Annotated in this window: 36 protein-coding genes (2 of these 36 cut by a window edge); 21 read left to right on the top strand and 15 right to left on the bottom strand. The window is 61.5% G+C overall.

What is annotated here, in order from left to right:
- Nucleotides 1-212, bottom strand: the 5' portion of a protein-coding gene (locus LJE93_17035) for a gluconate 2-dehydrogenase subunit 3 family protein (protein ID MCG6950621.1). It extends 193 nt beyond the left edge of the window; the window shows 212 of its 405 coding nt (coding positions 1-212); its start codon is at nucleotides 210-212; the stop codon falls past the left edge of the window.
- Nucleotides 213-490: 278 nt separating this feature from the next.
- Here LJE93_17035 and LJE93_17030 point away from each other — a divergent pair, with 278 nt between their 5' ends.
- The 4 genes from LJE93_17030 (at nucleotide 491) to LJE93_17015 (ending at nucleotide 7,067) form a co-directional block, all read left to right on the top strand.
- Entirely contained in the window at nucleotides 491-3,244 is a 2,754-nt protein-coding gene (locus LJE93_17030; GenBank protein MCG6950620.1) for a 2-oxoglutarate dehydrogenase E1 component, read from the top strand.
- A gap of 25 nt (nucleotides 3,245-3,269) precedes the next feature.
- Entirely contained in the window at nucleotides 3,270-4,514 is a 1,245-nt protein-coding gene (odhB, locus tag LJE93_17025; GenBank protein ID MCG6950619.1) for a 2-oxoglutarate dehydrogenase complex dihydrolipoyllysine-residue succinyltransferase, read from the top strand.
- Nucleotides 4,515-5,915, top strand: a complete 1,401-nt coding sequence (gene lpdA, locus LJE93_17020) for a dihydrolipoyl dehydrogenase (protein ID MCG6950618.1) — start codon at nucleotides 4,515-4,517, stop codon at nucleotides 5,913-5,915.
- A gap of 171 nt (nucleotides 5,916-6,086) precedes the next feature.
- Nucleotides 6,087-7,067 carry an NAD(P)H-quinone oxidoreductase gene (locus tag LJE93_17015; protein ID MCG6950617.1) on the top strand — a complete coding sequence of 327 codons (981 nt, stop codon included), beginning with the start codon at nucleotides 6,087-6,089 and terminating at the stop codon, nucleotides 7,065-7,067.
- A 97-nt stretch (nucleotides 7,068-7,164) separates the two neighbouring features.
- Here the strand turns inward: LJE93_17015 and LJE93_17010 are convergent, their stop codons facing one another.
- Nucleotides 7,165-8,031 carry a dihydrodipicolinate synthase family protein gene (locus tag LJE93_17010; GenBank protein MCG6950616.1) on the bottom strand — a complete coding sequence of 289 codons (867 nt, stop codon included), beginning with the start codon at nucleotides 8,029-8,031 and terminating at the stop codon, nucleotides 7,165-7,167.
- 105 nt (nucleotides 8,032-8,136) lie between these two features.
- Between LJE93_17010 and LJE93_17005 the strand changes: the two genes are divergently transcribed.
- On the top strand, nucleotides 8,137-9,009 hold the full coding sequence (locus tag LJE93_17005; protein ID MCG6950615.1) for a hypothetical protein: 873 nt from the start codon (nucleotides 8,137-8,139) through the stop codon (nucleotides 9,007-9,009).
- 10 nt (nucleotides 9,010-9,019) lie between these two features.
- Here the strand turns inward: LJE93_17005 and LJE93_17000 are convergent, their stop codons facing one another.
- From LJE93_17000 to LJE93_16960, 9 genes are all read right to left on the bottom strand, one after another.
- The gene (locus LJE93_17000) at nucleotides 9,020-11,152 is read right to left on the bottom strand and encodes a DUF6044 family protein (protein ID MCG6950614.1); all 2,133 of its coding nucleotides are present in this window, start codon (nucleotides 11,150-11,152) and stop codon (nucleotides 9,020-9,022) included.
- A gap of 86 nt (nucleotides 11,153-11,238) precedes the next feature.
- A complete protein-coding gene (locus LJE93_16995) occupies nucleotides 11,239-11,574 on the bottom strand; it encodes a hypothetical protein (GenBank protein MCG6950613.1) in 336 nt (111 codons plus the stop codon).
- Entirely contained in the window at nucleotides 11,571-12,686 is a 1,116-nt protein-coding gene (locus LJE93_16990; GenBank protein ID MCG6950612.1) for an ATP-dependent 6-phosphofructokinase, read from the bottom strand. Before LJE93_16990 ends, LJE93_16995 begins: the two co-directional genes overlap by 4 nt.
- 234 nt (nucleotides 12,687-12,920) lie before the next feature.
- Nucleotides 12,921-13,931, bottom strand: coding sequence for a malate dehydrogenase (locus LJE93_16985; protein ID MCG6950611.1), 1,011 nt, complete (start codon nucleotides 13,929-13,931; stop codon nucleotides 12,921-12,923).
- 402 nt (nucleotides 13,932-14,333) lie between these two features.
- Nucleotides 14,334-15,326, bottom strand: a complete 993-nt coding sequence (locus tag LJE93_16980) for an NAD-dependent epimerase/dehydratase family protein (protein MCG6950610.1) — start codon at nucleotides 15,324-15,326, stop codon at nucleotides 14,334-14,336.
- On the bottom strand, nucleotides 15,323-16,963 hold the full coding sequence (locus LJE93_16975) for an AMP-binding protein (GenBank protein ID MCG6950609.1): 1,641 nt from the start codon (nucleotides 16,961-16,963) through the stop codon (nucleotides 15,323-15,325). Before LJE93_16975 ends, LJE93_16980 begins: the two co-directional genes overlap by 4 nt.
- An 86-nt stretch (nucleotides 16,964-17,049) precedes the next feature.
- Nucleotides 17,050-17,931 (bottom strand): alpha/beta fold hydrolase, encoded by an 882-nt coding sequence (locus tag LJE93_16970; GenBank protein ID MCG6950608.1) that lies wholly within the window; start codon nucleotides 17,929-17,931, stop codon nucleotides 17,050-17,052.
- 1 nt (nucleotide 17,932) lies between these two features.
- Complete coding sequence (locus tag LJE93_16965) at nucleotides 17,933-18,949, bottom strand: 3-oxoacyl-ACP synthase III (GenBank protein ID MCG6950607.1); 1,017 nt, start codon at nucleotides 18,947-18,949, stop codon at nucleotides 17,933-17,935.
- Between the two features lie 164 nt (nucleotides 18,950-19,113).
- Nucleotides 19,114-20,439, bottom strand: a complete 1,326-nt coding sequence (locus tag LJE93_16960) for an MATE family efflux transporter (GenBank protein ID MCG6950606.1) — start codon at nucleotides 20,437-20,439, stop codon at nucleotides 19,114-19,116.
- Nucleotides 20,440-20,564: 125 nt separating this feature from the next.
- Between LJE93_16960 and LJE93_16955 the strand changes: the two genes are divergently transcribed.
- Nucleotides 20,565-21,362 carry a tetratricopeptide repeat protein gene (locus LJE93_16955; GenBank protein MCG6950605.1) on the top strand — a complete coding sequence of 266 codons (798 nt, stop codon included), beginning with the start codon at nucleotides 20,565-20,567 and terminating at the stop codon, nucleotides 21,360-21,362.
- 133 nt (nucleotides 21,363-21,495) lie between these two features.
- Here the strand turns inward: LJE93_16955 and LJE93_16950 are convergent, their stop codons facing one another.
- Nucleotides 21,496-27,375: a BamA/TamA family outer membrane protein gene (locus LJE93_16950; protein ID MCG6950604.1), complete on the bottom strand. Its 5,880-nt coding sequence runs from the start codon at nucleotides 27,373-27,375 to the stop codon at nucleotides 21,496-21,498.
- Nucleotides 27,376-27,661: 286 nt separating this feature from the next.
- On the opposite strand from LJE93_16950, the gene LJE93_16945 reads away from it, so the two are divergent.
- From LJE93_16945 to LJE93_16905, 9 genes are all read left to right on the top strand, one after another.
- Entirely contained in the window at nucleotides 27,662-29,851 is a 2,190-nt protein-coding gene (locus LJE93_16945; GenBank protein MCG6950603.1) for an EAL domain-containing protein, read from the top strand.
- A 509-nt stretch (nucleotides 29,852-30,360) separates the two neighbouring features.
- The gene (aceE, locus tag LJE93_16940; protein MCG6950602.1) at nucleotides 30,361-33,051 is read left to right on the top strand and encodes a pyruvate dehydrogenase (acetyl-transferring), homodimeric type; all 2,691 of its coding nucleotides are present in this window, start codon (nucleotides 30,361-30,363) and stop codon (nucleotides 33,049-33,051) included.
- Between the two features lie 10 nt (nucleotides 33,052-33,061).
- On the top strand, nucleotides 33,062-34,456 hold the full coding sequence (locus tag LJE93_16935) for a 2-oxo acid dehydrogenase subunit E2 (protein MCG6950601.1): 1,395 nt from the start codon (nucleotides 33,062-33,064) through the stop codon (nucleotides 34,454-34,456).
- 161 nt (nucleotides 34,457-34,617) lie between these two features.
- Nucleotides 34,618-35,718: a hypothetical protein gene (locus LJE93_16930; protein ID MCG6950600.1), complete on the top strand. Its 1,101-nt coding sequence runs from the start codon at nucleotides 34,618-34,620 to the stop codon at nucleotides 35,716-35,718.
- 131 nt (nucleotides 35,719-35,849) lie between these two features.
- Complete coding sequence (locus LJE93_16925; GenBank protein MCG6950599.1) at nucleotides 35,850-38,831, top strand: histidine kinase; 2,982 nt, start codon at nucleotides 35,850-35,852, stop codon at nucleotides 38,829-38,831.
- Nucleotides 38,832-39,103: 272 nt separating this feature from the next.
- Entirely contained in the window at nucleotides 39,104-40,459 is a 1,356-nt protein-coding gene (gene gdhA, locus LJE93_16920) for an NADP-specific glutamate dehydrogenase (protein ID MCG6950598.1), read from the top strand.
- Nucleotides 40,460-40,665: 206 nt separating this feature from the next.
- Nucleotides 40,666-41,955, top strand: coding sequence for a Glu/Leu/Phe/Val dehydrogenase (locus LJE93_16915; GenBank protein ID MCG6950597.1), 1,290 nt, complete (start codon nucleotides 40,666-40,668; stop codon nucleotides 41,953-41,955).
- Between the two features lie 125 nt (nucleotides 41,956-42,080).
- Nucleotides 42,081-43,826, top strand: coding sequence for a PEP/pyruvate-binding domain-containing protein (locus LJE93_16910; GenBank protein MCG6950596.1), 1,746 nt, complete (start codon nucleotides 42,081-42,083; stop codon nucleotides 43,824-43,826).
- Nucleotides 43,819-47,007 (top strand): pyruvate, phosphate dikinase, encoded by a 3,189-nt coding sequence (locus LJE93_16905; protein ID MCG6950595.1) that lies wholly within the window; start codon nucleotides 43,819-43,821, stop codon nucleotides 47,005-47,007. Before LJE93_16910 ends, LJE93_16905 begins: the two co-directional genes overlap by 8 nt.
- Before the next feature lie 297 nt (nucleotides 47,008-47,304).
- Here LJE93_16905 and LJE93_16900 read toward each other — a convergent pair whose 3' ends face one another.
- Entirely contained in the window at nucleotides 47,305-48,159 is an 855-nt protein-coding gene (locus LJE93_16900; protein MCG6950594.1) for a metallophosphoesterase, read from the bottom strand.
- Nucleotides 48,156-49,517, bottom strand: a complete 1,362-nt coding sequence (locus tag LJE93_16895) for a hypothetical protein (GenBank protein MCG6950593.1) — start codon at nucleotides 49,515-49,517, stop codon at nucleotides 48,156-48,158. The genes LJE93_16900 and LJE93_16895 overlap by 4 nt, the downstream gene beginning before the upstream one ends.
- Before the next feature lie 140 nt (nucleotides 49,518-49,657).
- Here LJE93_16895 and LJE93_16890 point away from each other — a divergent pair, with 140 nt between their 5' ends.
- Genes LJE93_16890 through LJE93_16880 form a run of 3 tightly spaced genes read left to right on the top strand, consistent with a single transcriptional unit; the run spans nucleotide 49,658 to nucleotide 53,258 of the window.
- Entirely contained in the window at nucleotides 49,658-50,392 is a 735-nt protein-coding gene (locus LJE93_16890; protein ID MCG6950592.1) for a hypothetical protein, read from the top strand.
- Nucleotides 50,389-52,800, top strand: a complete 2,412-nt coding sequence (locus LJE93_16885; GenBank protein ID MCG6950591.1) for an ATP-dependent DNA helicase — start codon at nucleotides 50,389-50,391, stop codon at nucleotides 52,798-52,800. The genes LJE93_16890 and LJE93_16885 overlap by 4 nt, the downstream gene beginning before the upstream one ends.
- 26 nt (nucleotides 52,801-52,826) lie before the next feature.
- Nucleotides 52,827-53,258 carry a hypothetical protein gene (locus tag LJE93_16880; protein ID MCG6950590.1) on the top strand — a complete coding sequence of 144 codons (432 nt, stop codon included), beginning with the start codon at nucleotides 52,827-52,829 and terminating at the stop codon, nucleotides 53,256-53,258.
- Nucleotides 53,259-53,261: 3 nt separating this feature from the next.
- Here the strand turns inward: LJE93_16880 and LJE93_16875 are convergent, their stop codons facing one another.
- On the bottom strand, nucleotides 53,262-54,641 hold the full coding sequence (locus LJE93_16875) for an aminopeptidase P family protein (protein ID MCG6950589.1): 1,380 nt from the start codon (nucleotides 54,639-54,641) through the stop codon (nucleotides 53,262-53,264).
- Between the two features lie 101 nt (nucleotides 54,642-54,742).
- Here LJE93_16875 and LJE93_16870 point away from each other — a divergent pair, with 101 nt between their 5' ends.
- The 3 genes in view from LJE93_16870 to LJE93_16860 are tightly spaced (at most 45 nt apart) and all read left to right on the top strand, a layout consistent with a single transcriptional unit that may run on beyond the window.
- On the top strand, nucleotides 54,743-55,627 hold the full coding sequence (locus LJE93_16870; protein MCG6950588.1) for a hypothetical protein: 885 nt from the start codon (nucleotides 54,743-54,745) through the stop codon (nucleotides 55,625-55,627).
- Nucleotides 55,628-55,672: 45 nt separating this feature from the next.
- Complete coding sequence (locus LJE93_16865) at nucleotides 55,673-57,631, top strand: substrate-binding domain-containing protein (GenBank protein MCG6950587.1); 1,959 nt, start codon at nucleotides 55,673-55,675, stop codon at nucleotides 57,629-57,631.
- Nucleotides 57,632-57,657: 26 nt separating this feature from the next.
- Nucleotides 57,658-57,671: the 5' end (the start) of a sugar ABC transporter ATP-binding protein gene (locus LJE93_16860; protein MCG6950586.1), read on the top strand. The gene runs 1,447 nt beyond the window's last position; the window shows 14 of its 1,461 coding nt (coding positions 1-14); its start codon is at nucleotides 57,658-57,660; its stop codon lies off the right edge, out of view.

Below are 57,671 nucleotides of genomic sequence, written 5' to 3'. Positions count from 1 at the left end.
GCTCGGCCGAAGCGGATCGCGGGAAACCACCTCAGAATCCCGAGAAAGGTCGCGAACTGTCCCCTCACCTCGGCTGGCCGTGACGCGAGGGCATCATCGATGATGGTGAGGAAACGGCCGATCCCTTCGGAGTCGAGCTCGACGATCTCGGGGACGATTCGGGCTGCGAGCACCAGGAGGAACTCGGCCTTTTCGGTGGAGAGCGAATTCATGCAGGCATTCTACCCCTGTCCAGTCGGCAGTCCTGTCTGATCTTGGATTCTCGTTACTCGTTCCTCGATGCTCGATTCCAGTACCGCCCAATCTCGACAGTACAAAACGTGTATCGAGAATCGAGAATCGAGGATCCAGCGCCGGACGAAACTCCCGCAGATCCGCTTCCGCCTTCGAGGATGACTCCCGCAACCGGAAATGCAATAATCATCAACCACGTTATGCGCTGACAGTGCTTCAAGTTCGAGAGTGAAAAGGAGCACGCGGGAGACTCGAGTTGCCCTCTGATACAAGCTCGAAACCGACGCCGGAGAGTGTTGCGCTGCTGGCCAGCTCGGAGTACGCCGAGCAGATGTACGAGCAGTGGCGGACGGATCCGTCCTCGCTGAGCGACGAATGGCGCCTCTTCTTCTCGGGCTTCGATCTCGCTGCCAAACCGACCGGCGCCGTAGCGTCCGAACGTGCCGCCGACCAGTCCAAGGTGGTCAGCCTCATCTTCGCCTATCGCAACCTGGGGCATCTCGTCGCCGACCTCGACCCGCTCGGCGACAATCTCGAATCACATCCCCTGCTCGAGCTCGAACACTTCGGCCTGGATGAGGAAAACCTCGACGATATTTACCACACCGGCCACCTCGGGGGCCCACAACAGGCGACCCTGCGCGAGATCATCGAGGTGCTGCGGGACACCTACTGCCGCACGGTAGGGGTCGAATACCTGCACATCCAGGACACCCCCATCCGCAGGTGGTTCCAGCAGGAGATGGAGCCGATCAGGAACCGTCCCGAAATCAGCCGGGAGAAGAAGCACCGCATTCTCGCTCAGCTGATCGACGCGGAGCTCTTTGAAAGCTTCACCCACGGACGCTATCAGGGCCAGAAACGGTTCTCTCTCGAAGGAGCGGAATCGCTGATTCCAGCGCTTCATCAGTTCATGGAAACGGCTGCCGAGACCGGCGCGGTTGAGGTCGTGATGGGAATGGCGCACCGCGGCCGTCTCAACGTCCTCGCCAACATCCTCCAGAAGCCGTACGCGATGATCTTCAATGAGTTCGAAGACACGATCCGTCCGGACCCCTACGGTGGCGACGGCGATGTGAAATACCACCGCGGCTACAGTTCGGACTACACGACGGCCGACGGCCAACAGATCCACATCAGCTTGACGGCCAATCCGAGCCATCTCGAGGCCGTGGATCCGGTGGTCGAGGGGCGCACCCGAGCCAAGCAACGGCGACGGAACGACACCGCTGAACGGGACAAGGTCCTTCCGATATTGATCCACGGTGACGCGGCGTTTGCCGGCCAGGGACTGGTCGCCGAAACGTTCAATCTCTCTCAGCTCAAGGGCTACTCGACGGGCGGCACGGTTCACATCATCGTCAACAACCAGATCGGGTTCACCACCCTTCCTGGCGAAGCACGCTCGACTCGCTACCCAACAGACGTGGCCAAGATGGTCGAAGCGCCTATCCTCCACGTCAACGGTGATGACCCAGAAGCGGTCGTGCACGCGGTGGACCTCGCCCTCAGGTTTCGCCAGCGGTTCAAGCGAGACGTAGTGATCGACATGGTCTGTTATCGCAAGCACGGTCACAACGAAGGGGACGAGCCTGCCTTCACGCAGCCGCTCATGTATCAGAAGATTCAGAATCGGCCGTCAACCAGGGCCATCTATCAGCTCCAGCTCGAGGGATCGCACGACATCACCCTGGAGGAGAGCGAGGCTCTCTCCAACTCCCTCCAGGAAAAGCTGGTCGAGGCGTTCAGGAGCGCCAAGGACGAAAGTCTCATTAACGAGGACGATGCAAGTGCATTTGGCGGCCTTTGGTCAGACTTCGATCACGAGCACTGTTTCGACTGCACCGAGACCGGCGTGATCTATGAGGTTCTGCTCGAAGTGGCGAAGGCGCTGACCACAATTCCAGACGGCTTCGACCTCAACCGCAAGGTCGCCCGCCGCTTGCCGGCGCATATGAAAACCGTCGAGGAGAAGGGTTCGGTGGATTGGGCGCTCGGCGAACTCCTCGCCTTCGGAAGCCTGCTCGCCGATGGTACGCCGGTTCGCCTCAGCGGCCAGGACAGCATACGCGGCACCTTTTCACAACGCCATGCGGCCTGGTTCGACTCGAAGAGTCAGGAGATGTACGTCCCGCTCAACCACGTCGAGGAAGGACAGGCGCGTTTTTGCGTCTACAACAGCATGCTCTCGGAAGCCGCAGTTCTCGGTTTCGATTACGGCTACTCGTTGGTCGAACCCAATATGCTCGTGATCTGGGAAGCCCAGTTCGGAGACTTCGCCAACGGTGCCCAGGTCATCATCGATCAGTTCATCGCGGCTGCCTTCGACAAGTGGCACCGAGTCAGCGGAATCGTCATGCTCCTCCCCCACGGCTATGAGGGTCAGGGGCCGGAACACTCCAATGCGTACCTCGAACGCTATCTCATGGCCTGCGCCGAGGAAAACATGCAGGTCTGCAACCTGACGACGCCTGCCCAGTACTTCCATTCCCTTCGGCGTCAAATCAAGGCCAACTTCCGCCGCCCGCTCGTTATCATGTCGCCGAAGAGCCTGCTCCGCCACAAACAGGCAGTCTCACCTCTCGAGGATTTGATAGATGGCGGGTTCCAGGAGTTCCTCGAGGACCCCCTCGCGCCCGACAACCCGCGGCGCCTCGTGTTTTGCAGCGGTAAGGTGTACTACGACCTCGCGGCCGGGCGTGAGGAGCGCGGCATCGACGACGTCGCGATCATCCGCGTCGAACAGTTCTACCCGTTCCATACCGAGCACTTCGAGCGCGTGGTCGCGCCCTACCGGGACGCCCCGGAGATCGTATGGGCGCAGGAAGAAACCAGAAACCGCGGCGGGTGGACATACATGATGCCGAGGCTGCTGGAGCTCTTCCCCGGCCGTTCGCTACGGTACGTAGGACGAGAGCCGAGCGCCAGCCCTGCGACCGGCTCGTCGAGCATCCATCGCCAGCAACAGGCAGAGTTGGTCCGTTCGGCACTCGAGATCGATGCGGAATGATGGTCGGCCCAAGGAGCATTCCTGAATGACTGCTGAAGTAAGAATTCCCGAAGTTGGAGAGTCAATCACTGAAGGCTTTCTCGCTGAATGGCTGAAGCCGGACGGATCGATGGTCGAAGTCGAAGATCCGCTGCTGGTCCTCGAAACCGATAAGATCACGATGAACGTCAATGCCGAGCAGGCCGGGCGACTCAAGATTCTCGCAGCCGAGGGTGCAACGGTCGAGGTCGGACAGGTGGTCGCGACGATTGACACAGATGTCGAGCAAACCGAAACGGCCGCGCCTGAACCGGCTTCGGAAGCTGACACAGAAGCCGTCCCCGCACCGACCGAGACGGCACCCGAAGCAGGGCGCATTTCAGCTCCGAACCACAGCGGTCTTTCGCCGGCTGTGCGTCGGTTGGTACTCGAGCACGGCCTCGAACCTTCGGAGATCGAGGGCACCGGGAAGGACAGCCGCTTGCTGAAGGGTGACGTGATCCGGTTTCTCGAGGAACGCGAGAGCGACGCACGCCAGTTGCCCGAAAAAAAAGTGGAACGCCCACGCCCCCAGCCGGTCGATCTCCCCGATCAGCGGCAGACCAGGCGACCGATGTCGCGTTTGCGTCAACGGCTCGCCGAACGGCTGGTCGAGGTCCAGCAGACGGCGGCCATCCTTACAACCTTCAACGAGGCAGACATGAGCCGGGTGATGGCACTCCGTGCCGAGTACAAGGATGACTTCAAAAAACGGCACGATATCGGGCTCGGATTCATGTCGTTCTTCGTCAAAGCGACGGTCGACGCCCTCAAGACCGTCCCCGAAGTCAACGCCTACATCGACGGCGACGAGATCGTCACCAACCACTACTACGACATCGGCGTCGCGGTCAGCACCGACAAGGGGCTCGTGGTACCGGTCATCCGCACCGCTGACCGACTGTCGATGGCCGAGATAGAGAGCGGCATAGCCGACCTCGCGAAACGAGCCCAGGAGCGTCGGCTCGAACTTTCCGACCTCAGCGGTGCAGTCTTCACGATCTCCAATGGTGGCGTCTTCGGATCTCTACTGTCGACGCCGATCCTCAACCCTCCCGGGAGCGCTATCCTCGGCATGCACACGATCCAGAAGCGGCCGATCGCGGTCGGCGACGAGATTGCAATTCGGCCGATGATGTACCTGGCCGTGTCGTACGACCACCGCCTGATCGATGGTCGCGAGGCCGTCACCTTTCTCAAACGGATCGTCGAATGCATTGAGAATCCCGAGCGCATGCTACTGGAGATTTGAATGGTCGACCGATACGATCTTGCAGTTATTGGCGCGGGGCCGGGGGGCTATGTCTGCGCGATCCGCGCCGCCCAACTCGGACTCAGGACCGCGCTGGTCGAGACACGTCACGCCCTCGGCGGCACCTGTCTGAACGTCGGGTGCATCCCCTCTAAGGCCCTCCTCGAGTCGTCTGAGCTCTTCGAGGCGGCCAGGCTGCATTTCGCGGACCATGGCGTCAAGATCTCTGACGTGCAACTGGATATCGACACGATGCTCGCGCGCAAGAGCGGCATCGTCAAGGAACTGACCGATGGCATCGCGATGTTGATGAAGAAGAACAAGGTCACCGTGGTCAACGGTCGCGGAACGGTGACCGCGGCCGGCAAGGTGTCGGTGGCCAGAGATGGCGGTGAAACCGAGATCGAGGCCGTCAGCATCTGCCTCGCGATGGGCTCCGAGCCGGTGGAGCTGCCCTTCCTCCCGTTCGACGGTGAACGCGTTGTGTCGTCAACGGAAGCGCTCGACTTTTCGTCGGTCCCGAAACGCCTCGTTGTGGTCGGCGCAGGGGCGGTCGGCCTCGAACTCGGCAGCGTATGGCGGCGTCTCGGATCCGAGGTCACGGTGGTAGAGATGCTGCCCACGATCACGCCATTCGCCGACACTGCGATGGCCAAGGCGCTGCAACGAAGCCTCACAGACCAGGGCCTGGATTTTCGCCTCGAATCCAAGGTCACGGCCGGAAAGGTCCTCAAGAAGAGCGTCAAGCTGACAATCGAAAGCGCGAAGGGGGAATCCGAAGAACTTTCCTGTGACAAGGTGCTGGTTGCCGTCGGTCGGCGTCCCGTGACCGGAGGTGCCGGCCTTGAATCGGTCGGTGTCGCTCTCGACGAGCGAGGCCGGGTGGCGGTCGACGATCACCTCCAGACGAACGTCGAGGGCATATTCGCAATCGGCGATCTGGTACGGGGTCCGATGCTTGCTCACAAGGCGGAGGAGGAAGGCGTCGCAGTCGCCGAGCACATCGCCGGAAAGGCCGCTCACGTCAACTACGAAGCCATACCAAACGTGGTCTATACCGAACCGGAACTCGCCATGGTCGGGCGCACTGAAGCTGAGCTCAAGGAAGACGGGATCAAGTTCTCGAGCGGGCGGTTCATGTTTCGCGCCAACGGGCGGGCAAAGAGCCTTGGCCTGCAAGAAGGCATGGTCAAGATCCTCGCTGACGCGGAGACCGATCGCATTCTCGGTGTTCACATGGTTGGCCCGCGGGTTTCGGAGCTCATCGCGGAAGCGGCCGTCGCTATGGAGTTCTCGGCCAGCGCCGAGGATCTCGCGAGGACCTGTCACGCCCATCCGACCCTGTCGGAGGTCGTGAAAGAAGCCGCCCTCGCCGTCGACAAGCGATCGATTCATTCATAATCCGTTTCACGTTAGAACCTTGAAGGTCAAACGTTTCACCCGCCCGGTTTTGCCGAGGCAAGGGAGAGGTTTGATGCGGAACGTTCCAACGTTGAACGTTTCAACGTTCTAACGATCCATCGTGATCACCTCTCGCATGGTAGGTCCCAGTTTGTGGGCTATAGTCGACCCATGAAGGCAGTGGTCTTCGACGAACCGGGGGACGAGAATGTCCTGCGCGTTACTGAGGTTGCGGCCCCGGAGCTTGGGGAGGGAGAGGTACGGATCGCGGTCGCAGGTGCCGGTGTCAATCGCGCCGACCTTCTACAGCGCCGGGGGCTTTACCCTCCCCCACCTGGCGAGTCGAACATCATCGGTCTCGAATGTGCCGGCACCGTGACCGAGGTCGCTGCCGGGGCTGAAGATCTGGCAGTGGGTGATCGCGTCATGGCGTTGCTGTCGGGCGGTGGCTATGCGACGGAGGTCGTCGTCCCATCCGTCTGTGTGATGCGGACGCCGCAGTCGTCAACAGATCTCGAGGCGGCCGCGATACCCGAAGTCTTCATCACGGCATTTCTCAATCTCTTTCAGATCGGCGGGCTCGAAGCTGGCGGCACCGCACTGGTGCACGGCGGGAGCGGAGGGGTCGGGACCGCCGCAATCCAGCTCGGCAGGGAGTCTGGCGCAACGCTACTGGTCACCGCGGGCACCGCCGAACGGTGCCGGGCGTGTGTCGACCTCGGTGCGGCAGCAGCGTTCAACTATCGCGACGAGGATTTCTCTGAGCGAACTCTCGAGGCCACGGACGGGCGCGGAGTCGACGTCGTCCTGGACTGCGTCGGCGCACCCTACCTCGATCGCCACCTCGACGTGCTCGCGCCCTCAGGCCGCCTCGTCGTGATCGGTCTGCAGGGTGGACCACGGGCTGAGTTGGATCTCGTCCGCCTGTTGCGCAAGCGCATCTCGATCACCGGATCGACGCTCCGCGCACGACCGACAGAGGAGAAGGGTCACATCATCGGGGCCTTCGTCAGACGGTTCGGTCCGGAACTCATGACCGGCGCGATCCGGCCGATCATCGATCGCGTCCTGCCCCTCGGAGAGGCTTCACATGCCCACCGCCTCCTCGCGGCGGGAGAGATTTTCGGAAAGATCGTGCTGGAGATGCCCTGAGACGCCTCAACCCGCATGATCCATGACGCTTCGTCGAGAAAGCGCAGCCACGCGCGGTGATTCGCGCCTGCAGAAGAAGAATCATAAATGATGGGGATCAAGCGGGTCGCCGATCGGCCTCGATCAGACCACAGAACGTAGCCCATAGCATCGGCTCAGATTCCGGATCGAGCCCGATGAGGGGGCTGCGAGTTTCAAAGCTGCCGAAACCGAATCGTCTGAGCAGGGCCTTGACCGACGGTCCGAGTCCATATTCCTCGAGCAGCGCCCGAACCTTGTCCAGCGATGCCTGGTCAGCTTCTCCTCGTTGCACCGCACGCACCAGGGAAGGCGCGACGCTCGCCGCCGCACTGATACTACCGGCGCCTCCGGCGTCCATGCTCGCTTTCAGTAGACGGTCGTTGCCGACCAGATAACAGCCGTCCGAGAAGCGCTGCGTGAACCGAGTGAGTTCGTCCAGATCGCCCGAGCTGTCCTTGACACCCACGAGGTTCTCGTGACCGTCGAGGAGATCGAGAATCTCGTCCGAAATCGGCACCCCGGTGACCTGCGGGATATGGTAGAGCAGCACCGGCAGGGATGACCGGTTCAGGACCTCGAGGAAGAAAGCTGCAATGCCCTCGACCGGCGCGGAGCGGAAATAGAACGGAGGAGGACAGAGAATCGAACCGTACCCGAGCGAGGCTGCAGTATCCGCCATCGCGAGGGCTTCAGGTACGGCGCAGGAGCCCACTCCGAGGATCAGGTCGAGTCCCGATTCTGCCATCGCAGCAGCTTCCGCCACCGCCCTCCGTTCATCGAGGGAGAAGGAGGGGAATTCCCCATTGGTTCCGAGAATGAGAGCGCCATCCAGCCCTTGCGATCCCAGCCATCTCAGGTGCGCCGCCTGTGCCTCGGCATCAAAGCTCAGGTCCTGGTCGAGGGGTGTCGGAACCGGCGCATAGGCGCCCCGTGGTTGATCCATCGTTTCCTCCCATAGTTGACTGTCCTGCCGACTAAACACCAATCGATCAGCACCCGTATACAATAGAGGGTCGGGAACGTCGTTGCCCAGGAGAGCACTACTCGAATGAAACCATCGCGCCGAATTTTCCTGCTTATCATCTTCTGTGCCGTGGCCCTTCCCTCGGCTGCCGGTGAGCTCGTTCTGCCAGTCTTTGCCCTCAATCTCGAGGGACGATTCGGTGACATCTGGAGCTCTGAAATCTACCTCACCAACCCCGGTGATGTGCCGGTCCAGGTCGAACTCCTACGTTTTCTGCCCGGCGACATCGACAAGCCCACGCCGTGCGACCTATTCATGCCCCCAACGCGGGTGGTGCCGGCACACTCGGCCGCCGTATGGACCGCTGCAGGCCTTGCCACCGACCTCGGATGCGCGGAAAGCGCTCGGGGTGGCCTCGTGCTGCGCTCAGACGGCCCTCTCTTCGTCACCAGCCGTCTCGTCAACCTCGCCGGGATGAAGAACAAAGGGGATTCGACTATTCTGTCCGGCCGCGGTGAAGCGTTCGAGGCAATCCCTATCGATGAGCTGCCGGCTGCCGGCAGTCACCTTCTGCCAGCACTGATGTGGCATCGAAATCCGTGTGACGGATCGGATTTCGATACCTTTGTCGGTTTCTCGAACCCGGGATCTGTGCCGGTGGAGGTCGTGATCGACGTGCCGCACGAGCCAGCGAGGGCAGTGCGAATCAACAATCGCGAGGTCTCACTCCCCCATCGTCTGACCGTTGAGGGCGGTTCCTGGCGCCAATTCAGGGTTGCACCAGTGGTCGAAAATGGCGCACCGTGCGGAGGTGTCGAGAGCTTCATGGTGCGAATCGAGACCGATGCGCCAATTGCTGTCTACGCATCGGTTGTCGATCGTAGGACTGGCGACCCGCGAACCGTGTCACCGGTTGCACTTTTCGAAGTGTCGCACCCGCCGACGATCGAACGTTAGTTCGCGTTTCCTACCAAATCGCGATTTCACTAATCAGCCACGGAGCATTCTGGTGCGGTGCGGCATTCGTCAACCGAAGGTAGCGCGCGGTTGATGCCTCGAACTCCACAACTAGGGGGAGCTCAAGAGGTCGCAAAAAGGCTTCGATGGGCAACCACTCGAATCGCCTTTCGGTTACCACGCGCCACACACCTTCCTCGCTCGCCAGCTCGACGACCAATCTGCGAGGAAAGGCTTTCCGGTTCCTTCCGTGCATGAGCTCGATCGCTCCCAGCCTTTTCTGCGAGCCGAAATCGACCGTAAACACCTCCCCGAACGGCCGCGTTTCACAACGCCACGAGGTCGCCGGATCACCGTCGATCGCGAGCCCAGCCCGCTCCGTGTTCACCGTAGCCGAAGCTCGCCAACCCGACCTGGGAAGCGCGCGAACCCCGTCAACACCGGATCCCGCAGCGACTCCACCCGAATCTTCAATCTCCCAAACCTCGACACCCTCGATATCGGCGACCTTGACCGCCGGCGGATCCAAATCCAACAGCGCCGCGCGCGTTTCTTTCAACCCGGCTCCTCGGAATTCCTGCGTGTGCAAGAGTATCTGGTGAATCCCGAGGGTTTTGGCGTCCGCCACCACCTGGACCGGACCGACAAGATTCCAACGCCTTCTGATTTCGCGATTCACTGGCGGCAGGTAACCGCTGTAGCCATTGAGAATGCGCCTCCAATGGACGGTGGAGGCGTAGACCCGGGCAATCTCTGTGAGATTCTTTCTCGGTCCACGGTAGGGCAGGGGCAATTCCAGGATCGGGCCGCCTCCCGGCTCTTCTGCGAGCCATCCGTACACCGATGGCAGCTCGTCTTTCGCGGGGACTCGGGTTGTCGGGACTGGTACCGAGAAGTACTCGATGAGCAGTAAGAGTGGTATGCCGAATGCTGCAACACGTCGCGGTCCCTGGCGACGGATGGCAGCGACAACGGATGCCACGCCGAAGGCAGCCAGTACCGCGAGCGAGTTCAGGGTCATGATGTGGATCCTGGCGACCGCTCGGAGGCCGTCGAAACCGGGAACGTGGTCGTAGAGCAAGCGATATGGCCCGATGACCGAGGTTCCGAAGCTGGCCCAGACCGAAAAGACGAACAGCGCGATAAAGAAGAAAAACCAGCTACGGGGGTTTGTCAGGGACGCGCCCGACGTCGTACTCTCCCTCCCCTGCCCTCGCGTTCGAAGTGCGCCGACGACGCCGAGCATCGCCAAGACGACTGGCGTGACTCCAGGAAACAACCGCGCTTCCGGGTGATCTGGGAGCCATCCCCCGTAGAGCCTGTTGAACCACGGTGCACTGAAGAAGCTCGAGATCTCGGCGTTGGAACGATACATCCGTTCAAATCCCATCTCGTGTTTGAACGCTATGTACTGGTATATGAATGGACCGGTCGCCAGCGCGACCCCGAGCCCGAGCAGGACCAGCATTGCCAGGAAACGTGGGTCGCGCAGCTTGCCGGCTGACAGCACCTGGTAAGTGACCGTCACCGACACGAAGAAGGTGAGATAGACGGCGTAATAGCCGTTCGCCAACATCTGGATCACGACGAAGAACCAGAGCCACGCGAGATCGGTCCACCGTTCCTCGTCAAAGAATCGCGCCAGAAAGAGAAAGACAAGCGGGATTCCCCCGGCGGCTAACAGCTGGACGTGCACGAGATGGTCGAACATGAAGGGTGAGAAGCCGTAGACAATTCCAGCCACCACCCCGGCGACAGCATTCTCCGTCAGGTAGTGCGCGAGAAGGTACATGCCGAACGCGGAGGTCAGCATGGAGAGAAGGGTCACCAGGTTATGAGCGAGCACAGGGTTGTTCGAAGCCACCAGCGGAACCGCGGCCACCAGCGACTGGGGGAACAGGTGCTCGGAGTAAGCCAAAGTCCGCTGATGGGGAAAGAAGATGTTCGCATCGAAGAATCCCGAGAAGTTGCCATTTGTGAGCTGTTCCACGTCCCAGGCCAGGATCCATGCATTGAACATTGGATCTCCGGGGTCGCGAATAGAGCTTCCCAGCTGGAGAAAGAGCGGATAGGTCATCACCAACGTGATCACCGCGAATGCGACCAGGACCGTGATGTGACGGTGGATATCTTCCTTATTCATTATTGAGCCACCGCCTGCTGTGATCGATCACGCACGGTATACGATTCCAGCCGCGAGTCCGTTCTGTCGGTCACGGTAGAACGTGCTCAATCGAGTGGAAGGGTTGGCTGTCCGCGTGGCGGTGTGATCCACTCGAGTCGAAAGACGCCTTCTCCAAGAGGCACCAATTCAAGCTTCGGCGGCTGTTTCTTCTGCCACGGCGCCAGACCATGGCGGGCGAAAAAGGTCTTGACTGCCGGCGACCGAAGCTCCGGTGAGCCCTCCCAGAAGCTCTCCGTGAGCTGGACGACAACCGGATCCGTCACGTCTGGCAGGTAGACCGTGACCTGCTCCCATTCGGGACGAAAGTAGAGACTCACATCGGCCTCGAGAATTCTGAGACCGTAGGTGCTGTGCCCGTCGTACCACCCGGAGACGATCATCGCGCCTCACCCCCTTCCACCCTGTCACCGAAGCTGATCCCCAGATCGCGCGCGGTGAGCATGGTGTCGCTGTCGAGCGGCACGCATTTCATGCGTTCGGTGGCGACCTCCAGGGGAACCGCCAACACGGTCGGCGGATCGAGGGCCACCATGACTCCAAACCTCTCGTCCTCCACCATCCTTACGGCTGCGGCACCGAAGCGCAGGGCCAGAAGACGATCGAAGGTCGTGGGGCTGCCACCCCTCTGGAGGTGACCGAGAACGACGGTCCGGGTTTCCTTGCCGGTCTGCTCCTCGATCCCGGCTGCAATCTGCTGGGAAATCCCCCCAAGCCGCACCTCGCGACCAACTCCCTGTGCTGTGGCGACCATTTCCCCGCCGATCGGCTTCGCCCCCTCAGCGGCGACCACGATCGAGAACCTGCGCCCGCGCGCCTCACGATCCATGATCTTTTCGCACACCGTATCGATGTCGAACGGTATTTCCGGAATCAACACGACGTCTGCGGTCGCAGCGACCCCCGCATGAAGGGCGATCCAGCCGGCATACCGACCCATGACCTCGACGACAAACACCCGATCATGCGCCTCCGCGGTCGAATGGAGACGATCGATCGCTTCGGTCGCCACGGACACCGCAGTGTCGAATCCAAAGGTGACAACGGTGCCAGAAAGATCATTATCGATGGTCTTCGGAACGCCCACCATCGGCAGACCCATCTTCGCCAGCCGGTGAGCGATCAGCATCGACCCGTCACCGCCGATGGCGATCAGGGCGTCAATCTGGAGCCGTCGAAAGTTCTCGATGATTTCGTCCGATCGGTCGACCAGGGCTATCTCACCGTTCGCCTGTTTGACGGGGTATTCGAATGGGGAACCACGATTGGTGGTTCCGAGAATCGTCCCGCCGAGGTGAGTGATGCCGCGAACCGAGTTACGGTCGAGTTGGGTGATTTTCGAGGTGTCGAGCAGGCCTTCGTATCCGGTCCGTATGCCGAGAACCTCCCAGCCGCGGCGCAGGGCAGAGAGCACGATCGACCGAATCACGGCGTTGAGGCCCGGTGCATCACCGCCCCCTGTGTTGACCGCGATTCTGCGGATCGTGTTCGCCAACAGCCACCTCCTCAGCGGATACTGTGCGAAATTGTAGCCTATCCAAGGCTCTTCAGGTCCGAATCGTGACCCAGGAGGCGCAGAGGAGAAAAGGAGCGGAGGAGAAAAGGAGAACCCTCAATTGAGCTCTCCTCTGCCTCTGTTCTCCTTTTCCCCATTTCTGAAACGAGTAAACCTTGCATCAAAAAACCCCCGCCTGGGCGGGGGCTGATAGCTTCCTGAGATCGTGCTCGATCACAGGTCGGCGAGCATTTCGTCGACCTCGCCACAGGTCTTCGAAACTGCCTCGACCGAGTGCGCAAACGCCTCCTTCTCGGAGTCGGTGAGGTCGAGCTCGATCACCTGCTCGATGCCGTTGGCGCCGACAATCGCCGGTACGCCGACGAACAAACCGTTGACGCCATACTCGCCCTCGAGCTTGGCGCAGACCGGGATGATCTTGCGCTTGTCGAAAATGATGGCCTCGGCCATCTCGAGCGCCGCCCAGGCCGGCGACACGAATGCCGAGCCGAAGCCGAGCAGGCCGACCACCTCGCCACCCGCCTTACGAGTTCGACTCTCGATGGCCGACAGGGTTTCCTCGTCGACGAACTTGGTGACCGGAATGCCGGCGATCGAGCACGAGGAGCGTACCGGGACCATGGTGTCGCCGTGGCCGCCGAGAACCATCGCATTCACGTTCTCGACCGAGACATTTGCCGCTTCGGAGACGAAGTAGCAGTAGCGGCCGGAGTCAAGCTGGCCGGCCATACCCAAGAGCTTGTTCTTGGGCGGGGCCAGGGCCTTGTCGAGCGTGTAGACGATGGCGTCCAGCGGATTGGCGATGGAGATGATGGTCGCGTCCGGGCAGAACTCCTTGATGCCCTCGGCGACCTGCTTCGTGACCTTGAGGTTGATGGTCAGAAGCTCTTCGCGGCTCGGGAAGGTGCCGTCCGGACGGGCCTTGCGCGGTACGCCCGCCGTGTTGATGATGAGGTCTGCGCCCGCGAGCGCCGAGTAATCCTTGCTGCCCACGCAGCGGATGTCCTTGCGAATGGTTGGTAGCCCTTCCGCGATGTCCAGGCACTTACCCTTGGCCACCGACTGCTTCGTTACCACCTCCTGTCGCTCCGGTGGATCGTCGGGATTGACGAAAGGGGCCGGATCGGAGAGCCCGACCTCCCGCGCCAGCCGCCGCTGTGCGATCTCCTGGGTGAGGACACCACCGATGTATCCACCACCGATCAAACCGATTTTGTTGAGCATCTCCGTCCTCCTTTGGTCCCGGTTCGGGCTGGCCGCGGAACCGCTCGTCTGGAGCCGCATTCCAGGCCTGTGAAAAATTGCACGAGTCCGTCGCGCCGAAGAAGAATAGCACCTTATGCGGCCGATGTGGAGGAGCAATCCGCCGGTTGAACGGGTACTCAAATGGGCAGGGTTCCACTGCCCGTTTTCCGAATGCCTTTTTCCCTTCACCACCAAACCACCGAGAGCACCACGGAATCATCCGGTCTTCAGAATCGGCTATCCATTCCGTCGAGGAAACCACACCCGAAAATGGCTTCTGGATTCCAATGAGCCAAGAATCACCTGAAAAAACTCTTCGTGACTTCTTGGCCTTCTTGGCGTCTTGGCGTTTCACACGGTGGCCAAGGCGACAATCGAGGTTCAGCTCTGCCCGTTGAACCACCCCTTCAACCGAGACAGGCCCTCGTCTATCGACACCCGCGGTTCGTAGCCCAGATCACGGCGCGCAGCGCTGATGTCGAACCAGCTTGTGGCGGCGAAATTGCGGGCGATGAACCGGGTCATCCGTGGCCCATCTTCGGAGGGAAAGATGCGGTGAATGCTCTCGAAGAGCGCCCCCGCCACGATCGCAGCACCGTACGGCACCGAACTCTCGACCGGCGGAACGCCGGCGGCGGAGAGGATCCCGTTGATGACTTCCCTGATCGGCCAAGGTTCACCGTTGGTAATGAAATACGCGCGGCCTGCACAGGCGGCTCCGGGTTCAAGCCTGTCGGCAGCCAGCATGTGGGCGTCAACGGCATTGTCGATATAGACCGTGTCGACCAGGTTGGAGCCGTCACCGACGAAGCGGAGCTCACCGGAGCGCGCACGAGCCACCAGTTGCGGCACCAGGTTGGTGTCACCCGGTCCCCAGATCAACCGCGGGCGGAGGGCCACCGTCGACAGCGTCTGGTCGTTGGCGGCGAGCACCTCCATCTCGGCCATCGCCTTGGTCTGCGGGTATGCGGCTTCGAAATGGCCTGGGTAGGGTTGGGATTCATCGACGCCGGCAAGATCACCTCCGCTGTGAACGACACTCGGCGTGCTGGTGAATACCAGCTTCGGCACTCCGTGGGCCCGCATCGCGGCGAGCACGTTACTGGTACCGATGACGTTGGTTCTGTGGAATGGCGGGTAGGCTCCCCAGGGATCGACCTTGGCCGCGACATGGAACACGATGTCGATGCCGTCGACGGCTGTCGAAACAACGTCCCGATCGGCGATGTCACCCTGTACCTGTTCAGCTCCGAGATTCTCGAGCTCTTGGTAGGATCCACGCTGCAGCGTACGCACCTTCCAGCCGCGATCGACGACGCGCCGCACAATCGCGCCGCCGAGAAACCCTCCCCCACCGGTGACCAGAGCTCTCACGAACCCACCCTGGGCGTCGCCCATTCGGCCAGGGCACCACGGCCGATCTTGGCGTTGTGCCTGATGTCGACCGGAAAACCGGGATGGAAAATCACGGTGTGAATCTGCCTGGTGTGTTCGAACTCAGCACCGAGATCGAGGAGTTGCTGTCGTATGCGCTCGTGTTCAGATCGGCCGACGCCCTTTTCCAGCTCGACGCAGAGCACAGGTGTCTGGTCATTCCGCTCTCCCACGCCGACCAGGGCCGTTCGAAAAACCTCCGGGTGGGTGTTGAAGACCGATTCACAGGGCACGGTGAACAGAGTGCCGTCTCTGGTCTCGACCCGTTGGCTCTTGCGACCGCAAAACCAGAGCCGGCCACTCTCATCGAAATAACCGAGGTCGCCCATCCGGTGGCGCACGGTATCCCCGTCCGCGATTTTTGCCAGCGACGTGTGCACTGGAGCCTTGAAGTACTCCCGCGTCACCTGCGGGCCCTTGACGACGATTTCGCCCACCGTCTTCTCCTCCATCTTCAGGTCGTCACGCCAGGTAGAGATGGGTTCGTCGTTGATGGCGATCACCGCCGCTTCGATCGACGGCACCGGATACCCGACGCACGTCCCCGCCCCGCGGTCGGTGGCGTAACGCGTTTCGAGCAGGATCTCCTGGCTCGACGCGCTAGCCACCGGCAGCGACTCGGTGGCGCCGTAAGGTGTATGGATTGCCGCACCCTCGCCGAGCAGACCCTGAAACCGTTCGATCACTCGCGGGGGCACCGGTGCGCCCGCCGATATGACGCAGCGCAGTGAATCGAGCGTGACGCCGTTGGCGGCTCCCCACCGTCCGACGGTATCCAGCAGGGCCGGCGAGCCGAACATGATGGTCACGCCGTGCTCTTTGATTGGCCCGATGATTTTCCTGGGGTCGACTCGGGCGGGCCGCGTCGGGTCCATGTCGGGAACCACCGTCGTCATGCCGAGGGCGGGATCAAAAAGGGCAAACAGCGGAAACGTCGGCAGGTTGACTTCACCGGGCTCGATTCCGTATGCGTCGCGGATCGCATCCACCTGTGCGGCGAAGTTCGAGTGGCGGTAGACGACGCCCTTTGGTGGGCCAGTGCTTCCAGACGTGAATACGACTGCCGCCACGTCGTCCGCCGCGGTGACCGCGACCTTCCGTGGATTAGCGTCCGAGCCCATGGCCTCGATCTGTGCCAGCGTGTAGCCACCCCAGAAGACACGCCTCCCGACCGTGATGTTGGTCTGTATGGTCGGTCGGGACCAGCCCAGAATTACCCGGGCCGCGTGCGCCCTGGGTACGCCGATGAAGGCCTCGGGTTCGGCGTTCCCGATGCATGTTTTGAGGTGCTTCAGCCCGATGCCCGGATCGACCAGCACCGGCACGGCGCCGGACCTGAACAGCCCGAAGGCGAGCGGGAACAGATCGAGTCCGGGAGGCACCATGAGGATCGTCCGGACTCCGTGGCCGATTCCAACTTCCTCGAGGCCTCGCGCGATCCGCGCCGAACGCTGGTTGAGCTCGCTGTAAGTCAAGCTGCCGCCCCGTCGACCCCAGGGACAGACAATGGCCGTTGCATCAGGCTGCCGCTCCGCCATCTCCGGCAGGAAGTCCGCGATATTGGCCTTGTCAGTCATTATCGATGCCCAGCTCCATCGTTAAAACGTTAAAACGTTGGAACGTTTAACGTTTGAACGTTCCAACGAATTCACGGCGATCATTCTCACGTAGCTCGCAAGAATTCGCGAATCAACGGGATCACGTCTTCCGAGGCGTCCTCGAGGATGTAGTGGCCGCAATCGGCGAAGCGGTGGACCTCCGCGTCAGGGTAGATCCTCTCCCACTCGGCGAGAAAATGATGATCGAAGACGAAGTCCCTGTCTCCCCAGCACACCAACACCGGTCGGTCGCGGAAGACATCCAGGCGGGCGGCGGTTTGGGAGACGATGTCGTACCCGGGCTCGCCAGCGTTCAGCGGAATGTCCTGCACGAAACGCAGGGTCGCGATCCGATCGTTCCAACTATCGTAGGGCGCGCAATACGCGTCGCGCACGTCCTTCGGCAGTCGTTTGCGAGTGCACGCGAGGTGGGTCGCGCCGCGAGCGAAACCGTTGAAACCACGAACCATCAGGGAACCGAAAGGCGTGTCTCGGACGATCCACAACTGCCACGGAAAGCTTTTGCTCTTCGGCAAATGAAACGCCGCAGTGTTGAGGATGACCAGGCGTTTGACCCGCTCCGGGTGGCGCACCGCCCATGCGAGTCCGATCATGCCTCCCCAATCGTGCACCACCAGATTCACACCATCGAGGTCGCAGTCCTCCATCAGCTTCGAAAAGTCCTCGACCCGGCGGCTCAGGGTGTAATCGTACGCCCCATCTTCCGGCTTGTCGGAGAGGCCGCAACCCATGTGGTCGGGAACGATGACCCGGAATTGGTCCCGCAGCTCCTTGACCAGGTCCCGATAGTAGAAAGACCAGGTTGGGTTGCCGTGAACGGCGACGACGGCTTCACCGCTTCCCTCGTCGAGGTAGTGGTACTTGAGACCGTCGAGATCGAGGTGATGCGCCTCGAACGGATACAGCCGTTGCGGAACAGGCCTCATCTCACCACAGCAGCTCGGCCATGGTGCAGTTGATGCCGCTTCCGATGCCGAGTATCGCGACCTTTTGACCACGATGGAGGCGCCCGGACTCCGCGAGCTTGGACAGCGCGATCGGCACGCCTGCCGGCCCGATGTTTCCGAAGTTCGGATAGAGGCGGAAGATCTTCTCGAGATCGATGCCGAGAACTCCTGCGAATTGCTCGGTGTGGACCTTGCTCACCTGGTGGACCACGAAGTGATCGATGGAATCCACCGTCCAGCCCAGCACCTCAGCCGCCTTCCCCCACGTCCGCACGGCAAGCTCCATGCCAGCCAAAAGCAGCTCGCGGGTCTTGGTCACCATTTGGTCGATATTGCCGGCACAGAGCCGGCAGTGTTGAGTCGCCGCGAGGTTCACGCTGCCGGTGAAAGCGTGGCCCTCCGGCTCGAGGTCCGATCGGCCGAGCACCATCGCCGCAGCGCCCGAGCCGAGAGTGAGGGACGCGAACTGCTCGCGGAAGGACGCCTCGTCGATCTCCGGATCTTGCATCCGCTTGACGGTAGCTTCGGTGATCTGGCGGCTGGTCTCGCCATTGACCAGAATGGCGTAGTCCACCTGCCCACGGTCGATCATATTGCCGACCATGTCCATGCCGTTGACGAAACCGAGGCACGCGTTGCCGAGGTCGAAATTCATGCACGTCTCGGGCAGGCCGAGCTCCGAATGGGCGATGCATGCGGTCGACGGCTCGAGGTAGTCACGGCAGACCGACGTGTTGATGAGGATCCCCAGCTTCGAGCGATCCACACCCGCCGCTTCGATCGCCTTCTCGCCCGCCATCGCCGCCACCCGGCTCGGCTGCATGCCCTCGTCCCAAACCCGCCTCTCCATGATCCCGGAGAGATCACGCAGCAGGTCCCTGCGGATACCGAGGCGGTCCATCGTCGGCGCCAACTGTTCCTCGATCTCCTCCGAGGTGATCGTGTGCGGCGCATCCACGTGGGAAACGCTCAAAACTGAAACGTTTTCGAATTTCATGATCTGCTCCAACGACGCGATTGATTCCGGGTATCGCGTAACTGTGGCACGGATCCCCGGGCCTCCCGGATTGAGGTCCAGATGTCGGAAGGTGAGCCTACCACCGCGCGTTGTGGCAAAAAAGGCGCACCGCGGCATGAATTTGCCGCATCGGCTTTCGTATCTCAGACATCGACATTGATCCACCGCCGGCTGCGCCAGATGAGCGCGAAGATGACGCCCTGCAGGCAGCGGTATCCGACCTGCAACGCCCACACCGCCGCCATGCCGTACCCGAGCACGGGGCCGATCAGAAAGGCGATCGGAAGGAACAGGCCCCACTGCAACGAGATCGACACCATCATCACCGTTCTGCTCGCGCCGGCCCCGAGCAGGGCATTCATCAGTACGCTGCCGAGGGTCTCGAGAACCATCGTCGCGCCCAGCAAACGCAACGGAAAGCGCGCCAGTTCGATCGTGTGCTCTTCGTGGAGAAAGATTCCGAGCAGCAGGTCCGGCGCGATGACCCCGACCAACGCTCCCACACCGACCACGAGCATCGCCAGGCGGCTTACGTCCCAACCCCACGTCACCGCATCTTCCTTTTCCCCGCGACCCAGAGCCTGGCCGACCAGGGATGCGGCAGCCAGCCCGAATCCAACGCCGGGGAGAATCGCGACCAGCAGCAGCTGCACCAAAACGTTGGAAGCGGCCAACTCGTCGGTGCCGATGCGTCCGATGATCCAGAACAAGGCGGTCATGCCAGTGGCGAAGAAGAAGCTCTGCAACCCGGCCGGTATCGAGAGTTTGAGCATCGACACCATCGTCTTTCGATCGGCGATGCCCCGGAGAAAGCCCGTTCCCCTTGCGTGGCGAACCGCAAGGGTGATGTAAATGACAGTGCCGAGATACGTGGAGATCGTCGTGCCCAGGCCGGCGCCCGCGGCTCCCAGAGCCGGCAGACCGAAGTGCCCGAAAATCAACACCCAATTGAGAATGATGTTGCAGCTGTGCATGATGACGAGGGTTTGGAGATAGCGGCGCGATTGCCCGATCCCGTTCCAGAATCCCCTAAAAGCGAAGTTCATCGCGATCGCCACCATGCCCGCAAGCCTCACCTGCAGGTACGGCACACCGATGCTCACAACCTCGGGATCGTCGACCAGAAACGGGAAAACGCGATCGGCGAACGCGATCAGGGTCAGCGACCACGGAATGGCCACCAGCAGCGCGATCAGCAGACCGGCGTTGAGGCCACTCGCCGTCTGATCTCGTCGCCCTTCTCCGAGCCGTCGAGCCGCGATCGCCTGCACGCCTGCCGACAAGCCCATGATGAATGCGACGGCCATGAAGTTTGCGAAGCTCCCCAATCCGACCGCCGCCAGCGAGGGCGCTCCGAGATAACCGACCATCGCCGTGTCGACGAGGTTCAGTACGTTCTGCGACGCCATGCCGCCGATGATGGGCAGGGCGAGGGCGAGGATCGTTCGGATTCGGCTGCGATCGAGCACGGCGCCGGACAGGATACGCCATCACCGCCGAACATCCACATTTCGTTGGTTGGTGAGCCTGTACGCCGGGTTGTGGCACTATGGAACGAGTTCAGAATGGCGGAGCAATAACCCGGGAGGACGTCGTGTATCGGAAGATTTCGCTCATCGTCACATCAGTGTTCATCATCGTCGCGGTCACCGGTAACGTCTCGGCCGACCAGGACCAGCCACCAAACCCAAAAGCCAAGGCGGTGGCCGACAGGGCGTTGGCCGACCTCGCAGCCTGGAAGAACCAGAACGCGCGCAACTACCTTCTCAAGCAGAAGAACGAGTTCGGTTCGACCCCCCAATACCAGGCGGCCTGGGCACTGCTGGAGATTCAGGACGGTGCGAGCGGCAAGAAGGAGATGGCAAAACGTGGAGTCGACAGTCTGTCTCAATTGAGCAAGAACGCCGCGGTGGATGCGGTCGCCTCGTACTATCTCGGCGAGGTCCTCTACGAACAGAACAAGAGAAAGGAAGCCAACGCCGCCTGGCAAACTGCGGCGAAGCAGGCCGAAACGCTGACAAAGAAATACCCGACCGATCCCACATCGCACTATTACCTGGGTGCCTCCCTGGTGCGAGCCAAAAAGTACCAGCAGGCGCGTGACGAACTGCTGACCGCGGTCCGGGCAGGCTTCGATCCGGCAATGGTCAACCACCAGATCGGCCTTTCGTATCTCTTTGCCGAATCGTGGCAGGAGGCCAAGGAGTCTTTCGACCTCGGCCTCGCAGTCGAACCGCGTTACGCGCCGATGTACTTCTGGCGCGCCATGGCCTGGGAGAAGCTGGACCGCAAGGACGAGATGCTGATCGACCTCGACCAGTACGTCAAACTCGCACCCGACGGACCCTTCGCCGGCAAAGCGCGAGCGGTGCTCAAGAGCGCGGGGAGATAGGACGACGGCGGAACGGCAGAACGGCAGCGATTGGAGCTTCTATAGCGCAAACGACACGCATGCTCTCGATTCTCGGTGGCTTCGAAAAACGCGTCGAGGCCGAACGGCCGTTGAGCCGTCGAGCCGAGATGGCCTAGAACGGCCTACCGATCCCCAGGTAGAACTTCGGCTTCGTCGAGCTGATGCCGATATTGGCGACCGGCCACGCGACGTCGGCCCACAGAGGACCTATCGGCGTCGACCAGCGGATGCCGATCCCGACGCCCACCGAGAAATCGAAGTCCAGGTCCTCCCGCGTCTCCCAGACCTGACCCACATCGGCAAAGATGGCGAGTCTCAGCGGATCCCATAGCACCGGGATTCTGAGCTCCTCGTTGAGCACGAACAGCACCGCGCCGCCGGCTGGAACCAGGGTGCCGTCACTGCCGTAGGTCACCGGTCCCACAGTGTTGAGATCGAAACCCCGAACGGACGATTGGCCTCCCGCAAAGAACTTCGCCTCGGTGTCGAGGCTCGTCCCCTTGAGGGGTTCGGCGATGCCGATCTTCACGGTCTGCATCCAGGTCGAACCAGCAAACGTTTCCAGCGCGAGGCCGAAACCCGTCAGCCAGCTCAGATACTCCAGCTCCGATCCGATGGCTTCACCGCTCCAACCGAAATCGGAGGTCAGCCCCCAGCCCTTGCGCGGGTCAAAGAAGAAATCGAACCGGTCCACTACCGATCGCAACCCGAGTGTCCCCACTCGAACGGTGATGTCGAACGGGAGAAAGTCGTCCGGGATCTTTTCGTATGTCCGGGTCCTGGTCCAACGGTAATAGCCCCCGACCTGCATGTCGTTCGGCAGGCGGTAGGTCGCCTCCAGCGAGGCCAGGAACTCGTCCTGGTCCAGAAAATCCGGATCATCCGGGGCGTCTCCCGTTGCGTAACCCACCGTCGATATGAACGAGAGATTTCCGCCGGGCGGCGGCGGAATCGAGCCGTAGAGGTACAGCTTCTGCTCCTTCGAATCCAGAGAACCGCGAAGGTTGAGGCCGACCCCCCGCCCGAACAGATTGTCGTCACGAATGCCGAAGGCGGCGCCGAAGCTTCGCTCGGTGCTCCAGCCGCCGCCCACCTCGACCGTCCAGCGGTCCTTTTCGACGACGTCGAACTCGACATCCACCTGGGAGTCGTCGATCGGCGTCGTCACGACAGTCGCGCGCTCGATGGGCGAGAAGTTAGCGATATCCGAAGCCGATTGATTCAACTCTCCCTCGGTCACGAAATCGCCCGGTGACAGGGCCACCCCCTTCGAGAGCACGCCTTCCGAGACGAACCTCCTGCCTTCGAAACGAATCTCTCTCACGGTCGGTCTGGGCCCCGGCTCCAAATTGACCTGAAGCCGCCGCTTCCCGGATGCATCGACCTCGACCGTGCTCGCCACGCTGACGTCCGTATATCCCGCCTCCTGGTACGTATTGCGAATGCCGCGGACGGCGGTATCGATCATCACACGGTCGAGCGGGATTCCGGACTCGAGCGCCAAGGCCTCCGCTTCGGTCACGCCGAGAGGATCGTCTCCGAGAATCTCCACCGAATCGATCGATGTTCGACCCCCGGCATCGACCACCAAATGGACCTCCGTAGAACCGTCGTCTCCGGGAAGCGTGAAAAAGTCCGTGACTTGCGCCTCCAGATAGCCGGCCCTTTGCAACACCCGTTCGACGCGCCGTCTCGCGATGTTTGGCCGGACGACCGCGTTGGCCAGCTCCGACGGCGCATCCAGCACTGCCCGAACGACCGCGATCGAACCGTCCGGCACGCCGTCGAGGAAGGGACCGCGAAGATCAGAAGGCTCTCCCTTCAGCACATCAACGACGATCTTTTCGTCGAGCCCTTCGATGGAGATCTCGGGTGCCAAATAGCCATCGCTGACCAGGTTTTGGCGAATCACCGATTCCATCTTGTCGAATGAAAGGCGCTTCATTGGCGGTCGCCTGTACAGGGCCGTGACCTCGCGTTCCACATCCCTGGCCAATGCATCTCCCTCGAAAGTCACGACCTGTCGCTCGCCTGGCTCGCAGGTGAACGCGAGAACCGGTGAGGATTCCTCCCCTTCCGATATCCCAATCACGCGAGCATTCTGATAGCCGTTCTGCGCCAGCAGCCTCTCCATACGCACTGCCGCCACGAACAAGAGAAAATCGTCGTACGGCTGCCCGCGGCGGAGACGCGTCGCCTTGCGAAGGCTTCGCTTGGACAACGGCCAGTCGCCGTCGAGGCGAATTCGGCGGATTTCGGGAACACCCTGGTCCAATATCGTCCCACCCCACTCGAATCTCTGGAAAACGTTGGCTCCTTGACTCTCGTCCTTCGTTTCCTCATACGCCTGCAGCGCGAGACTCCCGAAATGCGGAATGTTCCAGTACTGGATCATGGTCAGGCGATCCTGGACGTCGGAAAGGTTGGTGGCCAGGAAGAGAGCGAATTGATGACTCAATCGATGCCCGACCATGTATCGGGTGCTCGGATCGCTCTCCGTCTGAACCGCGATCTCCGCCGGTCTCAGCGTCACATTTTCGAATCCCAGCGCATTGCTGAGCCCCTGGGCGAGACCCTGCGTCGCAAAAACTGTTCCTCCGATTGCATCCTCGCCGCCAACAAGGTTCAAATCCGCTGCTGGGATGATTTCCAAAACCGGGTCGATCTCGGGATCTCCCGTGAACTCCGCCACGCCGCGCCTGACCTCGACCTCGTGCCCGGCCAGGGCCAGTACGCCGCCCGGCGCGATTTGCACCTCGCCCAGAAGGACGGGTTCGGCGGCGGTCCCGCCAACCCGTAACTGCTCCCAGTTGACATCGAACCGCCCGAGGTTGTTCTCGACCCTGATTCCGGCCAGTCCGCGAACCACCACATCGAGGCTGACGTCGTGCAGGAGATCGTCCTCTGGTACCGTCGAGTCGTCCGCCGTCAGGAAGCCGGCGACGTCGAACCTCTCGTCCCAGACACCGTCGACCAGCGTCATGTCTCCCGACACGTGGGCAAGGCGGTCCTCACGCGGCTCGAACGCCAGCCTGCCGTTCCACTTCGAAAGGATGCCGGCGGCCATGACAGTCACGCCGTCGAACTCCAGATCAACGCCCTCGCCGCTTACAGGGTCCCACCCACCACTGATGTCCACCTGTCCGTGGTTGACAATCGCGGTGCCATCAGTGATATCGAAGGCGCCACCGCCGTAGTCCACCACCAGATGTGCATCACGGACCTCCACTGGCGGATCACGAACCACGATCCGCCCGCCGCGGTGATCCACGGTGAACTGGCCCCGTACGCCGCCAGCTGCGGTCGCCAGGTCGGCCGGCACCTGCACGTCGGCGCCGATCTCGATCGGTTCGTCGATCGCTACCGGGTACGGCAGCATGTTGGCCACGGCCGGTGCCACCCGCGCTCGAAACCGCCCCCGGACCAGTCCGGCACCCGGATCATAGGTCGCTGATCCCTCGAGCCGGCTGCCCTCCCCGGCAAGCACAAAGGGTTCTATTTCCACACGCTCGCCCTTCACGGAGATCGCCAACGGACCCTCGGCGACGAGCTCGCCGGGCAGGTTCGACACCCTGAAATCTCTCGCCTCGACCGTCAGCTCTGGCCGTTCCCCGGTTGCCGGATCCCACGCAATCTCCGCCCGCAGATCGGTCTCGGCTTCCGCCTGAAAGTCGTCCAGACCGAGGACCTGGAGGAACGGACCCGATTTCACGCCGTCGGCTCGCACTGTCGCGCTGACCGGACCACCCGGAGCCTCGGGCCAAAACCACTCCGGCAATGGGAGGTCTCCAAACGGAATCTCGGCCCGGATGGTCCCGGGACCGGAAACCGTTTCGAACTGCTTCGTGGATACGGACAGCTTGCCGTCCGCGAGCTCGCCTCGCAGAACCAGGCTTTCCAGCAGAGGAACCTCGGCCACAGGCACCCATGAAAAGACGGCCTCACCCTGCGGACGATCGAAACTGCCAGCAAGGTGCAGCTCGCCGGCCATCTCACCGGTTATTGCCGCAGGAACTTCTACCGGAAACGCGGCCAGATCCAGGTCAGACCAGCTGAGGTCGATGTTGATCGGATCCGAGAGCTGTGCAACCGGTAACGAGATCGCGCCCGTCAGTACGCCCGAATATGCTTCAACTGAGATCTCGCTTACATCGACGATTTGAGGTGTGGCGAAAAAGGTTGCCCCGAGGGTGTCGATCACCCACTTGCCGATCTGCACATTCGACCCGATGATCTCGCCATTCACTCGAAATGAAGCATTCGCAGCTGCGACGGCTCCGTTCGCGGTGACGGCCCCCGACAGAGTCAACTGCATCGACGGCGCAAGCAACGGCACGAACTCCGCGAGGTCGTCGGCCCGCACCTCCCAGTCGCCCGCGATCTTCCGCTCCATTGGTTGCGCCCATCCGGACGCGACGCATGAAGCTCCTGGAGCGAGTGACAGCTCGACCCCCCAATCGAGGGATTCGGTGGAACCCGAGAGCGTAGCGGTCAGAGCCGAAAAACTACGTCCCGCGATTTCCGGTTCGCGCCATTCGAGAGAACCCGAGAAATGGGGTGCCGTCAGCGGACCGCTCATCGTCACCTCACCTTCGAGAGGCCCTCCGGCGACCAGGTCTCCTTCGATCGACGGCATCGACATCTCGAACGGTTCGAGCATCCGTGTCGGGGCGGCCGAGGTGAGATCGGCTCGAAGATCGATGCCGGATTCGGCGTCAACAGTTCCGCTCGCATGAATCTCGGTTCCGGCAGCGAGGACCTCGAGCTCTTCCAGCCGCCAGGAGCTCTCCCCCCCCGCGGCGCGAATGGCCATTCTGCCCCTCGGCGAATGCACGACGAGGTCGAAGTGGCCGGCGAGAAGGTCGGCAACGACTGGATAGGTGAGCGTTCCGTCGATCTCACCGCTGACGTTCGTGGGCCGCCCGACCAGGTCCGCGACACGCGGGGCGGCGAGCGTCAGCAGATCATCGACAGGCGCCTCTTTCAGGGATGCCCTGACGACCACGGCGCCCGGTCCCGAGAACATCAGCTCGGCTCGGCCCCACTCCTGATGTGCCAGTCTTACACTCGGCACGCTATCGACCAGGGAGAAGCCGATCTCTCCGAGGTCGTAGCCCGCAACTCGAATCGCATCGCCGCGGTGTTCGAGGTCGATCCTCGGCCCGGCGTCCCCGCCGAAGGCCACCGAGCCCTCGAGCTGGAGGTGCCCCGAGGGTTGGAGGCCGGTCGCGAGGTTCGGATCCCACCAGCTTGCGAGATTTGCCACATCGACCCCTGTCCTCACCTGGAATTCGCCGGCCACCCCGGAGTCGAACGAAACCTCTCCGCTGACCTGCACGCTGACCGCCGGTGAATCGAGCTCGAGACCCGTCACCCGCAGCCCTTCCGCTGATCCAGCAACCTCAGCGGCCACCACGCCCAGATCGAATACCCGGCCAGCCCTGTCGAGGGTCAACTGATCGGCTGACAGGGTTGCCGTGACGGATCCGGACACCAGGCGACTCTCGACGTTCAGCCCGTCGACGACCACTTCGGTTTCGGCGATCGATCCCGCACCGGCCACTTTTCGAATACGCAGCTCTTGAACCTCGATGAAATCCAGCGGGCCGATTGACTTCGAACCGGCCGACTCCGAGCGTCCTGGAAGCGCATCAAGATCGAGTCGCACGCCGTCGACGAGTAGCGTTTCAAGTCTGTACGGTGCTGAAACGACTTTCCGCCACCGCCATGTCGCCTCGAGGTTCTCGATCGATGCGACGCGGCGACCACCCGTCGTCAGCTCGAGATTTGAGGCCCTGAACCTCGTCGGCAGGACTCTGAAAGACACCTGTTCGCTCTCGACTCGCCATCCGCTGGCCTCCTCGATCGAGGCCGTCACGCGCTCCCAGACTGCCCGTTGAACGCCGGGGAGATGGATGACGAGGAGCAACGCGACCAGCAACCCCACCAGGGTCACGACGGCTATGCCGAGGAGGCGTCGGGTGCGCTTCATCTCCAGAGTTTACACGCGAGGCTTGCAAACCATCTGCCTTTCAATCGGCGTCGACTCACCTTTTCAAGCCGCAAAACCTCTCTATTTGGACACTTCCGACGATTGTGACCTCGCTGATTGCAGGCCGTCGATGCTAGACTTAAATCGGTAGGCATGTGCTTGCTTCTTGACCGGAGAGTAGCTTCGGACCGGACCGAAAGGTTCGGCCAGAAAAGGTGTGATGGCACCGTTCAGCCTTGATTTCTGGCGAAAACGACAGCCTCCTCCATCGCAGGAGGGGCGTCTCGTGCGTTCGCGCGAGGATAGAAAGCGCGAAGCTCTGGTGTGCACCGGAGACCACGAGCTCGGGGACGAGCTCTGCGGTCTGCTGAGTGATCGAGGCTACCTCCCGACACACCAACGCAACCCGTGGGCGGTGCGTTACTCGGCGCGGAAGAACATTCCCGACTTGGCCATCATCGACTGGAGCATGGGGCATCAGACGGCCTCCAAGCTGGCGACCTCGCTCAACCCGGCTCCCGGAATCGATTCCTGCGCTGTTCTCGCCCTCGTACCCCACGATGCCACTGTGAACCTGGCCGATATTCTCGAGCTCGGTGTCAGCGACTTCGTAATGTTGCCCCTCGACCACAAGCTCCTGGCGACCCGGTTGAGCCTGATCGAGATGCGCCTGCGGGAGCTGGACGACCTGCGTACTCTGCAGGAGGAGATGCAACAGGAATATCAGCGCTTCCTGATTGCCAGCGGAGGCCTCGACGACGGCATCTGGGACCTCGATCTCGCCACCGAGTCCGTGCATTTCTCCGATCGGTGGAAGGAGATGCTGGGCTATGCGCCAGGAGAGATCGAGGACACACTGGAGAGCTGGCTCAGCCGGGTGCACCCCGAGGATCTCACGAGGCTGCGCGCTATCCTCGATGCGGGCATCGCCGGAGAGATCTCGGTCATCGAGCAGCGGTACCGAATGTTGACCAAGAGCGGTGAATACCGCTGGATGCTGACCCGCGGCGAGGTTGTCGAAGATTCGAATGGCAGGGCGATACGTGCCGTCGGCCGGCAGATCGACATCGATCAGGACGCCCAGGCGAAAGAAACGGTTCGCAGCTCGGGCCTCCAGGACCCGTTAACCGGCCTGCCCAATCGGGCGGTGCTCGTCGACAGGCTCCGCCACGCATTTGCCAGAGCCCAGCGCGACCCGGATCAGGGTTTCGCCGTGCTCTTTTTCGACCTCGATCGATTCAAGAATGTCAACGACAGCCTCGGGCACATGCATGGAGACAAGCTGCTGAAAGCGATCGCCGAACGTGTCGAGAAGGCGTGCCGACCGGGCGACACGGTTGCTCGCTTCGGCGGTGACGAGTTCGTGATCCTGGTCGAAGACATCAAGGATATCCGCGGTGCAACAGTGGCGGCGGAAAGGATTCAAGAGGAATTCAAGGTGCCGTTCGACCTCGACGGTAACGAGGTCTTTGCCACGATCAGCATCGGAATCGCCCTCTGGAGCCCGGAGTGTGAACGCCCGGACGATCTACTCCGTGACTCCGACACCGCGATGTATCGAGCGAAGGCGCAGGGCCGCAACAGCTTCGTCGTGTTCGACGATCAGATGCACCGGCAGGTGGTGGCAACCCTGCGTCTCGAAAACGATCTGCGCCGCGCGCTCGCCCGCCAGGAGTTCAGGGTCTTTTACCAGCCGATCGTCGCAATCGGCGATGGCCATATCGCCGGCTTCGAGGCCTTGGTCAGGTGGCAGCACCCCGAGCGGGGGCTTCTGATGCCGGGTGATTTCATCTCGGTCGCCGAGGAGATGGGCGCCATCATTCAGCTCGACCGCTGGGTGGCCGAGGAGGCCTGCAAGCAACTGCGCAACTGGCACCAGAAGTACCGGGCCCACAGTCGCACCACGATGTCGGTCAACCTCTCTACGACTCAGTTGATGCGGCCGGACGTCGTCGCTGGTATCGACCTGATTCTTCGCAATAGCGGGCTCTACGGTCAGAGCCTCAAGCTCGAAGTTACCGAAAGCGTGCTCATGGAAAACGCGCAGTACGCGTCGGCGGTGCTCGAGCAACTTCGTGCCCTCGACATTGCAATCAGTATCGACGACTTCGGTACCGGATACTCCTCCCTCGCGTACTTGAGGCGTTTCGAGATTGACACCCTCAAGATCGACTACTCCTTCGTCTCGCGCATGCTCGAGGACGAGGAAAGTTCCGAGATCGTGCGCACGATTGTCACCCTCGCCAAGAATCTCGGCAAGGACACGGTCGCAGAGGGTGTACAGACGCGGTCGCAGTTCGAGGCGCTGGTCGACCTCGACGTCAACATGGTCCAGGGGTACTTCATCGCGCCACCACTGCCGCGAGAGGTCGCCGAGAGTCTGCTCGAAAGGACAGCCAGTCACCCCAATCACCTCGCGAAGATTCTCGCCGATCGCATGCAAGGCTCGGCCGCGCGACCCGGCGCTGCCACCTGAGAATTCAGAGTTCAAGAATTCAGAGCTTAGAGTTTTACCCATCCTGACAGATCAACCACGAACGAATTGACGACCCCTCTTAATTCTTAACTCGCAACTCTCAACTTCCCGGCGTTGGTCATTTCCTGCTACTATCTTCAGTCTTACCCGGTCATCTCACCAGGTTTCGTAACGAGGGCGGCGAAGGGTAGTGAGTTTTTGTGTTTTTCACAAATCGAGCGACGCAGGCGTAGTTGCACTGCGTTACGGCGCGCCTTCGGCGCTTGTGTCTCACCGTCACCAGCGCGCGTCCAATGGGCTCGCCTTCAGGCGAGCCCTCGGCCACCTTGCGCTGTTGTCGGCGGGGAGAGGAGCACGATTTGCGAAAAGCACGGCAGATGGCTGCCATTCGCCGGCCGCAGTAGACACCTGGTGAGAAGACCACGCTCAATTGAAACACGTTCGCCGTTTCGGTTGTTATGAGAATGAGCCCGGTCAGGGCGTCGCGACACCAGCACCCAGAGGTCAACATGAGCAACGGCACCGAGGCTGACATCTCAAGCGAGAACAACAGCGCGATCGAGACCCGCGAGTGGCTGGAGTCACTGGACTGGGTCCTCGATCACGGAGGACCCGAACGCGTTCGCCACCTTCTCGAAGATCTTCGAATCCACGCGCGGAAGGCCGGGGTGGCGATTCCGTTCAAGGCGACCACTCCGCACATCAACTCGATTCCGGTCTCCCACCAGCCGCCGTACCCTGGAAGCCGTGAAATCGAGCGCCGCATCAAGAGTCTCGTCCGCTGGAATGCGATGGCGATGGTGGTTCGGGCCAACCTCGAGGAGGACGGTATCGGCGGCCACATCTCGACCTACGCATCGGCCGCTACCCTCTACGAGGTCGGCTTCAACCACTTCTTCCACGGCAAGGGAGAGCACTATGACGGCGACCAGATCTATTTCCAGGGCCACGCCTCGCCCGGCATATACGCGCGCGCGTACCTCGAAGGCCGTCTCAGCGAAAAGCATCTTTTCAACTTCCGCCGCGAGTTACGGGACGGCTTGGGTGGCGGCCTGTCATCCTACCCCCACCCGTGGCTCATGCCCGACTTCTGGGAGTTCCCCACCGTTTCGATGGGGCTCGGACCGATCATGGCCATTTACCAAGCACGTTTCAATCATTACCTCGAGGATCGCGGCCTCCACCCGAAATCCGATCACAAGGTCTGGGCCTTCCTCGGCGATGGCGAAACCGACGAACCCGAAGCCCTCGGCGCGATCTCACTGGCGGGCCGGGAGAAGCTCGACAATTTGATCTTCGTGGTCAATTGCAACCTGCAGCGGCTCGATGGGCCCGTGCGCGGAAACGGCAAGATCATCCAGGAGCTCGAGGGCCATTTCCGCGGCGCCGGCTGGAACGTCATCAAGGTCATCTGGGGCGAAGACTGGGACCCGCTGCTCGCCAGAGATGATCAGGGATTGTTGGTTCGGCGGATGGGTGAGGTCGTCGATGGTGAAAGCCAGAAGTACTCGACATCGGATGGCGCGTACGTCCGCGAACATTTCTTCGGCAAGTATCCGGAACTCTCAGAGATGGTCGAAGACATGTCGGACGAACAGCTCCGTCGTCTGCGGCTCGGGGGTCACGACCCGACCAAGGTCTACGCGGCCTACAGGGCGGCGATCGAGCACACGGGTCAGCCGACGGTCATTCTCGCCCGCACCATCAAGGGCTACGGGCTCGGTGAGTCAGGCGAGGGGCGCAACATCACCCACCAGCAGAAGAAGCTCGCGCAGGATGAGCTACTCGAGTTCCGAACCCGCTTCGGGATTCCCCTGTCGGACGAGGAGGCGCGAAACGCGACCTTCTACCGTCCACCAGAGGGCAGCCCCGAACTCGTTTATCTGCAGGAACACCGGGCGAAGCTGGGTGGTCATGTTCCAACCCGGGGCGTGCGGTGTGAGCCCCTCAACCCGCCTCCGGATACGCTCTTCGCAGAGTTTTCCGAGGGTTCCGACGGCCGCGACATCTCGACGACCGGCGTTTTCGTGCGCATTCTCACCAAGTTGCTCAAGGACCAGCAGCTCGGCAAGCTGATCGTGCCGATCATCCCCGACGAGGCACGGACCTTCGGAATGGAATCCCTCTTCCGGCTGATCGGTATCTACTCCCACGCCGGACAGCTTTACGAACCGGTGGACGCCAACACCTTGATGTATTACCACGAGGCCAAGGACGGGCAACTCCTCGAGGAGGGCATCACCGAGGCCGGATCGATGAGCTCCTTCATCGCCGCCGGATGCGCCCACGCGACCCACGGCATCAACACGATCCCCTTCTTCGTGTTCTATTCGATGTTCGGCATGCAGAGGATCGGCGATCTGGTGTGGGCGGCGGGAGACATGAGAAGCCGAGGTTTCATGATCGGCGGTACGGCGGGACGAACCACCCTGAACGGCGAAGGCCTCCAGCACCAGGACGGAAACTCCCACCTGCTTGCCTATCCGGTGCCGAACCTGAAGGCTTACGATCCCGCGTTTGCGTTCGAGCTCGCCGCCATCATCAAAGACGGAATTCGCCGCATGTACGCGGAGCAGGAGGACGTCTTCTACTACATCACCGTCGAAAACGAGCCCTATCCGATGCCCGTTCAGCCCGCTGACTGCGAGGAGGGCATCCTCAGAGGTATGTACAAGTTCAGGCCGTCCAATCATGACGGTGCGCAGCTCCAGGCACATCTCTTCGGAAGTGGTGCCATCCTCAACCAGGTTCTCAGGGCGCAGGAGATCCTGGGCGAACGGTTCAACGTGGCAGCCGACGTCTGGAGTATCACGTCGTTCAAGGAGCTTTTCACGGACGGCGCCGACTGCGATCGGTATAACCGATTCCGTGCCGAGGAAGCCCGCAAGGAAACCTGGATCGAGCGCTGCCTCGGCAATACCGAGGGCGTGTACGTGATCGCGTCCGACTACGTCAAGGCCCTCCCCCACTCGATCAGCACATGGTTCCCCCGGCCGCCGGTAGCCCTCGGCACCGATGGCTTCGGCCGTTCCGAAAGCCGCGCCGCCCTGCGCCGATTCTTCGAGGTGGACGCCGAGTCGATTGTCGTCGCGACCCTCGACGCGCTGGCCGAGGACGGCAAGATCGATCGAAAAGTTGTCGATTCCGCGATCGCCGAGTTTGGCATCGATGCCGATGCACCGAACCCGGTGACCGTCTGAGGAGTCCGTGATGGCGACGACGAATATTCATCTCCCCGAGCTCGGCGAAGGCGTTGACAGTGTCGATGTCGTGGCAGTCCTGGTCTCGGTGGGCGACCTCATCGAGGTCGACCAGGGACTGATCGAGGTCGAGACCGAGAAGGCCTCCGTCGAGGTGCCATCGACCGCCGCAGGCACGGTGACCGAGGTCCACGTCAAGGAGGGTGATGTCCTCAGCGAAAACGCCCCAATCGTGACCCTCGAGAGCGTCGAAGACGAGAGCGCGGTTGAAACCGATCCCGATCCCGAACCCGACTCATCCCGACGAAGCCCCGAGGCGGAGCCCGATCCCGCTCCCGAAGGAGCAGAGGAGAAAAACGGAAAAGAGGCAGAGGAGCGCGACGAAGAGGAGCAGAGCAGTAAAGGGGAAGAGGAGGGTGAGGAAAGTTCGAAATTCGAAATTCGAAATTCGAAATCTGTGGGCGGCGCGCATCCCGAAATGCGAATACCGAAATCCGAATTCAAGAAACTCATTCCGGCGGCACCGTCCGTCCGTCGATTCGCGCGAGAGGTCGGGATCGATCTGTCGAACGTCGATGGCAGTGGCCCCGGAGGCCGCATTTCGATCGATGACGTCAAGGCCGAGACCAACAGACTCCTGTCTACTGGCAGTGCTTCACCCGGTACGGCACCCGCTCTCGAGTTGCCGGATCTGGAGCGATTCGGGCCCGTCCACCGGGAACCAATGACCAAGGTGCGAAAGGTCACGGCTGAAAACCTGACCCGCGCGTGGGCAACAGTCCCGCAGGTCACGAACCACGAAATCGTTGACATCACCGATCTCGAGCAGTTTCGCAAGGCCTACAAGGAGCGGGTGGCGGCAGCCGGCGGCAAGCTCACCATGACCGCCGTGCTGGTCAAGATCGTCGCCGCGGTCCTCAAATCCCACCCAATCCTCAACGCCGCGGTCGACATGGCGCGGCAGGAGATTATCTTCCGCTATTCGGTCAACATCGGCGTCGCCGTCGACACCGAGCGCGGTCTGCTGGTCCCCGTGGTCCGCGAGGCCGACACCAAGAGCCTGACCGAGATTTCAATCGAGCTCGACGATCTGGCGAATCGTGCGCGCTCCAAGAAGCTCAAGCCGGACGAGATGCAGGGCGGGACCTTTTCAATCTCCAACCTCGGCGGCATCGGCGGCACCGCCTTCACGCCGATCGTCAACTGGCCGGAGGTGGCGATTCTCGGCGTTTCGCGCGGGCGGATCCAGCCGCAGTGGCACGAGGGAGGATTCCGCCCGCGGTTGATGATGCCGCTGTCGCTGACCTACGACCACCGCATCGTCGATGGCGCCGACGCAGCCAGGTTCCTGGCAAAGCTCAAGGACACCCTCGAGCAGCCTCTCCTGCTGGCTCTCGAAGGGTGACCGAGGTACGGGCGCAAGCGGGCGGGCGAGCGGAACATTCAAACGTTTAGGGTTCAACGTTCAACGTTCCCACCCACCACCCGAGTATGGAAATCACGCAGAATGTCATGGATTTGTCACATCGCGAATCTCATGAGAGGATCACTCGGCCTGGAGGAATAATGAAACTGAATCTCGCCACCCTGATGACCGTCATTCTTGCTCTGCTGACCGCGGCCTGCGGGCAACAGGCGGAGGAAACCGCTCGAGAGGAAAGGGTTGCCGACCTGTCTTCCACCCTGCCTCGGATCATCGAGCCGGATCCCCGGGAAACCCATTTCAGCAAACTTCGGATGCTGACCGACGGTGGCGAAAACGCCGAGGCCTATTTCTCCTTCGCCGGCGACAAGCTCATCTTTCAGTCCACACGGCCGCCCTATGAGTGCGATCAGATTTTCGTGCTCGACACCGAGACTGCCGAGCCGTCGATCGCCTCGACCCGCCTCGGGCGCACCACCTGCGCCTACTTCCTGCCCGGCGACCAATGGATCATCTATGCCTCGACCCACGAGGGCTCGCCTGATTGCCCGCCGGTGCCGGACCACAGCCAGGGTTACGTGTGGCCGATCTACGACTCCTACGATATCTACCGCTCCCGTCCCGACGGGTCGGAGATCACCAAGCTGATTGACAGCCCCGGCTACGACGCAGAGGCCACCGTTTCCCCGACCGGCGACCGCATAGTCTTCACCTCCACCCGGGACGGCGACCTCGACATCTACTCCATGAACCTCGACGGCTCCGATATTGTCCGTCTGACCGACGAGATTGGCTATGACGGCGGTCCCTTCTTCTCGCCCGACGGCACGAAGATCGTCTACCGTACACGCCACCCCTCCGACCCGGCCGAGATCGAGGATTACCAACGGCTCCTCGCCGATGGTCTCGTCCGCCCCTCGAAGCTCGAGATCTGGTTGATGGACGCGGACGGCTCCAACAAGCGCCAAGTCACCGACCTCGGCGTCGCTTCTTTCGCGCCCTTCTTCCACCCGTCGGGCGAAAAGATCATCTTCTCGAGCAATTACGGCGATCCTTCGGGTCGCGAGTTCAACCTTTGGATGGTCGATCTCGATGGCTCCAACCTCGAACAGATCACCTTCACCGAGAACTTCGACGGCTTCCCGATGTGGGCCCCGAACGGCACCACCTTCGCCTTCTGCTCCAACCGCCACAACTCCAAGCCGGGCGAAACGAATGTTTTTGTGACCGAGTGGGTCGAGTAACGAGCTATCCACCATCGGCTCTCAACCATCAGGTCCCCCAGCCGACGTTGGTGCTGCGACCTCCAACGTTTAACGTTGAACGTTCAAACGTTTGTGCGTTTTTCTGCTAATTTGGACCTGAGCGAAATGCGATGCCCGACAACTCGATAGAGCTCACCAGCCGGTACGGCATGAACACCGAGGAGTTCTCGGCGCTGATGAAGTACCGCGTGATCGAGATTCTCCTCGTCGCCTCGCACTACGACTCGTTCATTCTCGAAGAGGACGGTCAGCTCACCGAGCTGGTCATTGAGGAGTATCGAAACCTCGATCTCAACCTTCGTTTCGCACCCCGATTCACGCGCGCATCCAACGCAGCCGAGGCTCTGCGTCTGATCGAGGAACGTAACTTCGACATGGTCATCACCACGCCTCGGTTGCCGGACATGGAGATCGGTAATCTCGTCCACCTGATCAAGCAGGATCGTCCCAGGCTCCCTGTCGGCCTGATCGCAGCACACGCCTGGGAGCTGCCGTGGCTGGAGGACCTGCGGAAGGGCGGAGAGCTCGATTGGACCTTTCTCTGGCAGGGCAACGTCCAGTCGCTGCTGGCGATGATCAAGCAGATCGAGGACCGCCGCAACGCTGAACACGACATCCTGGTCGGCGGCGTACAGGGCATCATCCTGGTCGAGGACGAGCCCCGTTTTTACTCGGTCTACCTGCCTCATTTCTACACCGAGATCACCAGCCAGACCGGCCGCCTGATGTCCGAGGGCATCAACCTTTCCCACCGCCTGCTGCGCATCCGGGCGCGGCCGAAGATCCTGCTGGCGCAGGACTACGAGGAGGCATGGGAGCTCTACGAGCGATACAACGGCAGGATTCTCGGCATCATCACCGATGTCTCGTTTCCCCGTGGGGGCGAGTTCGACTACGAGGCCGGGATCGCCCTCGCCAAGAGGATCCGCGAAGACGACGAGGATCTGCCGATCCTCGTCCAGTCGATGGAATCCGAGCATCGCGCCAGAGCCGAGGAGATCGGCGCTCAGTTCATGAGCAAAAAGTCGCCCCACCTTCTCGAGGACCTCCGCGAGTACATCCTCGAGAACTTCGGATTCGGCGATTTCGTCTTCAAGATGCCGGATGGGACCCCGATTGCCCGCGCTGCCGACGTCCGGGAGATGTTGCGCGTGCTACCGGAGGTACCGGACGACTCGCTCGTGTTCCACGCCAGCCGCAATCATTTTTCGGCCTGGTTCAAGGCGCGCACCGAGTTCGAACTCGCCACGAATCTGAGACCACGCACAGTCACCGAATTCGAATCTCCGGCGGATCTGAGAAGCTATCTCATCACGACGATCACCGGCTACCTGCGAGAAATCCAGCAGCACGTCATCACCGATTTCAAGGGCGAGACCTTCAACGATTTCGCGGCATTTTCCAAGATCGGAACCGGGTCCCTCGGCGGCAAGGGGCGAGGGCTCGCCTTCATGCACAAAATCCTCGCCCGCCAGGTGTTGGACACCGATGAGGTCGAGGTCGCGGTCCCACAGACCGTGGCCCTCGCGTCGGACATCTACGAGGACTTTCTCGAAGATAACCGGCTCCGCGGTTTCGTTACCCGCGCGAGTGAAATGACAGACCAGCAGGTGCTCGACTACATACGTCGCAGCCGCTTTCGGCACGCACTCCGGTCAGATCTCGGCGCCTTTCTCGAGAGAGTCTGCGAACCGATCGCGGTGCGCTCTTCCAGCATCCTCGAGGACTCGGTCTACCAGCCCTTCGCCGGCGTCTACGCCACCATCATGCTTCCCAACAACCACCCCTCGCTCGACGTGCGACTGGCGCAGCTGCTCGAGGCGATCAAGGTCGTCTACGCCTCGACCCTGTTCCAGAATGCGCGCGACTACCTCGAGACGACTCCCTTTCGAATCGAAGAGGAACTGATGGCGGTGCTGATCCAGCGCCTGGTCGGCAGCCGTCATGGCGACCGCTTCTATCCGACCTTCTCGGGCGTGGCCGCTTCCTACAACTTTTACCCGTTTGGTGAGATGAAATCGGAGGACGGCGTTGTTCAGGTTGCCCTCGGGCTCGGCAAATCCGTGGTCGAGGGTTTCGAGGCCCTCCGCTTCTGCCCTCGCCAGCCACAGGTCCTACCGCAGTTCTCCGCCGTCAAGGACATCCTGCGAAATGCCCAAAGACGATTCTATGCTCTCGACATGTCGAGGAATGACGTGATTCCGGGCGTCCGGACCGATGTGAATCTGGTTCACGACGAGGTCATCGAAGCGGTGCGCGACGGTGCAGCGTCAACCATCGTCTCCACTTATGACCGTGCCAACGACCGGATCATCCCGGGGCTCGACGATCGGGGCTCGCCGATCATCTCCTTCGCGCCGATCCTCCAGGGACGGATCATGCCACTGCCCGACATTCTGGATCGCCTTCTCGGCGTCTGCCAGAACGGCATCGCGAGCCCAGCCGAAATCGAGTTCGCGGCGGATATCAAACCGGGACTGGGGCAACGCCAGGTCTTGAACGTCCTTCAGCTTCGGCCAATGGTTTTCGAGGACACGGATGTCGAACTCGACCTCGAACTCGACGAGTCGATTGCTCAACGGGCATTCGTCCGCTCGGACGTCGCCCTCGGTCACGGGAGGCGCGAAACCATATCCGATCTCGTCGTCGTCGATGCGCGTCGCATGGACCGGTCACAGACCACCGAAGCGGCCTCATCCATCGAACGGATCAACCGCGTGCTCCGTCGCGAAGGAAGACAGTCGATCCTCATCGGGCCGGGACGCTGGGGCTCACGTGACTCCTGGCTCGGCATTCCCGTCACCTGGCCGCAAATCTCGACCGTGCGCGCGATCGTCGAAACCGATTTTGCAGATCTGCAGGTCGAGCCCTCGCTCGGCTCCCACTTCTTTCACAACCTGACCTGTTTCGGCGTCGCCTTCTTCGGTGTCCACACCCAGGACCAGAGCGGGGTCATCAACTGGGACTGGCTCGACCGTCAGGAACTCTTCGGTGAGGCGCTGGATGGAGTCATTCGCCACATCCGGCTCGATCAGCCGGCCCAGGTCCTGGTTGACGGATCAAGCAGTCGGGGGGTGATTTTGGAGTCGTAGATCCGATCCCGCTCCCATTCCCATTCCCGCTCCCGAGACAATTGGCAAAAGACGGAATAGCGGAGTCTGTCTTGATTCCTCTGCCTCTTTCAGAGGTGGACAGCGGTATGGGGTTCGGGAACAGGATCGGGATCGAAAGGCCGCGCTCAATCCATTTGTGAACTCAGTCACAAAACCCTTGCAAGCCTCGACACCGTGAAGTATTCTCCTCGGCGTCAACGAGACGTCGATTCGTCGTTGATTGAAATCCCAAAACGCAGGAGGAAGGGCCCATGCGTCCAGTCGAGAAACTTTTTGCTGAGCAGTTTGTGCGCGGCGTGGTTGCGCGAAACCCGGGTGAGCCGGAGTTCCACCAGGCCGTACAGGAGGTCGTGGAATCCCTGGTGCCGGTACTCGAGCGCCACACCAAGTACCTCGATCATCGCATCCTCGAACGGATCGTCGAACCGGAGCGGGTCATCCTCTTTCGCGTGCCGTGGATGGACGACCGGGGCGAGGTCCAGGTCAACAAGGGTTACCGTGTCGAGTTCAACTCTGCCATCGGGCCGTACAAGGGCGGACTCCGCTTCCATCCGACCGTTAACCTCGGCATTCTGAAGTTTCTCGGATTCGAGCAGGTCTTCAAGAACTCCCTGACCACCCTCCCGATGGGCGGCGGCAAAGGTGGCTCGGACTTCGACCCGAAGGGCAAGTCCGACAACGAGGTGATGCGCTTCTGCCAGAGCTTCATGACCGAGCTCTGCCGTCACATCGGCGCTGACACCGACGTTCCGGCCGGTGACATCGGCGTCGGTGGCCGCGAGATCGGCTTCCTATTCGGTCAGTACAAGCGCATCAGGGACCGGTTCGAGGGCGTTCTGACCGGGAAAGGCCTCAACTGGGGCGGCAGCCTGATTCGTCCGGAAGCTACCGGCTACGGCTGCGTCTACTTTGCGCAGGACATGCTGGGCACCCGCGACGACAGCTTCGACGGCAAGCGGGTCGCCATTTCGGGTTCCGGGAACGTTGCCCAGTATGCCGCCGAGAAGTGCCTCGAGCTCGGCGCCAAGGTCGTGACTCTCTCCGACTCCTCGGGCTTCGTCGTCATTGAAGACGGTTTAACCAAGGAAATGTGGGACGACCTGATGGACCTCAAGAACATCCGCCGCGGCCGGATCCGCGAGCTGGCCGACAAGTTCTCCGGCGTCACCTACCAGGAGGGCACCGGCGTGTGGAACGTGAAGTGCGAGATCGCGCTGCCCTGCGCCACTCAGAACGAGCTCGACGAGAACGACGCCAAGACGCTACTGGACAACGGGTGCTTCGTAGTATCCGAGGGCGCCAACATGCCCTCGACTCCGGAAGCCGTCGAGCTCTTCATCGAGAAGAAGATCCTCTACGGTCCCGGCAAGGCCGCCAACGCCGGTGGTGTCGCGGTATCCGGCCTCGAGATGTCGCAGAACAGCCAGCGCCTTTCCTGGACCCGCGAGGAGGTGGACAACCGCCTGCGCGAGATCATGAACCGTATTCACGAAGCCTGCGTCACCACCGCTGCCGAATACGATCAGCCTGGCAACTACGTGGTCGGCGCGAACATCGCCGGGTTTGTCAAGGTCGCCGACGCGATGATCGATCAGGGGCTCGTCTAGAAAAACGGCGGCCCAAGACTGAATGAGCTGAACACGGCGGTCCTGCGGGGCCGCCGTTTTTGAATTCGGAAGTCGGAATTCTGAATTCGGAGTTTTCCGCCACCATATCTTGAACCCGACGGGATGGCCGAGCGGCATTCCGAATTCCGGACTCCGAATTCTGAATTTGTCGGCTGTGCGATCATGAACTTGACGGAGACCCTACAATGAACGACCTACCCTCCTACAACGCCTTCACCGACGCTCTCGCGCAGTTCGATCGCCTCGCCGACCTTATGGCGCTCGATAAGCCGACGAGAGCACTCCTTCGCTGCCCCGCCCATGAGCACCGATTGACCCTTCCAGTGAGGCTCGACAATGGCACGATCGAGGTTTTTCACGGTTTCAGAGTCCAGCACAACGACGCCCGCGGACCCGCCTGGGGCGGAGTACGTTTTCATCCGCAGGAGACGATCGACACGGTGCGGGCCCTCGCCATGTGGACGACCTGGAAGACCGCCGTCGTCGACATCCCCCTCGGCGGGAGCATGGGCGGCGTCGTTTGCGATCCTCACCGTTTGAGCACCGCCGAGATCGAACGGATTTGCCGTGCCTGGATACGCCGGATCGCCCGTAATATCGGTCCCCAGCGTGATGTTCCGGCACCCGACGTCATGACATCGGGCCAGCACATGACCTGGATGCTCGACGAGTATGAGGCGCTGCGCGGCAACCGTATCCCGGGTGCCATCACCGGCAAGACCCTCGGCGCCGGCGGATCGCTCGGTCGCCTCGAGGCGGCCGGATACGGCCTCGTTTACAACCTGAGAGAAGCCCTCAAGGAGCTGGGCATCGAAGTTTCCGCAACCGCCGCCAGCGTGCAGGGGTTCGGCACGGTTGCCCAGCACGCGATCCAGCTCTACCACCAGATCGGCGGCACCGTGACCTGCGTCTCGAGCTGGGATCCGGAGGCGGGCGCCCCGGCTGCCTACCGCAAGGCCGACGGCATAGACCTCGAAGAGCTGCGCCAGGCATCCGATCGTCTCGGCAACGTCAATCCGTCAAAAGCGAGAGATCTCGGCTACGAGGTCCTCGAAGGCGACGCGTGGTTGTCGCAGGAGGTCGACATCCTGATCCCCGCTGCCCTGGAGTATCAGATCACTGAAGACAACGTCGGCTCGGTCTCCGAGCGCGTACGCATCGTCGCCGAGGGTGCAAACGGGCCGACCACTCCCGACGCCGAAGCGCGGTTGTTCTCCCGTGGAATATTCGTCATACCCGACATTCTGGCGAACTCGGGCGGCGTCACCTGCAGCTACTTCGAGCAGGTGCAGAGCAACATGAACTACTACTGGCCCCTCTCCGAGGTCCTCAGCAAGCTCGATCGCACGCTGACTGCCGCGTTCGTCGCGGTTTCCGACCTGTCCTCCTCCAAGTCGTTGACAATGCGTGACGCGGCGCTGGTGATTGCCATCGACCGGGTGGCGAGGCAGTGCAAAGAGCGGGGATGGCTTTAAATGAGTGTTGAGTTTTCAGTTTTGAGTTTTGAGTCGCCACTCGCCCTCCCCTCGAGACCGCAACGGGTGGCGCGAACTCAAAACTCAAAACTCATAACTCAAAACTTGGGCGGATTTCGAATCACATGACTGCAGGGCCATCTGACGTTCCGCGATTCGACCGTGAGTTCTTCGGTGCAAAGGACACCTTCACGCGGATCGGCGACGGTGCTCTCGGCGGCAAGGCCTCGGGCCTGCTTCGGGTGCGCGAGGAGATTCTCGCCAAGCTCGATCCGGACGAGTTTCCCTACGTCGAGGTCTCGGTACCGACCAGCACTGTCCTGGCGAGCAACATCTTCGACAGCTTCATCGAGCGGAACCACCTCGAGAACATCGTTTCTTCCGATCTCCCGGACGACCGCATCGGGCACGTGATCCAGCGCGCGGAGCTGCCGGCAGAACACGTCGGCGACCTTCGAGGGTTAATCTCCAGCGTTAACACGCCGCTGGCGGTGCGCTCGTCGAGCTTGCTCGAGGACGACCTCGACCACCCCTTCGCCGGCGTATACGGGACGAAGATGATCCCGAACAACGAGATCGAGGAGGACGCCCGGTTCATCCGCCTCGATGAGGCCGTCAAGTTCGTCTATGCAACAACATTCTTCGCCGAGGCCAGGGGCTACCTGAGCTCCATTGGCCGGCCACCCGGCACGGAAAAGATGTCCGTCATCATCCAGGAGGTGGTCGGCCAGCGTGCCGATGATCGTTTCTACCCGTGCGTGTCCGGTGTTGCGCGATCCCACAACTACTACCCCACGGGCCACGCCAAGCCCTCGGACGGGGTCGTGACCCTGGCACTGGGGCTCGGCAAGACGATTGTCGACGGAGGCCTCAGCTGGTCCTACTCTCCCGCCTATCCGAAGGCGCCACCGCCGTTCAACGATCTCGGCGAGCTACTGAAGAACACGCAGACGGCCTTCTGGGCCGTCCACATGGGCAATCCCCCGCCGCACGATCCGATCCGGGAAACCGAATATCTGGTGCAGCCAGGCCTGGCCGAAGCCGAGGCGGACGGTGCACTCCGTTATCTCGTCTCCACCTACGACCCCGGCTCCGATCGCCTCAACCCGGGCCTCGACGCGCGTGGGCCGCGAGCGCTCACCTTCGCTCCCCTGCTCGCCTCACGCCTGTTGCCGTTCAACGATGTCCTGAAGCGCCTCCTTGAGCTGTCGGAGGAGGCTCTGGGCGGAGCCGTCGAGATCGAGTTCGCCATCAATCTCGATCGGCGAGACGCCTTGCCGGCGCGGATCGGTTTCCTCCAGGTGCGGCCGATGATGGTGGGTGCCGAACGAATCGACGTGGCATTTGGAGACCTCCTTGGCGATGGGGTCGTGGTTGCCTCGGAATCGGTTCTCGGCAACGGTGAGCGACCAGACATCGAGGATGTCGTCTTTGTCCGGCCGGAAGCTTTCGAGCCGGCGGACACACCAGCCATCGCCAAGCAGTTGGAAGGAATCAACGAGGAATTGATCGAGGCGGGGCGGACGTACCTGCTCATCGGTTTCGGGCGCTGGGGCACATCAGACCCATGGCTCGGGATTCCGGTTGCCTGGGGCCAGATCAGCGGCGCCCGCGTGATCGTCGAGGCGACCCTTCCCGATGTACAGCCGGACCTCAGCCAGGGATCTCATTTTTTCCACAATCTGTTGAGCTTCCATGTACTCTACCTCTCTGTGGAACACCACGGGCCATACGCCATCGACTGGCAATGGCTCGACCGACAGCCGGTCGTGAAATCGACCGCGCACGTGACTCACATACGCCTGAATCAGCCACTCGACATTCGCGTCGACGGCACCAACGGACGAGGAGTGATCCGAAAAAATGGATGATTCTCAACAGAGCGCACGACCGGCAGACAAGCTGCTCGCGTCCCTTCAGGAACGGGCGAAGGAGCTCAACTGCTTGTACGAGGTCGAGCAAATCCTCGCTCGTCTCGACCTACCGCTCGACGAAGCGTTCCAGCAGGTGGTCGAGGTGATACCGCCCGGCTGGCAGTATCCGGACATCTGTCGGGCGATGATCGAATACGGTGACGAGGTGTTCACCAACGAGGATTTTCGCCCAACGCCCTGGGTCCAGTCGAGCGACATCGTCGTACAGGGCAAGGTGGTCGGCCGCCTCAGTGTGTGGTACGCGGAGGATCGCCCGACCGAGGACATCGGTCCCTTCCTCAAGGAGGAGGAACGCCTGATTCGCACGATAGCTGAACGGCTCGGGCACAGCATCCTATTTCACCAGATGTATGAGACGCGCCAGACGTGGGAATTGGCAAGCAAAGAGCTAGAGGAGGAGAAGAAGGACCGCTGGCGGGGGCCGATCGAGCTGCTTCGACGTTCCGACCGCGAGCTCTATCTCCGCATCGCGCGCAAGATGGTCAACCATCTGGTGTGGGCGGGCGTGGAAGGCGGGAGCGACCTCCTCAGGGAAATCTACGGTTCGTCGGACGAGGACGAACGCCACGACCCCAATTACCCTGCTCGCCCTCGCGCTCTCAACGAGCAGGTACTGCTTGATGCAAAGCCCTTCGAGTTGGCCAAGAACTACCTCGGAACCGACGCCACGCTCGCCCTCACTCGTGACTGGGTAATGGAGGACAAGGCCAGCTTTCTCCCGTCGGTCCTCAATAACCCCCGCTCCAGCCTGACCGAGGTCGGAGGCGCCCTCCGCCGTTTCCATCATCTGCTCGCCGATGGCGCCGAGCTTTCCCCGGCCACACTCGATGGCATTCACGTCGGTCTTATCCGGCGCTTCCTCACCGACCAGCTCGACTACATTTCCGTCGCCAAGAAATACGTTCAACCTGAAGATTTTCTCGATCTCATCGACCACGTGATTCACTCCGACGCCAGCCACGGCAAACTCGGGGGAAAGAGCGCCGGTCTCTTCCTCGCTGCCGCTATCCTCCGTAGGGAGAGTTCCTCCGATTACTCGATAGGCGAATTCAAGGTCCCGCGCAGCTGGTACGTGGCCTCGGAGGGGCTGATGTCCTTCGTCGAGTACAACGACCTCGACGAGGTGCTGCAACAGAAGTATCGCGAAACATCCCAGGTTCGCCGCGAGTACCCCAACATCATCCAGCTCTTCAAAAACTCGCGTTTCCCTCCGGAAATCGTCAAGGGCGTCTCGATGATCCTCGACGAGGTCGGCGACAAACCGCTGATCGTACGATCTTCGAGCCTCCTCGAGGATCGGATGGGCAGCGCCTTTTCCGGCAAGTACAAGAGCCTCTTCCTCGCCAACCAAGGTTCGAAGCAAGAACGCATGACCGCCATCCTCGATGCGATGACCGAGGTCTACGCATCGGTCTTCGGCCCCGACCCGATCGCCTACCGCCACGAGCGAGGGTTGCTCGATTTCCACGAGGAAATGGCGATCCTCATCCAGGAGGTGGTCGGAACGCGCCTCGGTGATTACTTCCTGCCCGCAGTCGCCGGTGTCGCATTCTCCAACAACGAATTTCGTTGGTCGCCGCGAATCAAGCGCTCCGACGGTCTCATTCGGCTCGTTCCCGGTCTCGGCACCCGCGCTGTGGACCGGGTCGGCGACGACTATCCGATCCTCTCGGTCCCGGGTCAGCCCGGGCTCAAAGTCAACACGACGATCGACGAGACCATTCGCTATTCTCCGCGTTCGATCGATGTCATCAACCTCAAAACCAACAACTTCGAGACCCTCGAGATCGAGGACCTCCTGAAGGAGCATGGAGCTGGCTATCCAGCCTTCGAACAGGTCTTTTCCGTCCTCAAGGACGACGTCCTCCACAAGCCCGTTCCGGTCCTGGTCGATCCGGCCAACGACCAACTGGTCGCCGATCTGGGCGGGCTCGTCAATTCATCGCCTTTTGTGGAACAGGTCGGCAACATCCTCAAGACCCTCGAGGCGACGCTGGGCACTCCGGTCGACATCGAATTCGCTCATGACGGAAACGACTTCTACCTTCTCCAGTGTCGGCCGCAGAGCTTCGCGGACGAGGACGCGCCGGCACCGATTCCGAAGGACATGCCGGCTGACGAAACTCTTTTCGCGGCCCACCGGTTTGTGTCCAACGGCCACGTCCCCGACATTACCCACGTTGTCTACGTCGATCCCGAGGCCTACGCGCGGCAGAAGGATCGTGCAGATCTCCTCATGGTTGGCGAGGTGATTGGCAAGCTCAACAAATTGCTGCCCAAACGCCAGTTCATCCTCATCGGGCCCGGCCGCTGGGGAAGCCGCGGCGACATCAAGCTCGGCGTCAGCGTCGGTTACTCCGACATCAACAACACCGCGATGCTGATCGAGGTCGCACGGAAGACCGGCGACTACCTTCCGGACCTTAGCTTCGGGACACACTTCTTTCAGGATCTCGTCGAATCGGAAATCCGCTACCTCCCCCTCTACCCGGATGATGACAGCGTGCTCAATCTTCAGGTGCTCCACACCTCGCGGAACCTGCTGCCGGCGATGCTCCCCGAGTACGAGCCCCTCGCCGACGTCGTGCGCGTTATCGACATACCCAGTTCCTCGGACGGCCGCATTCTGCGTGTGTTGATGAACTCGGAACTCGACGAGGCATTGGCACATTTCGCTGAGCCCGGAGAGCGCGAGGACGAATCCCGCGGCGATCGCGCCGGCACACTTCACCAGCACCCCGAAAGCTACTGGAGGTGGCGCCTGCAGATGGCCGAGAAGATCGCGGCAGAGATCGACTCCGAGCGTTTCGCGGTCAAAGCTGTCTACATCATCGGCAGCACGAAGAATGCCAGCGCAGGCCCGTCCAGCGACATCGATCTCCTCATCCACTTCCAGGGCAATGACCAGCAGCGGCGTGAGCTCGAGACGTGGCTCGAAGGCTGGAGCCTGTGTCTCGGTGAAATCAACTACCTCCGAACCGGTTACGTCAACCCCGACTTGCTCGATGTCCACATCATCACCGACGAGGATCTCGAAAAGCAGACCAGCTTTGCCGCCAAAATCGGCGCCATCACCGACCCAGCGCTGGAGCTCCCGATCGGCAAAAACGCAAAGTAGCTCGGACGCGGCTGATTGGTCTCCGTATCGAAACTCGACAAATACTCGATGTTCGATGCTGGATGTTCGATGCTCGATGCTCGATGCTCGATGCTCGATTCAACGAATCGATAGGTCGACAGGCTGAATTGGCAAGGGGTGGTTGGGAGGATCGAGGGACCAGTATCGAGAGACGAGTATCAGCCGAGCGGATGGGCGGGGCGATCGATATCCAGTAACCAGTATCCAGTATCCAGGATCGGGTGAGGGGCGCGCGGGGGCATCTTGATTTTCAGTGGCCGCCGAAAAGATCTTGCTTCAAATCAACTCTCGGCTGGCGTTCTCCAGGTCGTCCAGATCGAAGCGCACGAGCGCCAGTTCCGGACCGTCGTGGGCTGCGGTGAACGCATGAGTCCGACCGATCTTCTGACGCCAGCGTCCGGTCAACCGCGGCGCCTCGTGGATGTGCCCGTGCAGCGTGAGCAACGGCTGCCTGTCTTCGATGAAGCGCTGGATCGCTATGCTTCCGACGTGGACATCGAGCGGAACATGGTCCACGGATTTGCCGTCCAGCGCTGCACGATCGAGATCGGTTCCGTACGGCGGCGAGTGGAAGAGACAGACCGCGCTTGCCAGGTTGTGATCCCCGGTCAACCGCTCCAGATCTGCCGCAATTGTCCCGAATCGGACCGCATCAGGATCGACCTCGATGGTGCGCTGGCCCTTCTCCGGCGACACACACCCGGGATCGGTGAAGCGCGACACGTCATATCGTTCCCAGTCCTTGAGCATGAACGGCGTCGGTGGCACGTAGGCGTACCCGAAGACCGGGCTGGACCCGATCGATCCCCACCGTTCGTGGGCGTAGAACCACAGACCGTCTGCCGCATGATCGAGAAAAGTCTGCTCGGCGATTCGCGCGTCATCGTTTCCGAGAATGACGAAAACCTGCGGCGACGCCTGGCCGAGATCTCCCCGCAGCGAGGCAAAGCCGGGCACGAAAATCTCCTCGATGAAATCGTCCTCGGGCATTCTCGCCGACCAACGGTGCGGCAGGAGATCACCCCCGAGGAAAATTGCCCGAGGCCTTTCGTTCCTCGCGGCCGCGATCAGCTCGCGGTAACGATTTTGGCTCCCATGAAGGTCGGAGACGAAGAAGCAGCGTTTGCTCACTGTCGTCCGATAACGACCCTCAGAGTGTCACCTTCGATGGTCCTGTCCACGACTCCCACCCTCCCGTCTTCGAGATCGACTACCACGTAGATCGACGGCGGCGATTCTTCGGGATGGTGGCCGACGCGGATCCTTTCGACCTCCGAAGTGTCGACCGGAATCACGTTCGGACGGTAGAACGTCTCGATCCCCTGGATCCTCAGCCACACACGATCCGGGTCCTTCAGGCGCGAAACACGCACCGTCCCGTCCAACAGCTCGCCGTTGGTCCGCACAGTCACCACCGTCCCCTCGCTGATTCGCGTCGCCGCGACCAACAGGACCCGGGTTGCCGGGGCGGCCGGCTCGACAGCCAGTGGCGATTTCTGTGGCTCGTCCGCCGCTGTTTGCGGCGCATCGGCCGGCTCGACTGAACCATCATCCGGCCGTGCCACACCGGAATCGACGGCGTTCACCTCCTCGATCTCGACCGCTGAATTCTCAGCCTCTGGCGCGGGGGCTCGGTTGGCAAGCCAGAAAACGAACGCCGACAGAGAGACCAAAGCCACGGCAACCAGAAGGACCAGCCACAGCCGATGATCTGGCGGAGTTTCACTTGGCTCGTCCGGGGCCATCGTCACGTCGGGCACGGTCTCCAGGCCGATATCGTGGGCTGTCTGATCCGGGCCATCCTCGTCCGGAACGAGGTTGATGTCGAGTTCCGACTGCTCAGGGGGCTCAGGTTCCGGAGGCATGAAGAGCGGGTCAGTCTCCAGTTCGGGAGCCACGGTTCCGGCGGCGTCGATTGCGAGATCGACGTCGTGTCTCTGTGCAACCTCCGACAGCCAATCGGGCAGAACCTCGTCCGCAGAGCTTCCGTCCTCAGTTGCGGATTCTGCACCCGTTTCGGCGAAAACATCCGGCCGCGTGTCGGTTGCCGACAGGTCAAGCGGGTCGCGGGTGAGCGCGTCAGTGTCGATATCACCGGCTTGCGTGGCCCGCGGTCCGATATCGAACGGCTTGTCGCCTTTGGATACCTGAAAATCGACCAGCTCGTCGATGATATCGCGGTTGTCTTGATCGAGCTCATCGAAAAGCAACGCCATGCCAGCGGGCCTGCCGGGCCCCTCGTCTTCGTATCTTGACCACGCCACAACTCCAGTGCCTTCGGCCAGGACGAAATCGTCTGGCAAGATGAATCGGAAGCGGGTGGGCGTGCCTCTCGGTAGGACGTCGGTGGTCGCTATGAAGAAGCCATCGAAATTGAGCCTCGGCGCCATCACTTCGCGAAAATGCCGTATGGACTCGAATTCGAGGTCGACAGTCTTTGGCTCTTGGGCGGATCCCTCAGCTCCAGTTGAGTCGAATTCAGCCGTCATGAGAATCCCTCTATCGACGTTGTAGTAACGGCCACACCATAGCAAATTCCGAGACCCGCAAACGAAGTTGACCGCTCATTCGACCCACATTGCACGACGTGCCTCACGCTCCTCGCCTCGCGGTGTTATCGTTCCCCTCGATGCGTATCTTCGCTACCGCTATTTTCCTCACCACCATGATCCCGACTGCTACGTCGGGGCAAGACCTTCGTGAGGTCAGTGTCTACGATGGCCACGCGACTCTCGAAATTCCGTATGACTGGAACGAGATTCCCGAAGAGATGCTCGAGTTCTACAGTCTTCGCGCGGCCGAGTCCAGCGGCGGACGCACGGCCGAAATCTACCAACACGGGTTCCGGCCCGGTGATCCCGAAATGGACTTCGCCCTGCCACAGATCCTCATCCAGATCAGGGAAAGTGGCCGATTGAACTACAGAAGGTTCGCCAATCCGCCCAGCTCTGAAGAGCTGTTGGCGTCGGGCGAGCGGGTTCTTTCCGAGCACACCGGCCCGATGGTGCGCGGCATCGAACTGGGAAGCGCAGTCTTCGATCGCGAAAAATATGCCCTGCATCTGTCCAACACCCTTGACCTCAAGTTCGAAGGGGAAACCTCGGTCGAGTCGGTCGCGTTCCTCACCGAACGAGGCCTGTTCACCGTCCACTTCTACGCCGATGCGTCACAGACCGCGAGGACTGATCCACTCTTCCGACGGATTTCCGAGAGCATTCGTTTCGATGAAGAGCTTGCCTACCGACCACACCTCACTGACCTGTGGCCGCCTTCCCCTTCCACCGTGTTCTTTCTGCTTGCGGCTCTGGTTGCCGCAGTCGCGTTGGCCTACCACTTCACGAGACCCAGGCACCAGCCGTCGTGACAGTCCACATCGACACCGAAGCGAAGACCATCAGGGCCGGCGTGAGCGATCTGCTCGGTGAGCCGGAGCAACGATCCATCGGCCTCACCGGCACAGGCCTTTCGCGTATGTGGATCGGCTCCGAGCTGCACCGGCGTGTGCAGCGAGAGTTCGAAGAAACCGAGCCCGGGTACGCGAGTGAGGTGCCGACCCAGATTACGCTGTCAATCGACGGCTGGACGATCGAGATCTCCGGCCGCGCCGACGGGGTCGTGTTTGCCGACAACCGGGCGTTGCGCGTTGACGAAATCAAGACGCTCCACTTCGCAGTCGATCTGCGCAACCTCTACGCCGAGGAGCGGCTAGAGCGATTCAAACGCCAAGCAGCCCTCTACGCCTACATGCTCTCGGACGAAGACCAGCCCGCCGCGGCGCGCCTGATCCTGGTCGATATCGTCTCCCAGGAAGAACAGGACGAAGAGGTCAGATGGTCTCGCGATTCAGTCCACTCGTGGTTGCGCCAGCAGATCCACCGGTTGATATCCCGCGAGGAGCGGCGACTCGCACGACTCGAAGAGCTGCGGACTGCAGCCGAGTCCCTCCCGTTCCCCCACCAGGAGCTGCGTCCGTCTCAGGTCGAGATCGGCGATGCGGTGACGGAATCCCTGACCAATCAGCGCCACCTTCTGGTTCGGGCGCCCACCGGCTGCGGCAAGACCGCGGCAGTCCTCCACCCGGCTGTCCGCTCAGCCCTCGCCAGGGGGCAGAGGGTATTCTTCCTGACAGCCAAAACACTCCAACAACGGATTGCCGTCGAGACCGCCAAATCGATGCAAGGCAACCTATTCCGCAGCCTCCAATTGCGGGCGAAATCGAAGATGTGCGCCAACACCGAGATCGTCTGTCACGAGGAGTTCTGTCCCTATGCCAAGGAGTACGGACTCAAGCTCGTCCGTTCCGAGCTCGTCCCGACCCTCATCGCCGAGAGCGACCATCAGGATCCCGATCACATCTTCGAAGCCGCCAAGGCGCACGAGGTATGCCCCTTCGAAATCAGCCTCGATCTTCTCGGTGAGGTCGATCTCGTGGTCTGTGACTACAACTACGTTTTCGATCCGACCATCGGCCTCCGGGCGCTGCTCCACGGAAACGCGCTGCAAGATTCGGTATTGATCATCGACGAGGCGCACAACCTCGTCGACCGCAGCCGCGACTATTACTCTCCGGAACTCCACGTCGACCAGATCGAAAAGGCGCGAGTCTTCCTGGAGGGCCGCACGAACGCCATCTTCGAAGATCTCAGGAGTCTGATCGACGAAGTGAGCGCCGAGGTTCGACGGCGGGTCGCCGACAGTCTCGGGGGTGCGGATTACAACGAGGGACCAGCGGAGATCGACGACAACGCCATTTCCAATCTTCGGATCGCATTCGACGGCGCGATCCTGAGCTACTTCCTTTACAAGCGTGAAAACGAAATGTGGGTGGCGGACGATCCGGTCCTCGACGTCTTCTTCAAACTGACCCGCTTCCACCGAGTGCTCGCGATGGGAGGCGACGAATTCGTTCACATCGCCGAGCGTGATGCCGTGGGAGGCGGCGAGCGGCTCAAGATTTTCTGCCGTGATGCCTCTCGCTTCGTCGGCGAAATCCTCGACGGCAGCGCCTCGTCCATCGCCATGTCCGCGACCCTCGAGCCGTTCGATTTCTACCGTGATCTACTCGGTTTCGACGCTCATCGAACCGACGAGCTCTACGTTCCGTCGCCGTTCCCACCCGAAAACCGCCTGGTCCTCGCCATAAGCGACGTCGATACGACCTACCGACGGCGCGGCGCTCATTACGACCGGATCGCGAGCTGGATCGCCAGGCTCTCCCATCCGAAGGCCAACGTGCTGACCTTGTTCCCCAGCTACGCCTTCCTCGACGCGGTCCACGATCGTCTGCCGCCGGTACCGCACACAGTGATCGCCCAGCAGCCGGGGGCCAACGATGCGGAGCAACAAAAGGTCCTCGCCGCTCTCCGCAGCGGGGAACCCCACCTGCTCCTCGCGGTTCTGGGCGGGATCTTCGCGGAGGGAGTCGACTATCCCGGTGAGATGTTGTCGGAGGTGATCGTGGTCTCGCCCGGCCTCCCTCAGTACAACCTCGAGCGGGAGCTGCTCAAAGCCTATTACCAGGAGTTCTACGAGCATGGCTTCGGTTATGCGTACCTCGTGCCAGGGTTGACTCGCGTGGTTCAGGCTGCCGGCCGCCTGTTGCGCTCCGACGAAGATCGCGGTGTCATCGTCGTGATGGGTCGCCGATTCCTCGACGCGCAATACCTGCGGCTCCTGCCCGAGGAGTGGACGCTCGGCGAGCCCGAATCGCTGATTTTCGAGGATCCGGAAGCGGCCGTTCTCGAGTTCCTCGGCGACCTCGATGACGCATGACGGTAGGTTTTACCTACAATGAACACATGGATTTTTCAGACCCCAGGACGCCGTACGTCGTCTCCCTGCTGCTGCCTCCAGCCCTCGCAGTCGTCAACTCCTTTATCCACAGGCGGCAGCTGGCTTCATTCCTGAGCCGTACTTCTGCGATCATGACCTACCAGGACATCGTGGCGTTTGAAAAAACCGTTGCCCGCCAAATGTACGCCGCTCTGCTCCAGATCGCACTCCTCGTGGCGCCGTGGATCGTCTTCGGCTACGGCTATCTCCAGGACGTCCTCACAGTCGACGACCTCGGTCTCGTTATCGCGCCGTCTTTCGTCGTCCTGGCACTCGGCCTGAACTTCAAACGCCTCGAGAACCGCGCGAGGTCGATTCGTGCAGAGGACCCCATGCTCGCAGAGCGCCGCGACCACATCGTCGAGGTCTGGATGCACAAGCCCTTCCCCGACTGGTAGGAACTACCCCCGCATCGCCTCCTCGATCTCGTCGACACTCTTCGGAATCGGCTGTCCGAGCACCCGGTGGCCGTTCTTGGTGATCAGAACATCGTCCTCGATCCGGACTCCACCGAAACCGCAATATTCAGCCAGCCTGTCGTAGCGAATGTAGCCCTTGTGGCGGCCCTCCCCCTCCCAGCGCTCGACCAGGGCGGCGATGAAGTACACGCCCGGTTCGATCGTGATCACAAATCCTGGCTCGAGCTTTTTCGCCAAACGCAGGGCGTTGAGGCCGAACTGGCTCGATCTCTCCTCGCCCGGTTCGTAACCGACCACATCACCCAGATCCTCCATGTCGTGCACATCGAGGCCGATGAGATGACCGATGCCGTGCGGGAAGAACAGGGCGTGGGCACCGGCAGCCACTGCGCGATCGACGTTTCCCTTCATGATCCCCAGGTCCTTGAGCCCTTCGGTGACCGTCTTCGCCGCCAAAAGGTGGAGATGTCGATTCGTCACACCGGGACCCGCCGCGTCGATGGCCTCCATGTTCGCGGCCAGCACTACCTCGTAGATGTCCCGCTGCTGGCTGGTGAATTTCCCGGTGACCGGCATCGTCCGGGTGATGTCTGAAGCGTAGAACCTCGGAGACTCCGCTCCGCTGTCGACCAGCAGCAGATCGCCCTCCTCGAGTGTGTTCTCGTAGCTGGTGTTGTGCAGGACGTCACCGCAGACCGTCACGATCGGGTTGAATGCCTGATTTCGATCGCTGGCGCCGGCTGCCGCCTGGTGAATCGCCGCGATCTCGGCCTCTGTTCGGCCGGGTGCGGCACTCCGCATCGTCGCGTTATACATCTTGGCTGTGATCGCCAGAGCGTCCTCCATCTCGGAGATCTCCGCCTCTCCCTTGACCGAGCGCTGGCCCGCCACCGCCGCCACCAGTTCCTGCGACACGCCGTTATCCACCTCGCGCGGGTCCGCTCCGAGCAGCGCACCGAGCGCAAAACGGCGGGACGCGCGGTAGGGCGGCAGGTAGTGAACCCCACCCCCATCGTCGGCAAATTTCTCCAGGTTCTCGACAAGTTCCTCCATCGGAGATGTCGAGTCCACGCCTGCGGATTCAGCATGGTCCTCCAGGGTCTCGTGCGGACCGAACCAGATGACGTCGTCGGGATGCTCTGGCGTCCCGAACAAGACCTCGCGTCCATCCGGCTCGATGAGCAGTGCCATGCCTGCCTGGCTGACACCCGCGTAGTAAAGGAAGTGCGAATCCTGCCGAAACGGATAGGGGTTATCGACGTAGTTCTTCGGCGCCTCTTCATTCCCGAGAATCAAAATCGCACCGTCGGGTACGGCCATTCTCAGAGCCTTTCGCCGTGCCGAGTAGGTCGTTGCTTCCATGCTGGCCTCCTCTTGTGTCTCTGGATTATGCCCTATCCCGCAGCCAAGTCCGAGTCCGCGACCGCCCCCGGCGGTGGAAACCGTCCTACAATCACCCACCAGTGAAAAGATCCTGCTTCGCGTTCATCGGATTGCTCTATCTGATACCGACCGTGGTGGGTGCAAGAGAAAGACCAGCCGCGATCGGAGAGTTCTACGACGGCGCCGCCCGAACCCGCGTCATCGCTCATCGAGGCTTCTCGGGCGCCGCGCCCGAAAACACCCGTGCTGCGGTCCGCGCAGCTATCGAGGTCGGGGCCGATATGGCGGAGATCGATGTGACCTTGTCGGCCGACATGCACGTCGTCGTCATCCACGACCCAACTCTCGATCGCACCACGAACGGGAGCGGCGAAGTCTCCCTATTCACCTTGGAAGAGCTCAAAGAACTAGACGCGGGTTCGTGGTTCGATCCGTCATTTGCCGGAGAACGCATCCCCACCCTCGACGAGGTCCTGGCCGAGGCAAATGGCCGCATCCTGCTCAACGTCGAGATCAAGAGCGAGTCCGTGGACCGGGGCGTGGTGAAGCGAGTAGCATCCGCGATCCGCGGACGCGACATGTGCGAGCAGGTTGTCGTGTCCTCGTTCTCTCCGACCGCCCTCCTGCAGATGCACGCAATCGCCCCCGAAATCCGAACCGCTGTCCTCTACAACACGGAGCTCCACACCGGGCGGGATGCGGTCGAGATCGCGGCTGAGCTCGGCGCCACGGTCTTCAATATCAAGCGCCAGCGGCTCACCCGAATAATGTTGAGGCGGTGTCGGGAACACGGTCTTCCGATCGGTGTGTACACGGTCAACAAACCGCGACGGATGCGACGTCTTGTCGGGAAGGGAATCAACGCGATATTCACCGACCGTCCGGACCGGCTACTGGATATTCTGAGACCGGTTCGGGACGAATCCACGACCCCAACCCTGACTCCTGCGACTGCTGTGCCCTGAGGCCGGACCTCTCCTGAATCGAGGGGTTCGGCTAGGATGTTGATTATGACGCAGAACCTCGCGGCGCGGCTGCAGACCCTGTTCATCCTCATTGGCCTGGTCATTCTCTTCGGAATCGCTTCTCCTCATTTCCTGTCGACCGAAAACCTTCTCAACGTGATGGAACAATCGGCCATCAACGCAATCCTGGGTATCGGATTGACCTTCGTCATCATCTCGGGCGGGATCGACCTCTCGGTGGGTTCGATTCTCGCATTCAGTGGTTTGGTTGTCGCAGACCTCCTGGTCGCCGGGCATTCAAACTTCGTCGCCATCGGAGGCGGGCTTCTCATCGGTCTCGGCTGCGGCCTCTTCAACGGGCTGATTACGACTCTCGGACGCATTCCTCCGTTCATCACGACTCTCGGGATGATGCTCATCGCGCGCAGTGCGGCCAAGATCTACTCAGGTTCGAAGCCGATCAGCGGATTGCCGGAGTCTTTCCGTGCCCTGTCGGGAGATATCGCTGGTATTCCGGTCATGGTGATCGTGGTCGCCGCACTGTACCTCGCTGCCCATCTCGTATTGACCCGCACAAAGCTCGGTCGATACACCTACGCGATAGGTGGCAACGAGCAAGCGGCGTGGCTTTCAGGGGTCCCGGTCGGGCGCTACAAGGTCGCGATCTATGCCCTATCGGGATTGATGGCAGGTGTTGCGGCGGTATTGATGACGTCGAGGTTGAACGCAGCCTCCCCGTTGTCCGGCGAGATGTACGAGCTCTATGCGATAGCAGCCGCAGTCATCGGTGGCGTGAGTCTGATGGGTGGCGAGGGGCGCATGATCGGCACCCTGATCGGTGCGTTGATCATGGGAACACTACGCAACGGACTCAACGCGCTCAACGTCCCCTCGGCCCTCGAGGGCATGGTCGTGGGCGGGGTTCTGATCACGGCGGTGGTGCTCGACCGGGCTCGCCACCGAGGCCCCTCGGTTTCCAATCCCCGAGGATGGCTGCGATACCGCAAATGGGTGATCACCGGCATCATCGTGGTGATTCTGGTGACCGCAGCGATCGGATTTCGATCCTCTACGACAGGTACTCTGGATGATCAGACGTTGACCGTCGCCTTCGTGCCGAAAGCCCTCAACTCCCCGTTCTGGGCCGCGATGGAGTCGGCCGCTGCGGCTGAGGCCGAAGCCCTCGACGTCCATCTGGTTTCGCTCGCTGCAGATCGTGAAACCGACGTCGAACGGCAGTACCAGATCATCGAGAATCTGATTCAGCAGCGGGTCGACGCCATTCTGCTCGCCCCATCCGGTTCCAAAGAGCTGGTGCCGGCCATCCGCCAGGCCAACGATGCCGAAATCCCAGTGCTCCTGCTCGATACCAGGATCGACCAGGCGGCGGCGGATTCTGTCGGTGCGGAGGTTCTCACCTACATCGGCTCGGACAATTTCGAGGGTGGCGCGGTCGCCGGCCGCTACCTCGCTCAGCTTCTCGGCGGGTCCGGCAACGTCGTCATCATCGAGGGTATTTCAGGCCACGAAACGGCGGACCAACGCCGCCTCGGCTTCCTCGATGGGATCCGCGATGTGCCGGGGATCCACGTCGTCGCCAGCCAGACGGCCAACTGGGAACGCGCTTTGGCATACAACGTGGCGGAAAACCTTTTGCAGGCACACCCGGAAATCGATGCCATTTTCGCGGCGAACGACGAGATGGCCCTCGGAGCACTGGAGGCGGCGGACGCCGCAGAGCGTCTGCAGGATGTCTCGATCGTCGGTTTCGACGCCATTCCCGACGCGCTCGCCAATATCCGATCGGGCCGGATGCAGGGTTCGGTCGCCCAGTTCCCAAGCGAAATGGGACGCCTCGGAATACTGCACGCAGTCAACCTCTTACGCAACGGGGTCTCCCCACCTCCGGAAATCCTCACGAAAGTCGAAATGATCGACATCAACAACCTTGGAGCCTTCGAGGGCGCTGCGAATGCGCCGGCAGAAACGGCAGAAACCCGGTGAACGACACCGCACAGCCGTTCCTGCAGATGACAGGCATCTG

Source organism: Acidobacteriota bacterium (assembly GCA_022340665.1).
Lineage (GTDB): Bacteria > Acidobacteriota > Thermoanaerobaculia > Thermoanaerobaculales > Sulfomarinibacteraceae > Sulfomarinibacter.
The sequence above is the reverse complement of the archived record's forward strand: the minus strand, read 5'-3'. Positions and strand labels throughout refer to the sequence as shown.

What these genes read in the sequence shown, in the direction of transcription:
- LJE93_16875 (MCG6950589.1), bottom strand. Translation starts at nt 54,641, where the DNA reads ATGGAAGCAACGACCTACTCGGCACGGCGAAAGGCTCTGAGAATGGCC.
- LJE93_16890 (MCG6950592.1), top strand. Translation starts at nt 49,658, where the DNA reads ATGCGTATCTTCGCTACCGCTATTTTCCTCACCACCATGATCCCGACT.
- LJE93_16975 (MCG6950609.1), bottom strand. Translation starts at nt 16,963, where the DNA reads ATGACTGACAAGGCCAATATCGCGGACTTCCTGCCGGAGATGGCGGAG.
- LJE93_16995 (MCG6950613.1), bottom strand. Translation starts at nt 11,574, where the DNA reads ATGATCGTCTCCGGGTGGTACGACGGGCACAGCACCTACGGTCTCAGA.
- LJE93_17000 (MCG6950614.1), bottom strand. Translation starts at nt 11,152, where the DNA reads ATGAATAAGGAAGATATCCACCGTCACATCACGGTCCTGGTCGCATTC.
- LJE93_16910 (MCG6950596.1), top strand. Translation starts at nt 42,081, where the DNA reads ATGACTGCAGGGCCATCTGACGTTCCGCGATTCGACCGTGAGTTCTTC.
- LJE93_17005 (MCG6950615.1), top strand. Translation starts at nt 8,137, where the DNA reads ATGAAACCATCGCGCCGAATTTTCCTGCTTATCATCTTCTGTGCCGTG.
- LJE93_16880 (MCG6950590.1), top strand. Translation starts at nt 52,827, where the DNA reads ATGGATTTTTCAGACCCCAGGACGCCGTACGTCGTCTCCCTGCTGCTG.
- gdhA (MCG6950598.1), top strand. Translation starts at nt 39,104, where the DNA reads ATGCGTCCAGTCGAGAAACTTTTTGCTGAGCAGTTTGTGCGCGGCGTG.
- odhB (MCG6950619.1), top strand. Translation starts at nt 3,270, where the DNA reads ATGACTGCTGAAGTAAGAATTCCCGAAGTTGGAGAGTCAATCACTGAA.
- LJE93_16930 (MCG6950600.1), top strand. Translation starts at nt 34,618, where the DNA reads ATGAAACTGAATCTCGCCACCCTGATGACCGTCATTCTTGCTCTGCTG.
- LJE93_16950 (MCG6950604.1), bottom strand. Translation starts at nt 27,375, where the DNA reads ATGAAGCGCACCCGACGCCTCCTCGGCATAGCCGTCGTGACCCTGGTG.
- LJE93_16965 (MCG6950607.1), bottom strand. Translation starts at nt 18,949, where the DNA reads ATGAAATTCGAAAACGTTTCAGTTTTGAGCGTTTCCCACGTGGATGCG.
- LJE93_16865 (MCG6950587.1), top strand. Translation starts at nt 55,673, where the DNA reads ATGACGCAGAACCTCGCGGCGCGGCTGCAGACCCTGTTCATCCTCATT.
- LJE93_17010 (MCG6950616.1), bottom strand. Translation starts at nt 8,031, where the DNA reads ATGGATCAACCACGGGGCGCCTATGCGCCGGTTCCGACACCCCTCGAC.
- LJE93_16985 (MCG6950611.1), bottom strand. Translation starts at nt 13,931, where the DNA reads ATGCTCAACAAAATCGGTTTGATCGGTGGTGGATACATCGGTGGTGTC.
- LJE93_16935 (MCG6950601.1), top strand. Translation starts at nt 33,062, where the DNA reads ATGGCGACGACGAATATTCATCTCCCCGAGCTCGGCGAAGGCGTTGAC.
- LJE93_16895 (MCG6950593.1), bottom strand. Translation starts at nt 49,517, where the DNA reads ATGACGGCTGAATTCGACTCAACTGGAGCTGAGGGATCCGCCCAAGAG.
- lpdA (MCG6950618.1), top strand. Translation starts at nt 4,515, where the DNA reads ATGGTCGACCGATACGATCTTGCAGTTATTGGCGCGGGGCCGGGGGGC.
- aceE (MCG6950602.1), top strand. Translation starts at nt 30,361, where the DNA reads ATGAGCAACGGCACCGAGGCTGACATCTCAAGCGAGAACAACAGCGCG.
- LJE93_16915 (MCG6950597.1), top strand. Translation starts at nt 40,666, where the DNA reads ATGAACGACCTACCCTCCTACAACGCCTTCACCGACGCTCTCGCGCAG.
- LJE93_16970 (MCG6950608.1), bottom strand. Translation starts at nt 17,931, where the DNA reads ATGAGGCCTGTTCCGCAACGGCTGTATCCGTTCGAGGCGCATCACCTC.
- LJE93_16905 (MCG6950595.1), top strand. Translation starts at nt 43,819, where the DNA reads ATGGATGATTCTCAACAGAGCGCACGACCGGCAGACAAGCTGCTCGCG.
- LJE93_17015 (MCG6950617.1), top strand. Translation starts at nt 6,087, where the DNA reads ATGAAGGCAGTGGTCTTCGACGAACCGGGGGACGAGAATGTCCTGCGC.
- LJE93_16925 (MCG6950599.1), top strand. Translation starts at nt 35,850, where the DNA reads ATGCCCGACAACTCGATAGAGCTCACCAGCCGGTACGGCATGAACACC.